Origin of the sequence: Parasphingorhabdus sp. (assembly GCF_039982415.1) — a bacterium.
GTDB lineage: Bacteria > Pseudomonadota > Alphaproteobacteria > Sphingomonadales > Sphingomonadaceae > Parasphingorhabdus.
Genome location: NZ_JBDWYL010000011.1, coordinates 170,676 through 228,346 on the forward strand (window position 1 = coordinate 170,676; position 57,671 = coordinate 228,346).

The 57,671-nt window shown below is 51.3% G+C and carries 40 protein-coding genes (2 of these 40 cut by a window edge); 24 read left to right on the forward strand and 16 right to left on the reverse strand.

Annotation, left to right across the window (positions count from 1 at the left end):
* The 6 genes in view from cpaB to ABJU74_RS15120 are tightly spaced (at most 40 nt apart) and all read left to right on the forward strand, a layout consistent with a single transcriptional unit that may run on beyond the window.
* A protein-coding gene (gene cpaB, locus ABJU74_RS15095) for a Flp pilus assembly protein CpaB (RefSeq protein ID WP_348385336.1) crosses the window boundary here: on the forward strand, positions 1-687 show its 3' portion. It extends 273 nt beyond the left edge of the window; only the last 687 of its 960 coding nucleotides appear in the window; its start codon lies beyond the left edge, outside the window; it ends in the stop codon at positions 685-687.
* Complete coding sequence (locus tag ABJU74_RS15100) at positions 687-2,327, forward strand: type II and III secretion system protein family protein (RefSeq protein WP_348385335.1); 1,641 nt, start codon at positions 687-689, stop codon at positions 2,325-2,327. The genes cpaB and ABJU74_RS15100 overlap by 1 nt, the downstream gene beginning before the upstream one ends.
* A gap of 21 nt (positions 2,328-2,348) precedes the next feature.
* The gene (locus ABJU74_RS15105; protein WP_348385334.1) at positions 2,349-2,957 is read left to right on the forward strand and encodes a CpaD family pilus assembly protein; all 609 of its coding nucleotides are present in this window, start codon (positions 2,349-2,351) and stop codon (positions 2,955-2,957) included.
* Positions 2,957-4,246, forward strand: a complete 1,290-nt coding sequence (locus tag ABJU74_RS15110) for a pilus assembly protein CpaE (protein WP_348385333.1) — start codon at positions 2,957-2,959, stop codon at positions 4,244-4,246. Before ABJU74_RS15105 ends, ABJU74_RS15110 begins: the two co-directional genes overlap by 1 nt.
* Positions 4,247-4,286: 40 nt before the next feature.
* Complete coding sequence (locus tag ABJU74_RS15115; RefSeq protein ID WP_348385332.1) at positions 4,287-5,258, forward strand: type II secretion system F family protein; 972 nt, start codon at positions 4,287-4,289, stop codon at positions 5,256-5,258.
* Between the two features lie 17 nt (positions 5,259-5,275).
* Entirely contained in the window at positions 5,276-6,262 is a 987-nt protein-coding gene (locus tag ABJU74_RS15120) for a type II secretion system F family protein (RefSeq protein WP_348385331.1), read from the forward strand.
* A gap of 76 nt (positions 6,263-6,338) precedes the next feature.
* On the opposite strand, the gene ABJU74_RS15125 is transcribed toward ABJU74_RS15120, so the two are convergent.
* The 7 genes from ABJU74_RS15125 to infA form a co-directional block, all read right to left on the reverse strand.
* Complete coding sequence (locus ABJU74_RS15125) at positions 6,339-6,782, reverse strand: MarR family winged helix-turn-helix transcriptional regulator (protein WP_348385330.1); 444 nt, start codon at positions 6,780-6,782, stop codon at positions 6,339-6,341.
* 9 nt (positions 6,783-6,791) lie between these two features.
* Positions 6,792-8,966, reverse strand: coding sequence for a TonB-dependent receptor (locus ABJU74_RS15130; RefSeq protein ID WP_348385329.1), 2,175 nt, complete (start codon positions 8,964-8,966; stop codon positions 6,792-6,794).
* Between the two features lie 3 nt (positions 8,967-8,969).
* Positions 8,970-9,380 carry a GFA family protein gene (locus ABJU74_RS15135; protein ID WP_348385328.1) on the reverse strand — a complete coding sequence of 137 codons (411 nt, stop codon included), beginning with the start codon at positions 9,378-9,380 and terminating at the stop codon, positions 8,970-8,972.
* The gene (gene maiA, locus ABJU74_RS15140; protein ID WP_348385327.1) at positions 9,377-10,012 is read right to left on the reverse strand and encodes a maleylacetoacetate isomerase; all 636 of its coding nucleotides are present in this window, start codon (positions 10,010-10,012) and stop codon (positions 9,377-9,379) included. Before maiA ends, ABJU74_RS15135 begins: the two co-directional genes overlap by 4 nt.
* A 51-nt stretch (positions 10,013-10,063) precedes the next feature.
* Positions 10,064-11,071 (reverse strand): ribonuclease E/G, encoded by a 1,008-nt coding sequence (locus tag ABJU74_RS15145; protein WP_348385326.1) that lies wholly within the window; start codon positions 11,069-11,071, stop codon positions 10,064-10,066.
* Positions 11,061-11,642, reverse strand: a complete 582-nt coding sequence (locus ABJU74_RS15150; RefSeq protein ID WP_348385325.1) for a nucleoside triphosphate pyrophosphatase — start codon at positions 11,640-11,642, stop codon at positions 11,061-11,063. The genes ABJU74_RS15145 and ABJU74_RS15150 overlap by 11 nt, the downstream gene beginning before the upstream one ends.
* Before the next feature lie 111 nt (positions 11,643-11,753).
* Positions 11,754-11,972, reverse strand: coding sequence for a translation initiation factor IF-1 (infA, locus tag ABJU74_RS15155; RefSeq protein ID WP_108810762.1), 219 nt, complete (start codon positions 11,970-11,972; stop codon positions 11,754-11,756).
* Positions 11,973-12,185: 213 nt separating this feature from the next.
* Here infA and ABJU74_RS15160 point away from each other — a divergent pair, with 213 nt between their 5' ends.
* A complete protein-coding gene (locus ABJU74_RS15160; protein ID WP_348385324.1) occupies positions 12,186-14,720 on the forward strand; it encodes an ABC transporter ATP-binding protein in 2,535 nt (844 codons plus the stop codon).
* A 134-nt stretch (positions 14,721-14,854) separates the two neighbouring features.
* On the opposite strand, the gene ABJU74_RS15165 is transcribed toward ABJU74_RS15160, so the two are convergent.
* The 7 genes from ABJU74_RS15165 to hisG form a co-directional block, all read right to left on the reverse strand.
* Positions 14,855-15,727, reverse strand: coding sequence for a cupin-like domain-containing protein (locus tag ABJU74_RS15165; protein WP_348385323.1), 873 nt, complete (start codon positions 15,725-15,727; stop codon positions 14,855-14,857).
* Positions 15,724-16,941 (reverse strand): GNAT family N-acetyltransferase, encoded by a 1,218-nt coding sequence (locus ABJU74_RS15170; protein WP_348385322.1) that lies wholly within the window; start codon positions 16,939-16,941, stop codon positions 15,724-15,726. The genes ABJU74_RS15165 and ABJU74_RS15170 overlap by 4 nt, the downstream gene beginning before the upstream one ends.
* A gap of 154 nt (positions 16,942-17,095) precedes the next feature.
* Positions 17,096-19,231, reverse strand: a complete 2,136-nt coding sequence (locus tag ABJU74_RS15175; protein ID WP_348385321.1) for a sodium-translocating pyrophosphatase — start codon at positions 19,229-19,231, stop codon at positions 17,096-17,098.
* 158 nt (positions 19,232-19,389) lie between these two features.
* On the reverse strand, positions 19,390-20,325 hold the full coding sequence (gene thiL, locus ABJU74_RS15180; protein ID WP_348385320.1) for a thiamine-phosphate kinase: 936 nt from the start codon (positions 20,323-20,325) through the stop codon (positions 19,390-19,392).
* A 90-nt stretch (positions 20,326-20,415) separates the two neighbouring features.
* Positions 20,416-20,865, reverse strand: coding sequence for a transcription antitermination factor NusB (gene nusB / locus ABJU74_RS15185; protein ID WP_348385319.1), 450 nt, complete (start codon positions 20,863-20,865; stop codon positions 20,416-20,418).
* Positions 20,862-22,154, reverse strand: a complete 1,293-nt coding sequence (hisD, locus tag ABJU74_RS15190) for a histidinol dehydrogenase (RefSeq protein ID WP_348385318.1) — start codon at positions 22,152-22,154, stop codon at positions 20,862-20,864. Before hisD ends, nusB begins: the two co-directional genes overlap by 4 nt.
* Entirely contained in the window at positions 22,154-22,804 is a 651-nt protein-coding gene (gene hisG, locus ABJU74_RS15195; RefSeq protein ID WP_348385317.1) for an ATP phosphoribosyltransferase, read from the reverse strand. The genes hisD and hisG overlap by 1 nt, the downstream gene beginning before the upstream one ends.
* A 40-nt stretch (positions 22,805-22,844) precedes the next feature.
* Here hisG and ABJU74_RS15200 point away from each other — a divergent pair, with 40 nt between their 5' ends.
* Positions 22,845-23,906 carry a DUF2332 domain-containing protein gene (locus ABJU74_RS15200; RefSeq protein ID WP_348385316.1) on the forward strand — a complete coding sequence of 354 codons (1,062 nt, stop codon included), beginning with the start codon at positions 22,845-22,847 and terminating at the stop codon, positions 23,904-23,906.
* Between the two features lie 5 nt (positions 23,907-23,911).
* Here ABJU74_RS15200 and ABJU74_RS15205 read toward each other — a convergent pair whose 3' ends face one another.
* The gene (locus tag ABJU74_RS15205) at positions 23,912-24,292 is read right to left on the reverse strand and encodes a cupin domain-containing protein (RefSeq protein WP_348385315.1); all 381 of its coding nucleotides are present in this window, start codon (positions 24,290-24,292) and stop codon (positions 23,912-23,914) included.
* Complete coding sequence (locus ABJU74_RS15210; RefSeq protein WP_348385314.1) at positions 24,289-24,573, reverse strand: BolA family protein; 285 nt, start codon at positions 24,571-24,573, stop codon at positions 24,289-24,291. Before ABJU74_RS15210 ends, ABJU74_RS15205 begins: the two co-directional genes overlap by 4 nt.
* A gap of 78 nt (positions 24,574-24,651) precedes the next feature.
* Here ABJU74_RS15210 and ABJU74_RS15215 point away from each other — a divergent pair, with 78 nt between their 5' ends.
* The 16 genes from ABJU74_RS15215 to ABJU74_RS15290 form a co-directional block, all read left to right on the forward strand.
* Entirely contained in the window at positions 24,652-25,254 is a 603-nt protein-coding gene (locus tag ABJU74_RS15215; protein ID WP_348385313.1) for a J domain-containing protein, read from the forward strand.
* Positions 25,255-25,307: 53 nt separating this feature from the next.
* Positions 25,308-26,297 carry a cobaltochelatase subunit CobS gene (cobS, locus tag ABJU74_RS15220; protein WP_348385312.1) on the forward strand — a complete coding sequence of 330 codons (990 nt, stop codon included), beginning with the start codon at positions 25,308-25,310 and terminating at the stop codon, positions 26,295-26,297.
* A 125-nt stretch (positions 26,298-26,422) separates the two neighbouring features.
* Positions 26,423-28,525: a transglycosylase domain-containing protein gene (locus tag ABJU74_RS15225; protein ID WP_348422579.1), complete on the forward strand. Its 2,103-nt coding sequence runs from the start codon at positions 26,423-26,425 to the stop codon at positions 28,523-28,525.
* A gap of 149 nt (positions 28,526-28,674) precedes the next feature.
* Complete coding sequence (gene cobT / locus ABJU74_RS15230; protein WP_348385310.1) at positions 28,675-30,504, forward strand: cobaltochelatase subunit CobT; 1,830 nt, start codon at positions 28,675-28,677, stop codon at positions 30,502-30,504.
* Positions 30,501-31,172: a nitroreductase gene (locus ABJU74_RS15235; RefSeq protein WP_348385309.1), complete on the forward strand. Its 672-nt coding sequence runs from the start codon at positions 30,501-30,503 to the stop codon at positions 31,170-31,172. Before cobT ends, ABJU74_RS15235 begins: the two co-directional genes overlap by 4 nt.
* A 206-nt stretch (positions 31,173-31,378) precedes the next feature.
* Complete coding sequence (locus ABJU74_RS15240) at positions 31,379-34,516, forward strand: CHAT domain-containing tetratricopeptide repeat protein (RefSeq protein ID WP_348385308.1); 3,138 nt, start codon at positions 31,379-31,381, stop codon at positions 34,514-34,516.
* Positions 34,516-36,570: an adenylate/guanylate cyclase domain-containing protein gene (locus ABJU74_RS15245; RefSeq protein ID WP_348385307.1), complete on the forward strand. Its 2,055-nt coding sequence runs from the start codon at positions 34,516-34,518 to the stop codon at positions 36,568-36,570. The genes ABJU74_RS15240 and ABJU74_RS15245 overlap by 1 nt, the downstream gene beginning before the upstream one ends.
* Positions 36,557-37,360, forward strand: coding sequence for a hypothetical protein (locus ABJU74_RS15250; protein WP_348385306.1), 804 nt, complete (start codon positions 36,557-36,559; stop codon positions 37,358-37,360). The genes ABJU74_RS15245 and ABJU74_RS15250 overlap by 14 nt, the downstream gene beginning before the upstream one ends.
* Before the next feature lie 101 nt (positions 37,361-37,461).
* Entirely contained in the window at positions 37,462-39,252 is a 1,791-nt protein-coding gene (locus tag ABJU74_RS15255; RefSeq protein ID WP_348385305.1) for a ShlB/FhaC/HecB family hemolysin secretion/activation protein, read from the forward strand.
* A gap of 12 nt (positions 39,253-39,264) precedes the next feature.
* Positions 39,265-49,116, forward strand: a complete 9,852-nt coding sequence (locus ABJU74_RS15260) for a hypothetical protein (protein WP_348385304.1) — start codon at positions 39,265-39,267, stop codon at positions 49,114-49,116.
* Between the two features lie 44 nt (positions 49,117-49,160).
* Positions 49,161-50,624 carry a cysteine--tRNA ligase gene (gene cysS, locus ABJU74_RS15265; RefSeq protein WP_348385303.1) on the forward strand — a complete coding sequence of 488 codons (1,464 nt, stop codon included), beginning with the start codon at positions 49,161-49,163 and terminating at the stop codon, positions 50,622-50,624.
* Positions 50,621-51,583 (forward strand): D-2-hydroxyacid dehydrogenase, encoded by a 963-nt coding sequence (locus tag ABJU74_RS15270; protein ID WP_348385302.1) that lies wholly within the window; start codon positions 50,621-50,623, stop codon positions 51,581-51,583. The genes cysS and ABJU74_RS15270 overlap by 4 nt, the downstream gene beginning before the upstream one ends.
* A 165-nt stretch (positions 51,584-51,748) precedes the next feature.
* Positions 51,749-53,395 carry an acetolactate synthase large subunit gene (locus ABJU74_RS15275; protein ID WP_348385301.1) on the forward strand — a complete coding sequence of 549 codons (1,647 nt, stop codon included), beginning with the start codon at positions 51,749-51,751 and terminating at the stop codon, positions 53,393-53,395.
* An 11-nt stretch (positions 53,396-53,406) separates the two neighbouring features.
* Positions 53,407-54,843 carry an aldehyde dehydrogenase family protein gene (locus ABJU74_RS15280; protein ID WP_348385300.1) on the forward strand — a complete coding sequence of 479 codons (1,437 nt, stop codon included), beginning with the start codon at positions 53,407-53,409 and terminating at the stop codon, positions 54,841-54,843.
* Between the two features lie 259 nt (positions 54,844-55,102).
* Entirely contained in the window at positions 55,103-56,503 is a 1,401-nt protein-coding gene (locus ABJU74_RS15285; protein WP_348385614.1) for a multiheme c-type cytochrome, read from the forward strand.
* Positions 56,503-57,671, forward strand: partial view of a heme-binding protein gene (locus ABJU74_RS15290; RefSeq protein ID WP_348385299.1) — the 5' portion only. The gene runs 832 nt beyond the window's last position; the window shows 1,169 of its 2,001 coding nt (coding positions 1-1,169); its start codon is at positions 56,503-56,505; the stop codon falls past the right edge of the window. Before ABJU74_RS15285 ends, ABJU74_RS15290 begins: the two co-directional genes overlap by 1 nt.

The following is a 57,671-nucleotide window of genomic DNA, read 5'->3' on the forward strand; positions in this document are numbered from 1 at the left end:
GGTACAGTCGTTCGCAACGCGATCACGGCCGGCCAACCGCTAACCAAAGGCGCTATTGTTAGCCCTGGTGATCGCGGATTCCTCGCCGCAGCGCTTGGCCCTGGCATGCGCGCCGTAACCATTCCTGTATCGGGATTAACTGGTGTCGCTGGTTTCGTATTCCCGGGCGATCGCATTGACTTGATGCTGACGCAAACGGTGAAAGGTGATGGCCCAGAACTAAAAGTTTCCGAGACCGTTATTCGTAATGTTCGGGTTTTGGCTACCGATAACCGCGTCACCCAAACCAAAAACGAAGCAGGTCAAGCTGTTGCCAAAAAAGCAAAGCTGGTCACATTGGAAGCTACTCCAAAAATTGCAGAGAAAATTGCCGTCGCCCAAACTCTGGGCACGCTGAGCCTCTCTCTGCGGTCATTGGCGGATAGCACTGCCGAATTGGAAGAAGCCATTGCTTCTGGTGAGATTAAATTACCAAAAACCGATGATCCGGCAGAAGAAGCAGCCATGCTGAAGTCGCTGGCAGCTCGACCCAATTCCAAAAAATCAACCTATTCAACCGGTGGTGAAGTGTCGCGCTTTGAAGCCCGTACGCCTCCGCCGCTTGCAAAAGCCGAAATTCCCGAAGGTCCCAAAGTCCGAGTGGCGCGCGGTAACACCGTCCGGGACGTACAGTTCGGAGACAAATAATGTCCACGCAAAATGCAAAACAGGATAGAGTGATGAACAAGACATCAATGAAGAAGACCATGGGGACAGCGATTGCTGCCGTTATGGCCCTCGCCATCACCGCAAATGGTACAGCGCCACTCCAGGCGCAATCAGCCAAGATTTCAAAGCCACAATCGCGTGTATCGGTTGCGGTTGGTCGCGGCAAACTGATTACGCTGCCCGCACCAATTGAAGATATCTTCATCGCTGACGACAATATTGCCGACGTGCAAGTACGGTCTCCGCGTCAGGTTTATATCTTCGGGAAATCTGGCGGCCAAACCAGTTTTTATGCAACTAGCCGTTCTGGTAAAGTTGTCTATTCAGCAGAAGTATCGGTTGGTGCTGAAATTTCATCGATCGATCAAATGCTGGGTCTGGCCATGCCGGATGCTAACATCGCGGTTTCAACAACCAATAACTTTGTCTTGTTGACTGGAACGATTGCAGATCCCGACGATGCAGAAGAAGCAGAAAATCTTGTGCAAGCCTATGTTGGCAATGCCACTCGGGTTGTCAGCCGATTGAAAACAGCGACGCCGCTGCAAGTAAACCTTCGGGTTCGGTTTGCCGAGGTCAGCCGGTCGCTCACCAAAAATATGAACGGTAATATTTTGACCCGTGACAATACAGGTGGCTTCCTGTTCGGTGTCACTCGCGGTCGAAATTTTGGGTCGATCACGGATTTTGATACATCTGGCTTCCCAACTTTGGATGCTTCCAATTTATTTGGACTACCAGCCGGCTCATTGTCTCTCCCCTTCAACACGGCAACCGGACAATTTGTTACTCAGGGTGGGACAGCGTTTAACTTTACCCAAGCCAGTGGACTGGATTCGATTACCGCAGCAGGTCGCCTGTTCGGTCTCGATATTTCAACCGCGCTTGATGTGTCAGAACGTATTGGCTTGGCCACAACGCTGGCGTCGCCAAACTTGACGACAATTTCAGGCGAAACCGCTAACTTCTTGGCCGGTGGACGTTTCCCGATACCCGTTTCTACGGGCCTCGGCGAGATTAGCGTCACCTATCAAGAATTTGGTGTGAGCTTGTCTTATACGCCTACCGTATTGTCCAATGGTCGTATTTCGATCCGCGTCAAACCAAGCGTATCGGAAATCTCATCCAATGGTGCGGTCCAGCTCAACGGCTTCGAAATTCCGGCCATTACAACTCGTGAAGCGGAAACAACCGTCGAACTCGGATCCGGTGAAAGCTTCATGATCGCAGGTTTGATGCAGAATACATATAATTCGAGCATCGACAAAACCCCCGGTCTGGCCGACGTCCCAATCCTCGGCAATCTGTTCAAATCAGATGGTTACCGGAAGAACGAAACCGAACTGATGATCGTGGTCACGCCATATCTGGTGAAACCGGTCAATGACAGTGATATCGTCCTGCCAACCGACGGCTTCAAACAAGCCAATGATTTTGAGCGGGTCATTATGAACCGGCATAGTTCCAATGGTACGGGCGATCGCCCGAAACCATCGGTTGCACCGCCGGTAGCCTCTGGCCCTGCCCTCGGCAGCTTGTCGGCTCCGGTCAAAAATAAATCTGCCAAGAAAACTAAGAAATCTGGCGGCGCCGCCCCCGGATTCAGCTTCGACAAATAGTCCGTTTCAGGAGAAAACATCATGCGTTTTGTTTCTATAGCACTTGTAACCGCTCTCGGACTGTCTGTCTCGGCATGTGGTGCCACCTCAGCTAATCGTTCCGTAAACAGCGAACGGCAACCAGTTGTTACACGATCCCATTTTGTGCTGGATGTGAATACAGCGGGATCAGGATCTCTGCCCAGCGGTGAATTGCGGCGTCTTGCCGGATGGTTCGACGCTTTGAACATCGGATATGGCGATCGTATCGCGATTGACGATCCTAGCTTTAGCGCGGGTGCCTCAGCACGCGGTGCCGTTGAAGCTTTAGCCGCTCAAAAGGGATTGTTGATCAGCGAGATTGCTCCGGTCACCAAAGGCAATGTTCCCAGCGGAAGCATGCGCGTTGTTGTCTCTCGTTCCACGGCGGCTGTTCCTGGTTGCCCTGATTGGAGCAATCGGAGCCATACAGACTTTCAAGCCCGTACCAGTGAAAACTACGGTTGCGGTGTAAACAGTACCATGGCGGCGATGATTGCGGACCCGGAAGATCTGGTTCGTGGTCAAGCTCGCGACGGAGAAGATCAAGCGGAAGCATCAAAAGCCATCCGCGCTTATCGTGATAAAGCTAAACAAGCTGGAGGCCTATAATGAACGCTCCTTGGAAACCTAGCGCCGTAAACGGACGTGATCCATTCTCGGCCTTTGTCTGCGATGATGACACGCTCGATTTGTTGCGTCCCGTTGTGGAAGAAATGGGTTGGCCGACAGATAAATGCCACAAGGGTGGCCTGCGAAATGCAGTGCAATCCCTGTCTGTGGCAGCAAGCCCCAATATTCTGATGGTCGATCTGTCTGAATCGGGCGATCCTCTGGCTGATATTAATTCGCTTGCGGAAGTCTGCGAACCCGGGACGGTTGTGATTGCCATGGGCCAAGTGAACGATGTGCGCTTGTACCGCGATCTGATAGTCAGCGGCTTGCAAGACTATTTGCTCAAACCGTTTAGTCCCGAACAATTGCGCGATGTTCTTGCGCAAGCTCAGGCTGTATTAAATGCTCCGAAAGCGGAGGATCAAGCCAGCGAAAAACCGCATGTTTCAACAGCGGTTATCGGCACGCGCGGTGGTGTTGGTGCATCGACAGTGGCCACATCCTTGGCATGGTTGCTGAGTAATGAAAAAGAACGTTTGACGGCCCTTTTGGATCTGGATGTTCATTTTGGAACCGGCGCTTTGACGCTGGATCTTGAGCCTGGGCGCGGTTTGACCGACGCTATTGATAACCCAAGTCGGATTGACGGATTGTTTATCGAGCGGGCGATGATCAAGGCGAACGAGAAACTATCGCTCTTGTCCGCCGAAGCTCCAATCAATTCACCTATGATGACTGACGGCACGGCATTTTTCCAACTACAGGAAGAGTTCCGAGCAGCATTTGAATGCACGGTAATTGATTTGCCGCGCGAAATGCTGATTAGCTATCCGCATCTTCTGGGCGATGTTAATGCCACAGTGATTGTCACTGAATTGACCTTGGCTTCAGCACGCGATGCAATTCGTCTGCTGTCGTGGCTCAAGTCCCATGCTGCACAAAGCAAAGTGATTGTCGTTGCCAACAAAGTTCAATCGGGTGGTTTGGAAATTTCCAGACAGGATTTTGAAAATTCGATTGAACGTCCGATCGACATCTTAATTCCTTCCGATCCGAAAACGGCAGCTCACGCCGCCAAATTGGGTCAGGCATTTGTCGAAGCTGGCAAATCAAGCAAGGCGACCAACAAGATTGTCGCTTTGGCTGAACATATTCTCGGTGCCGTGGAAGCGGATGAAGAAGACGGCGATGAGGGCGGCAAAAAATCTTTGATGGACAAGTTCGGCGGAATGAAATCGCTGCTGTCATCGAAGAAAAAGAAAGAAGGTGAGCCATCAAAATCATGATGGCTCAACCGCTTCTTTCTAACATGCAAGGACGCACGCTATGGACATGATGCAGATAGCCATGCTCGGTGGAGGATTACTGACCTTCTTGGTGCTCATTATCTTTGCTTTTTCCGGACCTTCCGAGGCAGCGGCCAAAGCAAAACGGTTGGACAAAGTAAGATTCCGCCATTCGGATAGTGCCGATTCCAAAATGGAAGCACAGATGAAAAAGGCGGTCAGTGCCCGTCGGAAAAACCATCGGCCAACCGGCGAAACCCAGTCCAAAATGGATACGCTGGCCATTCGCTTGGATCGTACAGGACGGGAATGGACGATTTCCCAGTTTTTCTACGCTTGTGGTGGTCTGGCCACGGTGGTTGCCGCTGGCTTGTTTTTCCAGGGTGCACCGATGCTTTTATGCTTGTTTGGCGGTCTCGCCATCGGCTTTGGTTTGCCCCATATGGTCGTTAGCGTGCTTATCGGCATGCGGGTCAACAAATTTACCGCTGCCTTTCCTGACGCCATTGAATTGCTCGTTCGGGGTTTGCGTTCTGGTCTTCCAGTTACCGAAACCATCGGTGTTGTATCCAAGGAAATTGACGGACCAGTTGGCGAAGAATTTGCTAAAGTGGTCGACCGGATCAAAATTGGGCGGACCATGGAAGATGCCTTGGGCGAAAGCGCAAAACGTCTTGATACGCCCGAATTTAAATTCTTCTGTATCACATTGGCGATCCAACGCGAAACCGGCGGTAACTTGGCAGAGACGCTCGCCAACTTGGCAGATGTTCTCCGCAAACGCGGCCAAATGAAACTGAAAATCAAGGCCATGTCGTCGGAATCAAAAGCGTCAGCGTATATTGTGGGTTCGTTGCCCTTCATTGTTTTCGCGTTGGTTTGGTCGGTAAACCCATCTTATCTCGCAGGCTTCTTTCATGAAGAACGTCTGATCATTGCGGGATTGGGCGGTCTGACCTGGATGAGCATTGGTGTGTTCATCATGGCCAAAATGGTCAACTTTGAAATCTAAGAGGAAGGTGTAAGGCAATGCCCGATAGTGGTCCAACTTTACTGGGAATAGACGTCCTCTGGGTGGCAACCATTCTGGCTGCCGTTGCAACACTGGCCGTAGTCTTTGCAATCTATGCCGCGGTGACGGTCCGCGACCCCATGGCCAAACGAGTCAAATCGCTTAATGAACGCCGGGAACAGCTGAAGGCGGGTATTACGGCGTCTACCACCAAGAAACGCGCTAAGCTTATTCAGCAAAATGACACAACAGACCGTATGCGCGGCTTTTTGTCGTCCTTGAAAGTTTTGCAGGATGATCAGTTAAAAGAATCGCAGCAGAAATTGGCGCAAGCCGGCATTCGGTCGAAAGATTTGGCTTATGCAGTCATCTTTAGCCGCCTCGTTCTGCCGATCGTTTTTGGCGGCGCTTCAGCGCTTGCGCTTTATGGTTTCGACTACATGCCGGACTGGACGCCGATTAAGAAATTTGGTGCTTTTGCAGCATCAGTTATCGCTGGCTATAAAGGTGCCGATGTTTATCTGAACAATATTATCGCCAAACGGACCGACTTGATCCGAAAAGGTTTGCCTGACGCTATCGACTTGCTGGTTATCTGCGCCGAGGCTGGTTTGACGGTTGATTCGGCTTTTGCCCGTGTCGCCAAAGAATTGGGTGATGCCTATCCCGAACTGGCCGATGAATTTTCTTTGACATCGATTGAACTGGGCTTTTTGACGGAACGCCGGCAAGCCTTTGAAAATCTGGCTTATCGCGTTGCGTTAGAGCATGTCAAAGGTGTGGTGACCACCATGATTCAAACCGAAAAATATGGTACGCCCTTGGCATCGGCATTGCGGGTTCTGTCTGCGGAATTCCGTAATGACCGAATGATGCGCGCCGAAGAAAAAGCGGCTCGACTCCCGGCCATTATGACTATTCCATTGATTTTGTTCATTCTGCCAACTTTGTTTATCGTGATTTTGGGCCCAGCCGCCTGTTCGATCTCGGATACAATGTTATAACGAACATCCTCATGTCAAAACACAAAGAGCGGCTTTATCGGCCGCTCTTTTTTTGGAAAGTTTGTTGATTGGCTGATTAGTCGGCAGCGATATTATCCGCCGATTGCTTAATTTTCGCAAGCATGCCGGACAGTTTTTCGCGATCCTCAGCGCTCAAAACAGTCATGATTTTCTTTTCTATCACTTCCGCTGCCGGCATGATCTGATCATAGAGACCCCGCCCTGTCTCGCTGAGGATCAAATGATGAGAGCGACCATCGGCACTATTGGGGCTTCGCCCTAGCAATTGCCGGTCCACCAAAGTTTTAACAGCCCGATTGACGGTGACTTTGTCCATCAAAGTTGCTTCGACCAATTGCCTTTGTGTCATCGCACCTCGGCTGCCTAAAACTGCCATGACTCGCCATTCCGGAATTTTCAGGCCAAAACGGCTTTTATATTCATTAGAAATCAAGTCGCTAACGGCATTGGAAGCCGTAGACAGCTGATAAGGTATAAAATCTTCTAGTTTAGTGCTCATACGTAATATTTATTCAATTTTGGTACGAAGTCCAATCCAAAATGTCCTAGCAAAGGATCGTTCGATAATATTGCTACTACTAATTGTGGTCTCTACATCTGCATTAAAGAGATTTTCAACCCGCCCTTCGACCAACAGCTGTTCATTTACTGCAAAAGCAAGTCTGCCATCGACGGTGAAAGCATCGTCCAAACGGCGTGTGTTTTGATCATCTTCAAATTGATTGCCGATATATCGCAGGGATATAGATGCACCGCTACCATTTTCCCGCTCCCAAACCAGACTGGCTGATGCATTATGACGCGGAATCTGCGCCGGCCGCAGGCCATTGACGGCCGTCGCATCCCCCGATGCGTCAACCTCAGCATCAATGTAGCTATAGGCGGCGCGAGCAACGAGATTGGGCGCGATATTTTTCAGATCAAAGGAACTGCTAATTTCAATGCCTTTGGATTCAATGGCATCAAGATTTTGCCGCTGCCGAAAAACACCTGCACCGGATACAAAACCGACACCAGGGAACAAACCCGGCCCCGCGTCCAACGTCACATTGGCCACGGCGTTATCCAGTTGATTATAAAAAGCGGTAACGCCAATGGAGACAAAATCACTGAACCAATCTGCGCCCAACTCGACGCCTTTGACTCGCTCTGGCTCAAGCAGCTCATTGGCAGCAGTTGCATCAGGGCCAACTCGAAACGGACGAAATAGCTCGTTCAGCGTTGGCAGTCGCCAACCTAGATATGCGGCACCACGCAATATGAATTCATCCGCCGCATCAAAGGCAAAGCCACCTCGCGCGGTAAATTCGGTTCCGTCGCGATTGGCAAATTGGGCATCGGTGCGGATGGAGCCTGGAAACGGGTTGATCAGTTCAATTTCTTTTCGAAAGCCGTCATTTATCGTCCAAAAATCAATCCGGCCTCCACCCGTTAAGGTCAGTGCATCACTCGCTTCAATGCTCGCTTCTATAAACGCTCCATAAGTCGCCGTGGATCCTCCGGCATTGCGACTGCGGCGCGGTGTATCATTGTCGAGGAAAAAGAAATTTTCATTCGTCTCGCCTTCAGTTCGGCGCCAATCTCCACCAAATCGCAGCTCGACATTTTCTCCAACTGGTGGCCGCAGCTCAAGGCGGGCTCCCAATCCTGTAGATGGCACGTTAAACTGTTCGAAAACCCGGTTCACACTGTTCCGATCAGCAGCCACACCGCCGAAGCTAACATCAAAGTTACGGATTTGGACATAACCCAAAGCGGACCATTGCCAACCGTCATCCGATCTATTGACCAACCGGATACTAGCATCCGCTCCGTCATTGTGATTTTCGCTGAACGCAAAGCCGCGTTCTCGGTCATCGGTAAATGCTCGTATATTCGTCTGAAGTTCGATCGTATCGGTTAGCGGCGCAGCAAAGCGAACCGCAAGCCCGGCTTGCTCATATTCTGCTTGGCGATCGACGTCTCCGCGCTGGCTTTCGATGATCGGAATAAAGCCGTCACCGCGGGCATAGTTGACGGAAATAGTAAGCTGCCCTTGACCCAATTCTCGGCCGAATAGGACATCTGCTTCCACGCTATTGCGGCTACCATAGGCGATACCGGCATCGATCAAATTGCCAACTTCTTTACTGAACAATTCAACCGTTCCGGCAATCGCTCCGGATCCTTCCGTTCCGCTACCGCCGCCTCGGGTTACTTTTGCAAAGTCCAGGGCGAGCGCCTCATAGCCCGGCCAAGCGACCCAACCGCCAAAAGGATCGGCTTGCGGAACGCCATCAAGTGAAAGGACGGCACGAGAAGAAGCGTTGCCACCAAGCCCGCGAATTGTAATTCCTTGACTGGTCGGATTGGCTGAACGCGCATCGGATCGCCGAAACTGCTGGATACCGGGGATTGATCGCAAGGCATTTTCAACACGAACATGGTCTTCCAGATCGGGAAATTCGACGCTGTAGGCGCGATCGCTAATGGGTTGCGGCAAGGCGTTGGCAATGACATCAATTACCGATATCGGCGCAGGTCCGGTTTTTAAACTGTTACTTCCATTCGCTTCGTGAACGCAGTTGCTTTCCGAGTTAAACCGGTCACAATTGCTCTCTACCGGTTCTGTCTGTCCCCAAGCTGGACTGCTGACGAGACAAACCGGCGCCAAAAGCGGCAACGCAAAAATTGACTTTTTCATGATCTAACTGTGCATCCATTTTTGATTTAAGGGCATGTCAGCTGGCAGACGGTGAAACGGCTGTGCATCGCAGACATAATTGGCGCTTTCGGCTTTACCAAAAACGCTCGGATCATCCAATGACCCCACTTTAATGATAACGCCGTGCGCAAATCCCGGCGCGCGAGTGAAAAGATGCGTACCGCAATTTCCGCAAAACTCACGGGTCACGGCATGCTCGATATCATCACGGGCAAAGCCTTTTACCGTGCCTTTGGTTAACGCGAATCCTTCTATCGGCATGGCCATGGCCAAGACATTGCTTCCACCGGTGATATATTGACACTCGCGGCAGAAACATTCCGCCTTCATCATCGGTTCGCCTTCAGCCTCGTATCGTATTGCGCCGCAATAACAGCCACCTTCCACTCTCATGAAAGCTCCTTCACCGCTTCCGGAGCCGCTTTCTGAAACGCCGCCATCTCATTGCACGCTGCATCAATTCGCACGAGCTTGGGGAAAGCCGTCAGATCGGTTTCAAACCGGCGGCCATTGTACATCTGCGGGACTAGACAAACATCGGCAAGATTGGGAGCATCACCACCAAAAAAACCAGCATCCGGCGCCATCGCTTCCAGCGCCTTAAATCCTTCGCTGACCCAATTGCGATACCAGACGTTAATCGCGTCCTGATCCTGTCCCATTTCGTGCTTGAGATATTTCATGATCCGAAGATTGTTCACCGGATGAATATCCGCTGCGACAATCAAAGCCTGCGCCAATGTTCGGCTTCGTGCCAAGGGATCGCTCGATACCATTGGCGGTTCGGGATGGGTTGCATCGAGATAGTCGATAATCGCCAGCGATTGGGTTAAATCCTCCCCATCAATATGCAGCATCGGGATGAATCCCTGCGGATTACGTGCCACATAGTCAGATTCTTTGGTACTGTTATCGAGCAAATTCGTTGATACAGCCTGGTAGGCTATACCCTTGAGATTGAGCGCAATTCGAACGCGGTAGCTGGCAGAACTGCGCCAATAGTCATAAAGGATAATATCGGTCATATAGTGGCTTGTGCAGAGCCGGTCGTTAAAATGCAAGCGTCGAGGATAGGCTTACTTGATTTGGCCAGAATGGAGACCAACCTCACCTGCGGATTGAACGGAAACTTGGCGGCCCGTGCGCTGTGACAATATGTCTAGCCATTCTGATTTTTGGCGGAACGAGGCGGCTATCGCGGGATGCACAACCAGTTGCAATGGTCCGCTTCCCGAAGATCGTTCGGCTTGCCGTAACAATGCCAACGCGGCGTTTAGAACCTTATTCCTTTGCATGATTTCAAGTATTGATGATCTTTTTTTACGGGCCACAATTTGCATGAAGCCAAACCCATTAATTGCGGTCCGCTCACAATTTCCAAACATATGGTCATCAAATATTTGACAAATCTCGGTCCGTTCGGCTTTCGATTGCAAGCTAGGAAAGTCCACACCAATCGATCCGCCAATATCAAAATATCTTAACGCCTCTGCGACTTGTTTAGCCGCCTCTTTCGCCAATGCAAAAGGAGCAAGCGAACCATCGACATCGATTACCGTCATCGCGGGTGTTACAGACAAAAGCAGAGTTCCGCCTGAAAAATCAATGCGGCCGCTTTCTGCTTGCTCCATGGCCTCATGCCAACCCAACTGCGACAAATGATCTACTTCTTGAGCGTGAATTGGGCGGACAGTATCCCCTGTTGCTTGAATAATATCCAATAGTTGAGGGCCGGGTGACAACAGCGTTCCATCAGGCGCAGCCTTGGCTTTCGCGCGCTTCGACTGTCCACCCGGTTCATCCCATGCCGCGCGGGTTATTTCTACCCGCAGCATCGCGCCTTCGGTCAAGCCTTTCGGAACCGGTTGCAACAAGCACTGCTCGCCGCTGGTCAGCGTCGCGATGCCCGACCGTCCGGCAACCCATTGTTCCGTAAAACATGCATCGATTATGGATCCAGCAATAGCGCGAGACTGCTCTCGCTCCACGCGCACCGCCATCAATTGTCCTGAGACGACATGCGCAGCACGATTTTCGCCGATTCCGGCCTCGTAAAGCCAGCCAGTGAAAACGTCAGATTGCATTTTTTAACAAGGGATAGCCTGAGCTAATCAGCAAATTCCGGGTTTCGTAGAGCGGCAAACCCATAATGCCGCTATAGCTGCCGCTAATCGAGAGGATAAACGCTTCGGCCAGTCCTTGAATTGCATAGCCTCCAGCTTTGCCTTGCCCTTCTCCGGACCGCACATATTGTTCGATTTCACTATTCTCGAACCGCTTAAACTTGATTACGCTATCGGAAAGCTTGGTCCGCACTGTTCCATCTGGTGCGATGACACAAATGGCGGACATTGTATGATGGCGACGTCCTCCCATGAGCTGGAGAAACTCGCGTTGCTCCTGTTCATTGTTGGCTTTCCCCAAAATTTGTCTACCCACAGCAACAATAGTATCGCCAGCAATAAGTAACTCATCGCCCGCACGGGGCACTGCTGCGGCTTTTTGCTGCGCCATGCGCAATACATAATCTCGCGGCAACTCGGCCTTGAGCGGCGTTTCATCAATATCTGGTGCAACAATACGGTCAGGGGTCACGCCGAGCCGAGCCAGCAATTCAAGGCGCCGTGGGCTCGATGAGGCAAGGACAAGTTTCATAAATAAAGCCTGCCTCCAATTTGCTCGGTCTGCGTCGGTCGAGGCCGCTTATTTCCGATTGGGCGGTGCCGAATGTTCATTAACCACAGACACGAAACCGGAAAAATATGCTTATTTAAACCGGTAAGTGATACGCCCTTTTGTAAGGTCATAAGGCGTCAGTTCCACGAGCACTTCATCGCCGACCAGGACACGAATGCGATTTTTGCGCATTTTCCCCGCCGTATGACCAAGAACTTCATGGCCATTTTCCAATTCGACCCGGAACATTGCATTAGGGAGCAATTCGCGGATCATTCCCTTCATTTCTAGTAATTCTTCTTTTGCCATCCGGCTATATTTATCCTGTTGATTCGTTGGTTTTTCGATTTGCTGCGCTGCGCCATAAACCCAAATTTGATAAAAGGGAAGGTTTTGCTGATCTTTCGACAAATCTGCATTTGTCATTGCGACAAATTATTACAAAGAATTGGTTGCCGCTCAGCACCAAGACCGGCATTTTATGGACATCCTCCTCCCCAATGGATTTGCTAGACCCATTTTATGATCCTTCCTCATTTTTCCTATTATTCGGTCGGTTTGTTGGCCTGCTCCGCTCTGGTCACTTTGCCCGCCAAAGCCCAATCGGGCGATCGTACAAACGATGACGATATTGTTGTTACAGCCGAACGGCCACGCGGATCGGTCGTTACAGATGTGCCTCCGATTGCCGAACTATCAGCCGCCGACGTGGCCAGCTATGGCGTGTCTTCTGTTGCCGATCTTTTGGGTGAACTAACCTCTCAAACCAGCTCCAATCGTGGGCGTGGTTCGGGTCGACCAATTGTCTTGATAAATGGCCAGCGTACATCCGGCTTTCGGGAAATCCGAGACCTGCCACCTGAAGCCATCAGAAATGTCCAGATATTTCCTGAAGAGCTGGCGTTACAATATGGCTTTCGACCGGATCAACGGGTTATTAATTTCATCCTGAAAGCCAATTTTACAGGGTTTAGCGCCGAAGCCGAATATGGCGTCCCGACCCGCGGCGCTCAAGGACAAACCGAGCTTGAATCCACGCTCACACGCATCGGCAAAAATAGCCGACTGAATATCAATGTCGAATATCAGAACAAGACTGCGATCACAGAAGCGGAACGTGACATTATTCAAGATAGCGCAGGTGATGCTGTCAATCTTGGGGCAGTTCGGACGTTGAACGCACCCTCGGAAAATTTGGAGTGGAATGCCACCTATAGCCGAACCTTTGAAAACGGGTCTGCCCTATCGCTCAATGGCGGATATATTTTTGATAAATCGCGAGATTTACTCGGTTTCGCTAGTGGAAATTTGGATGTTCCCGGCGACGTTGACCCGTTGTTCCGCTATTTTACGCAATTTGGCCCGCTTGGCCGAACGGTTGAAACCAACACAATTCAAGCCGGTGCAGCGTTGAATGGGCGCTTATCAAGCTGGCGTTATGCATTGTCGACGGATTATGTGCGCGAAAAAATAGCCACATCGACCGACAATGGCGGGGGCATAGGCGCCGTGCAGACTGCCATTAATACAGGTGCGGCCGACCCATTCGCGATGGACTTTGGAAATTTGCTGGCGCCACCGATCACCAATCAAGCCCGGGCAACAAGTGGTACTTGGGAAAGTCTCGCAACTTTGTCAGGCACTGCCCTCACCCTACCGTCAGGATCAGTCACCACCACATTACGCGCAGGCTATAACAGACAAGATCTCGATAGCCGCGAAGAGAGTGCCGGCCTAACAACATTGAGTAATTTGCAACGGGATGATTTCAACGCAGGCCTTAACATCGATATTCCCCTTGCCGACGAGAATATCGACGTCTTGGAAGCCCTGGGTAAATTGTCGATAAATGGCAATATTGGTTATAGCGAATTGTCAGACTTTGGCGGGTTGCTCGAGTTTGGTTTCGGTTTGAATTGGGAACCTTTGGACGGCCTTACATTGACCGCCTCCGCGATCGGCGAAGAAGCGGCGCCAACCATTCAACAATTGGGCAATCCGATAATCATTACTCCCAATGTGACGACGTTCGACTTTAGCAATGGCAGTACGGTTTTGACCAGTATAACCACAGGCGGGAACCTTGACCTTCCTGCTGAAACGCGTCGTGATATCAAACTCGCTGCAAATTACCGGCCCAAATGGTTTGATAATTTGACCTTGCTCGCAGAATATAACCGCAACAACAGCCAGAATGTGGCATCGAGCTTTCCGCTGTTGACCGAAGAAATAGAAGCGGCTTTTCCCGATCGGGTTACTCGTGATTCCACTGGCCAACTGCTTGCTATTGATCGACGGCCCGTAAATTACAGCAATGTCCGTAGTAAATCTGTGCGCTATGGTTTGGAGTTTTCCAAACGCTTTGGTCAAAGACGGGGTCGCGGCCGTCCCTCGGGCGCAGATCGAGGACGCGGCGCAAATCGTCCCAGTGGAACAGCGCGTTCTTTGCCTTCCGACCAACGGGCACAAGATGGAACGAACAGGCCACAAGACGCAACCGCACGGACGGAGCGATCCGCAGCGCGCGCCGCAAGACCGCGCGGTGGCCGCGGCGCCGGGCGTGGACGCGGTGGACGCGGTGGACGCTGGCGTGTGTCGGCCTATCATACCATAAGGCTAGACGAACGGATCCTTATCCGGCCAGACGTGGAAGAGCTCGACTTGCTAAATGGTTCAGCCATTGGATCAGATGGAGGCGAACCGCGACATAAATTCGAACTGGTTGGCGGCTGGTTTAACAACGGAATCGGGTTTCGATTTCGGGGCGAGCATGAAACAGCTACCCGGGTCACAGGAGGATTGACCGGATCTGATTTGCGGTTTTCCGATTTGACGACACTCAATTTCAGGGCGTTTGTCAATCTCGACAATCGCGGCAAACTAACGCAAAAGCTCAAATTTCTGAAAGGCAGTCGCATTGCACTTCGGATCGATAATCTGTTCGATGATATCCAGGATGTTCGCGATGCGAATGGGCTCGTCCCATTGCGTTACCAGCCCGGATTTATTGATCCAGTCGGCCGCTATATCGAAATTAGTTTTCGCAAAAGATTTTGAGAAACTCTTTCTCAGTACTTCAGTATATCATTGATATATAACGACTATATAGAAATAGCTATTTGATCATTCAATCGATTGGAAGAGGTATTTGCTTCCAGAGAGCTGCCCATCACCGCAATACGGATTCACACTCACACTAGGTGTAATTTTCGCAAAATACGCCAGCCAATGGCTTTGGCTTTGTTTTGCTCTGGAAAGCGGCCGGGCGCATCTGGGTTAAAGCCCCATTTTCGGAGCCAATGGTTCATTGCATGGGCATCTGCTTCGGCGAAGCTCCAATCAGATCGCCAAGTGATCGATAAAGAAATGCTTGGCTCAGATCCGTTTCTAACAAAATGAGGCGCCATGACTGGAACAAAAATCGCTTGTCCCGGCGATAGGGAATAGGCTTTTCCGGCCGCGATGAAATCGTCTCGCCAAGCCAAATTTCGTGGACCGCCGCTATGGTAAGATTCATGGGCTGCGGTCGGTGCAAAACGCGTGTCGCCAGCGGGATAAACGGTCATGGTTTTCTGACCGCGGAGTTGCAGCAGGATGTTATGCTCCGGATCGAAATGATAGGGCGTCATCGCATCAGGCGAAGAGATGAAAATAAAGCCCTGAGGACGCAGCATCTTGCCGGTTTTCTGTTCTAAAATGGGCTTAATCTCGTTCAACAAAGACAAGAGCAATGCTTCATATTCGGGAATTTGCTCAATATTCTTGAGCACCGCCCAACTCGCCGAATTTTCGATCATCAAGATCGTATCGGCAATCGACATTCCATTGTCTGGTACATCGTCTGGAGCAATTCCAATCGGCAGATCGCCCGGATTATATTCCACGCTTGTCGATGGCAAAGCCGTTCCTAATCTAGCCAAAGCGTCCAGCGACAGAAGACGGTTGGACGCCATATCATGACCGATTATCTGGGGTTGTTCTGGATAACATTGTGTAAATTTCTGGCGCGCTTCGGCGCTAAATACCGGCCGGTCAAAAGCGTGACTATTTGCAATCTTGTTCATATTTTTGCCTGCATGACATCGGTAATCTGTCGTCCCTTAATTTGGGCCATCAGATTTTCGCCCCAGCGGACACCACGAAACATTGCAGTGCGTGACAAACCTTTGAGCTCAATAGAAAAACGGCCAATATGGCGCCGTTCAGACCATAAGCGGTCGATCATCGGATGGTCTTCCGCTGCACAACTATCCATCCAGTCAATATCAGGTCGCTCCAACAATTTGAGATTTTCCAGTTGCAACAACACACCGGGCGAGAACCGGGCATATTCCTCATCATAGGCTGTTTTAAAGGAGAAGCTCCCGGGTCCGCAGTGAAAGTTCACCAATAGCGCCAAGGGCTTGCCATCCAGCCTCAATTCATAGCGCTCTAGTTGCCTGTTCTTGGCAGCACCCTGTAGGGCCGCTCGAAAAAATGCTTCTGTATTGGGCGCACTGGCCAAGGCGGAGCCAGCGCGGCCTTTCCAACTTTTGCTCTCCAGCGCAAGAAATTCGTCAATCCATGAGGCCAACCCATCATCCTGATCCAGCCGCGCCAATTGCACTTCGCCCAATTCGCTTAGTCTTTTGGCTTGGCGTCTCAGCTCCTTGCGCTTCTTCGCCCTAACAGTGTCGACATAATAGCTTTCCGCATTCTGCTGACCGGACAGCATGGCTCGTGCTTCGCTATGCACCAAGTCACACCGCCTATTCTGGCGAGCGCAAACCGATCGCATGGCACGGTCAAGTGAACCGCCAACCGTCAACCCACGCATATGCAAAAACCCTGGCCAGTCTTTCGCATCCAGCCGCACAAATAGAGCCGTCCAAAATTGATTTTCAAAGCCGCTACGAACCAACGGTGTTCCCAAAAAGCAGTTATGATGAGTCCAATTTTGGACAAAGGGCAAAGGCCAGCGGCCGAATTGACGGACTGGACCGACGGGCATTAATCCCAATAAGTCCGATTTGTAGGGTAATCCGGCCCAAAAGAGAAAGAGACTCAGATTTTCATCAGTTCGAAACTGGTCTAAAGCGGGATTGAGCAACCAATGCTCATAAAAAGCATTGGGTTCGGCGGCATGGCGCGCCAGCTTGATCCAGGCTGGTAACAATTGTTCATCTATCGCGGCAATTGAATCAAGCTGGGTTGTTGACGAACTGCTCAGGCATACGCGATCATCGGTTTCATAGTGAACCGCCTGATCTCCTTGGGCCTGAAACCCGCCTGCATCCATAATATTGCCTTATTTTGATCGTGCCATTTGCTAGCAAAAATAGGGTAATAAGCGATTAACGACGGCAAATTGATATTCTCAACAAATGACAGCCCAAAAAAACCCCGCCGAAATTGCTTTCAGCGGGGCTTTACAAGTCAATATTGGGTAGGGTTTAGGCTACGCCATGCGCCAGCGCTGCAAGCAGCAACAGAGCAACAATATTGGTAATTTTAATCATCGGATTGACGGCTGGACCCGCGGTATCCTTGTAAGGATCGCCCACAGTATCACCCGTCACAGCAGCTTTATGGGCTTCAGAGCCTTTACCACCATGATTACCGTCTTCGATATATTTCTTGGCATTGTCCCAAGCACCGCCGCCCGCTGTCATCGACAACGCAACGAACAGACCAGAGACAATCACGCCAAGCAACAATGCGCCTAAAGCCGCAAAGCCATTAGCTTGATCTGAAACTGCAGTAACCACGAAATAGACCACGATCGGTGCGAGAACCGGTAACAGCGATGGCAGGATCATTTCCTTAATCGCCGCCTTGGTTACCAGATCCACCGTACGGGCATAGTCAGGACGCGATGTACCATCCATAATGCCTTTGTCGTTGGCGAATTGATCGCGAACATCGACAACCACATCACCAGCGGCGCGGCCCACAGCTGTCATACCCATGGCTCCGAAGAGATATGGCAATAACGCACCCAGCAACAGACCCACAATCACATAAGGGTTTTCTAAGCTGAAGCTGACTTGCAAATCCGGGAAAAACTCCTTGAGGTCGGCAGTGTAAGCCGAGAACAAGACCAGTGCTGCGAGACCAGCAGAACCAATGGCATAGCCTTTGGTCACCGCTTTGGTGGTGTTGCCTACCGCATCAAGAGCATCGGTTTTATCCCGAACACTTTGATCCAGACCAGACATTTCCGCAATACCACCCGCATTATCTGTTACCGGGCCGTAGGCATCCAGCGCCACAACCATGCCAGCCAAGGCCAACATAGAGGTTGCTGCGAAAGCCAAGCCGATAAGACCAGCAAGCTGGAAGGCTACAACGATGCCAACCACGATGACCAATGTCGGCAAAGCGGTGGCTTCCATAGAAATTGCCAAGCCTTGGATCACGTTTGTACCATGGCCGGTTTCCGATGATTTCGCAATCGAACGGACAGGACGATATTCTGTACCGGTATAATATTCGGTAATCCAGATGATCAAGCCGGTAACAGCCAAACCAACCATCATCGACCAGAACAGCGCCATCCCGGTGAAACCACCCGTGCCATCAAGGCCTTGGCCGATCACCGCATTCATATCACCTACGGAACGCATGGTGACATAATAGATTGCCGGAATAGAAAGCACCGCGGTGGTGATGAAGCCTTTATACAAGGCGCCCATGATATTCGTACCGTTACCCAAACGCACCATATAGGTACCGATTATAGAAGTGATGATGCAAACGCCGCCAACAATCAGTGGCAAAGACATTAAGCTGTTCAACATTCCATTGCCGACCAGATCGCCAAATGTGAGGGCCAAAAGCACCATGGTGGCACCAACGGTCACCACATAAGTCTCAAACAAATCGGCTGCCATTCCTGCACAGTCACCAACATTATCGCCAACATTATCAGCAATAGTTGCCGGATTGCGCGGATCATCTTCCGGAATGCCCGCTTCCACTTTACCGACGAGATCAGCGCCGACATCTGCCGCTTTGGTAAAGATACCGCCGCCCAAACGTGCAAAGATCGAAATCAACGAAGCGCCAAAGGCAAGAGCCACGAGCGAATCAATCACTTCGCGGCTTTTCGCTGCCAGCCCCATTTGGGTTGTCAGGATCCAGAAAAAGACTGAGATTGCCAGCAGAGCAAGACCAGCAACGAGCATTCCCGTCACCGCACCAGCACGAAATGCCACGGTCAAACCGGTTTGCAAACTGTCACTCGCGCCTTGAGCGGTCCGCACATTAGCCCGCACGGAAATATTCATTCCAATATAGCCTGCAACGCCGGATAAAATCGAACCCAGCAAAAAGCCAATTGTGGATATTGGAACACCGCCGCGAGGCATGTCTAAGAAAATGAAGACGAGAACCGCGACCACAACACCGACGATTGCGATCGCCCGATATTGACGGTTCAGATAGGCTTGCGCACCTTCCTGAATAGCCGCAGCAATGTCCTGCATTTTTTCATTGCCCGCGGGTGCACCGAGCACCTGACGGCTTGTAATAAATCCATATAAAACGGCAATTAATCCGCATATTATTGAAATGGTGACAACAGTCATTGCTGTTCTTCTCCCCCTAATTTTTTTCGTGAAAAGCCCCAGAATAGCGGCAATATCGCGAGAACTTATAAAGCGTGAACCGCATGGTGCAACCCCTGATTTTACCGCTATTCCCTAGCATTTCTGATCACTTGTTAAATAATCCAATTGAAAAGAGATTACGCATGAACAAAGCCCAGAGAATCGGGCAAGGCGATCTGCTCTCCCGCTTTCATGAGCGATATTCCGGACCCTGGCCGGCATTGACCAATCCGGGTTACATTTATGGGCAAAACCGTCTCCGGACTCGCGGTCAGGAGCAATTGATAATCATCTCCACCCGTCGCGGCGGCCATTCTCGCTTCTTCATCTGATCCAAAAACGGTTTCAAACGCTTTGGACAAAGGAATGGTATCAAGATCAATTTCCAAATTCACACCGCTTGCGGAAGCAATGCGAGAGGCATCAAGCAACAAGCCATCCGAAACGTCCATCATCGTGCTGACCAGCGATGACAAGGCCCGCCCTTCTTCCAATTTTGGGTCTGGACGATTATGCGCTTTTAACAATATGGCAGATGTTTCAATGTCAGCGGCATGGGCTTTGCCGGACGCTATTTGCAATCCGCCCCATGCATCGCCAATTGGTCCCGAGACATAAATACTATGTCCAGCCGCAGCACTGCAGCGCGCCGGAACAATATGGCCCTTTGCTTCTCCAAAAGCGGTCAATGAGAGCGTTTTTTTACTGCTTTTGTCCATAGACACAGTATCACCGCCAAGCAATGGGACGCCGAATTTGATTATCGCTTCTTTCAATCCGCGAATGAAACGAATGTCCCATTCGTCATTTCCGACCCGGCCATAACCCATTAACAAACCGAGCGGTTTTGCGCCCTTGGCAGCAAGATCAGACAAATTGACTGCGACCAATTTCCACGCCACGTCCGCAGGATCTGCGGTAGACAGGAAATGAATATCTTCAACCAGCATATCATGCGACATGACCAGCTTGTGACGACCAAATGGCAGGACGGCTGCATCATCCGCCAATCCCCGAGCAGCCGGATGGGTTGCCAGTGCTTTCAACTGGTCAATAAAATCAAATTCGGTCAATCAGGGCCCCCTTCACAAAGAAGATGCGCCCCACATCTGTTACAACCACACACGCTCCCCTGCTCGGCAGGTTCATATGTGGACAGCCTTTCAGCTGCTGCGAACCTGCTTTGCTATCGCGTCCAGCAATCCATTGATAAATCCGCTATCCTTTTTGTCAAAAAAGGCATGAGCAACATCAACATATTCACTAATCACTGTCCCCGTCGGAACATCGTCCCGCGCCATTAACTCAAAGGCCCCGGCGCGCAGAATTTGCAACATTGTTTTGTCGAGCCGCCCCATAGACCAGCCGGATGCCAGTTTTTCAGAGATGAGCGCATCAATTTCATCCCGTTTTTCGGACACTCCAACGACGATATCATCGAAAAATTCAACTTCTGCAGGCCGATATTGAGCATCCTCAATCTCTGCACCTAACCGATGGTCATGAAACTCCTTCAACAGGCGCGGAACGGGAGTCTTTTCCATTTCATGCTGGAAAAGCGCTTGCACCGCGGCAAGGCGGGCGGTGGAACGGCTGTTTGATTTTGCGGTCATCGTTTCAATCTTTTTCTTACGCTTTCCGCATGAGCGGGCAAGCCTTCTGCCTCGGCAAGCGCAACCGCAGCGGGTCCAATTTTGCCAAGAGACGCTTCGTCACATTCAAGAAAGCTGGTTCTTTTCATAAAGTCAGTCACGGACAGCCCGGACGAAAATCGCGCCCGACGACCCGTCGGCAGAACATGATTTGGTCCGGCCACATAATCACCCACCGCTTCCGGTGTATGGCGACCCAAAAATACCGAACCGGCATGGCGCACTTTGTTAAACAAGGCCTGCGGATTGTCGCAAGCCAGTTCAAGATGTTCCGCAGCCAAACGATCAACCAGCGGCATGGCCTGTTCCAGCCGGTCCACCAATATAATCGCGCCATTGTCGGTCCAGCTTTGAGACGCAGTTTCGCTAGTGCTTAATGTGGCCAACTGCACATCAATTTGCGCGGCAACAGCGTCAGCAAATGCCTGATCATCTGTGAATAATATCGATTGGCTGGTGGGATCATGCTCTGCTTGAGACAATAAGTCGGCGGCAATCCATTCCGGATTATTCTCGCCATCAGCCACGACAACAATTTCCGAAGGCCCAGCGACCATGTCAATTCCAACGACACCGTAAACCTGCCGTTTGGCTTCGGCGACCCATGCATTGCCGGGACCGGTAATGACATCGACGGGTTGAATTTTCTCGGTCCCAAAAGCCAGCGCGGCCACCGCTTGCGCGCCGCCGACCCGCCAAATTTCATCAACGCCGGCGATATGTGCTGCCGCTAGCACCAGCGGATTAACCTCTCCGCCGGGCGTGGGTGTCACCATGATCACTCGATCAGCACCAGCCACTTTCGCCGGTATAGCGTTCATAAGTACCGAAGATGGATATGCCGCTCGGCCGCCAGGAATATAAATGCCGGCTCGCTCCACTGCGTTCCACCGGGCGCCGATCCGCACACCGGCATCATCGCGATAGTCGCGGTTATCCGGCTTTTGTCCCTCATGATAGTCGCGGATACGGATCGCAGCCAGTTCAAGGGCTATCCGCAGGTTAGGGTCGAGACCATCCAGCGCAATTTCGCATTCAGCAACCGAGACCTTCCAGCCAGTAAACTCCAGATCGTGTCCATCAAATTTCTGCGTAAGCCGGGCCACCGCCTCGTCCCCACGGGATCGGACATCCTTGATAATCGCAGCCACATCCGCTGATATATCGGCATCCGCCTCGCGGCGAGCATTGACCAGCGCATCAAAGGCATCGGCAAAACCGGTATCCGAAGTTGAAAGCCGCAAAGCCACTAGACCTGTCCCACCAAATCACGGAATTTCTGGACCAAGTCGGTCAATTCTTCGCTCCGCATCTTAAAGGCTGCGCGATTGACCACCAACCGCGCCGAAATATCGATAATCCGGTCGGTCTCAACCAGATTATTGGCTTTTAAAGTGCTGCCGGATTCGACCAAATCGACAATATGTCGCGACAGGCCAAGCGACGGTGCGAGCTCCATGGCGCCGTTAAGCTTAACACATTCGGCCTGGATTCCACGCGCTTCAAAATGACGGCTGGTCAGGTTGGGATATTTGGTGGCGACACGGATATGCGAGATATTGCCAATTTCTTCTGCATCATCGCGCGGTTGTGCCACAGACAAACGGCAGCGGCCAATCGCCAAATCAACCGGAGCATAAAGCTCGCTATAGCCAAATTCCTCCACCACATCCGAGCCCACAATACCAATTTGAGCCGCGCCATGCGCCACAAAAGTCGCTACATCAAAGGCGCGCACACGAATGATCGACACATGCGGCTGGTTCGTGCCAAACATTAAACTGCGATTGGCCTTGTCAAAAAATTCTGGTAACGGCTCGATCCCGACCTTGGCTAACATCGGCAAGGCCTCGTCAAGAATCCGTCCCTTGGGGATTGCAAAGATCAGGGGTGTGGTCATAGAAGCCGACGCATTAGGGCTTCATAGCGGAAAGGGCAATATGTCTCGCCAGCAAAAAATACAGGATGCCTTTGCCAATCAGATAGAATATTGCCGTTCCAACGGTGCACCAATTACCGGGCGGATTGTCGAGGCCATTATTGGGGCGCTGGACGAAGGAAGTGAACTTGGCCGCCGGGTGCTGCAATGGGAGGGCAATCCTTTGGCCGACGCCTTACCGCTGCGGGTCGCAGGCGGCTTTCATGCACTGCATCTGGCAGGACAACATGAACGGCTTTCGGCAATCTATCAGGGTGATCAAATTGCTGCCGAAAATGCGGAGCAAATAATAGCGGAAACGATCTTCACGGATGAATCGCATTTGCTGCCCTGGCTGGAATCCCCCCCGCAAACCAATGAAGCCGGACGCTCTTCCTCCTATATTGCGGGTTTGCTTTGGCTGACGGAGCAAGGCTTGCCACCGCAATATGAGCTGCTCGAAATCGGCTCAAGCGCTGGTTTAAACCTAATGATTGATCGTTATGCTTATGATCTCGGCGGCGTCACTTTTGGGCCCCAAAAAGCGCCATTATCCTTTTCACCCGATTGGCAAGGACCACCGCCGCCGAACCAATTTTTTGCTTTTCAATCCCTGCGCGGTTGCGACATTGCGCCAGTAGATCTCACGAATCCAGCGCAAGCAAGACGTTTAACCGCTTATATTTGGCCGGAACATACGGTTCGTTTTGAACGGATGAAAAGCGCGATCGAAATGGTCAATAGCCAGTCACCCCATCTCGAAGGTGCCAGTGCCGATGACTGGATGATGGCGCAATTGTCTCAACCCCAAGAGGCTGGAGTGACTAGGGTTTTAGTCCATTCAATCGTCTGGCAATATATTCCCAAGGCCGGCCGCGATAGGATCACACGGGCGATGGAAGAAGCCGGAGCCAAAGCAACCCGAGACCGGCCGCTGGCATGGCTATCGCTGGAGGCCAATCGCGAAACCTATCGCCATGAGCTGATCGTCCGGCATTGGCCTGAACATGGGGAACCGATTAAACTTGGGGAAGCGCATGCGCACGGCGCCTGGGTGAAATGGCTAGACCAATCAAAAACTTAGTCCGGTTATAAGCGATCCGGGGCGATCACCGTTTTTTCAGTTATCACATTTCCAGTGTTTAATATAGTTTTGGGCTCAAGCAACAGAACATGGCATTCGCCGCCCAATCCTTCTGGCCGATGCTCAACGCCTCGGGGAATAATGATGAATTCGCCGGGATCCACATCGACATTGCCGCTGCGCAATCCCATGCGCATCCGGCCAGCTATAACGAGAAACAACTCATCCTCTTGATCGTGGTGATGCCAGTCAAATTGACCCTCAAATTTAGCAAGTTTGATTTGCGCGTCATTGATATCACCCGCGATTTTCGGGGACCAATGATCAGAAAAAGTTGCGAACGCGTCTTTGAGATTGACTTTTACGGGTGCGTTGGACGCGGTCACTCGCCTGGCGCCTTCGCTTTGATCGCCATCGCATGAACCTTTTCGCGCATCATGTCGCCCAGCGCCTTATTGACCATACGTTGACGATTGAGACGGGATTGACCAGCAAAAGCTTCGCAGGTGATTTCCACCGTAAAATGCGACTCTCCGCTGCCATCGTCTCCGACATGGCCATGATGGCTAGCGCTATCGTTGATGACATGGAGCGATATTGGGGAGAGGGCTTTGACAAGCCGGTTTTCGATTTCCGTGGCAACGGGGCCTTTTGATTCTGTTTCCATAATGCCTATATAGAAGCTTCCGCTTTAATTGCGAACCGCCTTCTCAATCCTCATTCCAACCAGCAACCGGACTTAAAATTGCCTTCTTCCGATCCCCAAAAGAAGAAACCCAATCGTTTCCATGGTCGTGTCGATACAGACGGTGAGCCATGTGCGATAGAGGGATGTTCGGAAAATGGTGAATTTCGTGCACCGCCTATTTATGGCGCCCGGCACGGCTATGATGGTCCGGGCGAATATCGTTGGCTCTGCCTCGAACATGTTCGAGAATTTAATCAAGGCTACGACTATTTTGATGGCATGGATCAGGAACAGATTTTCGAAGCCCAACATCCGGTAAGAGGGTGGGATAGCAATCGGCGAATCTATGAAACCGGTCCCAATGCAGCACCGGCTTGGTCGGATTTTACGGATCCGTTGGACGCAATAGGAGCAAGATTTGCAGCCAGCGTTTCTAGGCCGCAAACACCCGGCCGAACGATCAGTGCAGCGGACGATAAAGCGCTTAAGACGCTAGGGCTTGGCGCGGATGCAGAGCGCGGAGATATCCGCCGACGCTATTCCGAATTGGTGCGCAAATATCATCCCGATCGCAATGGCGGTAACAGAAGTCATGAGAAACAGTTGGCAAATGTCATCGCGGCCTATACGCAGCTTAAGGAATCACCAGATTTTAGATAGTGGCTCTCGCTTTTTCTTTTTCATAGTGCAGCGGAAGTTTTCAAAGGACAAACATGACTGACATACCAAATTCTCATCCCAGCGGTAGCGGCGAAACCATAATGGCTGCTCCCGATCAAACAGTTGATGCGCGGGAAATTTTTGGAGTGGATCTGGACATGCAGATCCCCTCTTTCAGCGAGAAAGACGAACGCGTTCCGGATTTGGATCCGTCCTATGTATTTGACCAAGACACCACAGCGGCAATTCTCGCTGGCTTCGCATTTAACCGCCGGGTCATGGTGCAAGGATTTCACGGCACCGGTAAATCAACCCATATTGAACAAGTTGCAGCTCGGCTCAATTGGCCATGTATCCGGATTAACTTGGATGCCCATATCAGCCGTATCGATTTGGTGGGCCGTGACGCTATTGTTTTGAAAGATGGTCAACAAGTTACGGAATTTCGAGAAGGCTTACTGCCTTGGGCACTGCAAACTCCAACCGCATTGGTGTTCGATGAATATGATGCCGGGCGTCCCGATGTCATGTTTGTGATTCAACGGGTTTTGGAAGCGGAAGGCAAATTGACCTTGCTCGACCAAAATCGGGTCATCCGTCCGAACCCCAATTTCCGTCTATTCGCCACGGCCAATACTGTCGGTCTGGGCGATACAAGCGGGCTGTATCATGGCACGCAACAGATTAACCAGGGGCAGATGGACCGTTGGAATATTGTCGTCACATTAAATTATCTCCCAGCGGCAACCGAAGCGAAAGTGATTCTCGCGAAAGTTCCAGACACAAATGATCAAACCGTAGAAAATATGATCAAAGTGGCTGATCTGTCTCGCCAAGGATTTGTCAATGGCGACATTTCAACGGTGATGAGTCCACGTACTGTCATTAGCTGGGCCCAAAATACAGAGATTTTCAACAATGTTGGCTTTGCTTTCCGCTTGAGTTTCCTCAACAAATGTGACGAAGCCGAACGAATGTTGGTTGCTGAATATTATCAGCGTGTATTTGGCGAAGACCTTCCGGAAAGCGTTGTTGGCGGTTGATCCGCTTCATTCTGGGTTCACTCGACTTATAGCAAAACTCTCATCTCGGTTACGAGAAGGGGCAATTATGGTCGTTCAAATTTGTTACTCGCTTTTTGTGTATTATTAGTATAATACAGTAAGCAATGCTCGATCGAACTTCTCCCGGAAATATGCCGCGCCGACGCTGGCATTGGCCATTGGGCCGACGTAAAGTTGCGCAACCTGAGCTATACGCGCCTTATGACGACGCCCTGGCGCCTCCAATCCCTCACGAACCCATCGCGCCGATTAAAAAGCCGCGCGGAAAATGGTGGTGGTTTAGTCGCGGTTTCGCCGCTGTGTTGTTTCTGTTCATTCTACTGATCGCCTGGCTAGCCATTACTGCCCCGCTGTCCAAATCACTGCAGCCCATCGCTCCGCCACAGATCACATTGTTAACCTCTGATGGTCAGCCGATTGCGCGCAATGGAGCGGTTGTCGATGAACCTGTACAGATCGCAAAATTACCTGATCATGTGGTCAATGCGTTTCTTGCGATCGAAGACCGGCGTTTCTATTCGCATTGGGGCGTTGACCCGCGAGGCCTTGCGCGCGCGGCGTGGAGCAATGCGACCGGTAGCGGGATGATGCAGGGCGGCAGCACAATTACCCAGCAATTGGCCAAGCTCACTTTCTTAACTCCAGAAAGAAGTCTCACCCGTAAAGCACGGGAAATGCTGATAGCATTCTGGATGGAAGCGCGTCTGTCGAAAGAAGAAATTCTCGAACGCTATTTGTCCAACGTCTATTTTGGCGATAATGTTTACGGCTTACGTGCCGCTTCGTTGCATTATTATTATCGCCAACCTGAAAATCTCAAGCCGGAACAAGCGATCATGCTAGCTGGACTGGTGCAAGCCCCATCCCGTCTCGCACCCACGCGCAATCCTGATCTCGCCAAAAAGCGTGCAAAGCTTGTCACGTCGGCGATGGTAGCAGCCGGCTATATGTCGCAAAAAGAAGCCGATAAACTGCCGCAACCGATCCTCGATGTCCGCGCCAAAAATACGGTACCTACCGGCACTTATTTTGCTGATTGGGCAATGCCAAGGGCCCGGAGCTTGTCTGAAATGAGCTACAGCAAACTGACATTGACCACGACATTGGATTCGCGACTACAGAAAATCGCTAATAATGTCGTGAGCCGAGCGCCCTTGGGTTCTGCCCAAGTCGCACTGGTAGCGATGCGGCCTGATGGCGAGGTCGTAGCCATGATCGGGGGTCGCAGTTACCGAAATTCCGCCTTTAACCGAGCCACACAAGCCAAACGACAACCGGGTTCAACCTTCAAACTTTTTGTCTGGTTAGCGGCGCTTAGAGCCGATATTCACCCCGAAGATATGGTCGATGACAGCCCCATTACTAAGGGCGGTTACCTGCCGAGAAATGCAGGCGAAAAATATAACGGCGATATTAGTCTCAAACAAGCCTTTGCCAAATCCAGCAACGTGGCTGCTGTGCGCCTTTTTGGGCAAGTTGGGGACAAAGCTGTGATCCGTGAAGCGCAAAATCTTGGTGTCACATCAAAGCTAGCCGAAGATGATCCAAGTCTGGCACTCGGCACATCAACCATGACGCTGATAGAGCTGACTGCTGCCTATGCCGGAGTTGCAGGCAATAGTTGGCCTGTCAAACCTTATGCCTTTAAAAAGGAAGAGCAAAGCTGGACCGAATGGCTGTTCGATTGGCCTGGTCGTTATGGTGACAACACCCATGAACGCATGGAAGATATGTTGCGCAACGCTGTCAATCAGGGCACCGGCCGAAACGCCCGACTGACCATTGCCAACTATGGTAAAACTGGCACCAGTCAGAATAATCGCGATGCTCTTTTCGTCGGCTATGCCGAGGATTTGGTGGTCGGTATTTGGGTTGGCAATGATGATAATGCCCCGCTTAAAGGCGTCAGCGGCGGTGGTATCCCCGCACGCATCTGGCGAGATTTTATGCGACAGGCGATCCAAGGTGCTGGGCCGGTTGCCAAACCCAAGCCGAAAGCAAAACCGGATCCCGATGGGCCGATTACGCCGTTGGATCTCCCTGATCTTGAAGATTTGGAGGATGTACCGATTGATTTGGGTGACACGGAAATCCGCCTCAAAGGGGATCAAGGCCTGTCCATCTCCAAAGAAATTGGCGGTATTCCTTTGGATCTGAATCTTGATGATGACGGCCTAGCGATAGAGAGCAGACGCTCCTCTGAGTGATGGCAAAAAAAAGACGGTACGCGGACCGTTTTTCTAAATGCCGCCAAAGTTCCAATGTGACATGTTCCAACTAGCAACTTAACCGCGTTCCCCAAAATGCATAGGAACAACGTGATTGAAACTGCTGCTATGTCTGTTTATCGAACCTTATGGCTGACCGATCCAAACTTGATGATCTGAAAGACGTGCTCGGCGGAACAGCCCGCGCAATGTCTCGTGAACCCGAAGTGGAATTGGCTTACACAGCCGAAGCCCCTTCGCAATCCGGTGAGCATCTAAAAGTGCCTATGCCGGCGCGAGACCTGCCTTCCGATCAAGTTGCTCAAGCGCGCGGCTTTGCGGATAGTTTTGCCTTGAAACTGCGCTATCATAACGAAGCCAGTCACCGCAAAAATGCGCCGCAAGAAGCGGTGGCTCGCGCCTGTTTTGACGCGCTGGAGCAAGTCCGCACGGATGCACTGGGTTCGCGCAATATGAAAGGAGTCAATGGCAATTTGGATGCCGCGTTGGCTATGAGAATGCGCTCAGACCCTATTTCCCGCGCGCAAAATCGCGATGAAGTTCCAATTTCCAGCGCACTAGCATTGCTAGCGCGAGAAAAGCTTACCGGGGAAGCGCCGCCGGATTCCGCTCAAAAAGGCGTGGATATGCTGCGCAGTTGGATTGAAGATGAGGCCGGCGCCGATCTCGATGGCTTGAATCTGACTTTGGATGATCAAGAAAATTTCGCCAAATTATCGACCCAATTGCTCGAACATCTCGATCTAATCAAAAGTGACGACGAGACGTCTGATGCCGATGATAGCGACGATGACAGCGATGAAGACAGCGATGATCAGGAAGATGATGGCGCTGATGATGAAGCGACCGGTGATCAGGGGCAACAAGACATGCGCTCTGAACAATCCGAAGAAGATGCGCAGGATAGCGAAAGCGAATTAAGCGCAGACGATCTGGAAGAAGGCGCCGAAGAAGAAATGGGCGAAGGCGGCGATGAAGGCATGATGCCGGTCCGACCAAATCGTCCGATGTCCGATTTGCCGCCTGGATTTGATTATGCGCCGTGGACGGAAAAATATGATGAAATCATAAGCGCCACGGAATTATGCGACGAAGAAGAATTGACTCGCCTACGCGCGTTTCTGGATCAGCAACTGACGAACTTACAGGGCGCGGTAACCAAATTGGCCAATCGCTTGCAACGGCGCTTAATGGCTCAGCAAAACCGCAGCTGGGATTTTGATCAGGAAGAAGGCATGTTGGATGCCGCGCGCCTGGCGCGTGTGGTCAGCAATCCGGCCCATAGTCTTTCCTACAAAATCGAGCGCGAAACCGATTTCCGCGATACGGTGGTGACGTTGCTGATTGACAATAGCGGCTCGATGCGAGGCAGACCGATTAGCATCGCCGCAATCAGCGCCGATATCATGGCCCGTACCCTGGAACGCTGCGGTGTGAAAACCGAAATTTTGGGCTTTACCACTCGGGCATGGAAAGGCGGCCAATGCCGCGAAAGTTGGTTGGCGCAGGACCGTCCATCCAGTCCCGGTCGGCTAAACGATTTGCGCCACATCATCTACAAGCAAGCAGACGAACCGTGGCGTCGAGCACGAAAAAATCTCGGGCTGATGATGCGCGAAGGATTGCTTAAAGAGAATATCGATGGCGAAGCCTTGCTGTGGGCGCACAGCCGATTAATTGCTCGACCCGAAGAACGCCGCATTTTGATGGTGATTTCAGATGGCGCGCCGGTTGATGATTCAACGCTGTCGGTCAATCACGGTGCTTATCTTGAAAATCATCTGCGCAAGGTCATCGAATGGATTGAAGGCCGCTCACCCGTTCAACTGGTGGCCATCGGTATTGGCCATGATGTAACCCGATACTACAAGCGCGCAGTAACCATCATGGACGCCGAACAATTGGGCGGCACGATGGTGGAACAACTGGCAGGTCTATTTGATGAGGAAACAAAATGAACGTAACTGAAGCTGTACAATCTCGCCGGTCTGTTCGTCAGTTTTTGGACAATCCCGTTGATAAAAATCTCTTGGAGAAGATTCTGGAAACGGCATCGCGATCACCATCCGGCGGGAATACGCAGCCATGGAATGCGGTGGTTGTTGGCGGCGATGAACTGACGCGTATTGCCGATGCGGTAAAAGCGAAAGTCCCCACTGCACCGGCGGGCGAAAATATGGAATATGATATTTATCCCAAAGATCTTGCTGGACGATATGAGGAACAACGCAAAAACGTTGGCAAAGCCATGTTTGATTCGCTCAAGATTCCGAAAGATGATGGGGGCGCACGAATCAAACAGATGATGGCCAATTGGGACAGCTTTGGTGCCCCGGTCCAACTTTTCACCTATACCCGGAAATATATGGGGCCACCGCAATGGTCCGACATGGGCATGTGGCTGCAAACCGTAATGCTATTGCTGCGCGAAGAAGGGCTGGACAGCTGTCCTCAGGAAATCTGGGCGATGTACGGCACTTATATGCGGGAATTGCTCGACATTGATGACGATCATATCTTTTTTTGCGGCATGGCAATTGGCTATCGCAATCCGGATGCGCCGATCAACAATTTTGAGGTCCCGCGTATGCCTTTGTCAGAGACTGTAAAATTTCGCGGATTTTAAATTTAATAAGTCACTGATAAATAGTGATTAAAATTGAAGATGTTTCAAATAGTGACAATTGTCACCACTTTCTCACACCTGTGTCGATAAATTACTATACCAGACTCGGAATTGTCGCTTATGGATGATTCCGAGGGACAATTCGGGTCGCAATAAGAGTAGCTTAGCCAAAGGTCTTGCGCTGCTCTGGGGTATGTGGGGAATATATGATCCGTCCGAGACAATTTCGCTCGCCGTTCTTGGCTTTGCTTCCGATGCTGGCTTGTGCAACTTCATCAATAGCCTTTGCGCAGGGTACACCTGTGATATTGCGCGACAGTTTCCCGATTGGTTCAGGAGACGGAACACTTTGCCAAGTTCAAGATCGCAGTTTAGAAAATAAAGCCAAAGCCAGCATCTTTGATCGCAGTTGGGCAGTTGTATGCCGCGATTCAGCCCGACCCGTCGGCACCGTTTATGCGTTTCGATCTCCAGAGACCGACGTAATGCAACGCATTGCAGCACAACGGCAAGATGCCGTGACCTGCTTGGAGACCGGATCGCAAGAACGGATTGAAGGCGTGGACCGGAAAATTTGCAAATTGTCGGAAGAACCCGTTAGCTATTCGATCTTTGAACAGCAGCAAGGCAATGTCCAATATGTTGCTGAAGGCCTGACGGCTTATGACAGCGCAACATTACTGGCTTTAAAATCAATTGTCGCAAACAAGATAGTAAAAGGCAAAATTGATGTTGCCTCAACGTCGATTGAAGATCCATTTGCATTTGCCCGCGTGCAAGCCCTAACTCTCAAACCTGACCAAGCGCTTGCAGAAGGCTATCGGCGGAATCTGAGCGGCAATTATGCCGAAGCCGCTGCCTTTTTCGAAACATTGCAACAGCGTACCGCCGGATTGGATGATCAAGATATCAATCCCGAGGAATATTTTATCAATCGCGCTTTGCAAAAATCCAATCTTGGGGAATTTGCCGAAGCGGATGAATTGTTCCAGCAAGCCCGTGCCGTCATTTCGGGCAATGTTATCAATCAAAAGCTACTCCGCAACTTTGAAGGCATGCACTTGTTGAACCAAGGGCGTTTTGATGACGCGGTGGAGCGGATTAATCTACCGGTCGATGCCAGTGAAGATCAAAAAAATGCTCTGTTAAAAGATCTGACCATAACAGTCGCGATCGCCACTCGGCTGAACGGTGATGACAAAACGGCCAATCTGTTGGGCTTTAATGATGAGTTGAAGTTGACGGCCCCAGAACGCGCCGAAATTATCGATGCACAGGCTTTGCAACTTATCGGCACAGCGCAGCGTGTCAAAGGTGATACAAAATCCGCCCAACAATCGCTGACGACCGCCTATAATCAGGCAATTGCCGTGCGCGATGGACGCGTGACCTCAATTACGCGGTTGCGCACACAAATCTTGTCGGAGCTTGCGCTCATTGCCGAAGCGGAAGGTGAATTTGCAAATGCCGAGCAGCTTCTGCGCAATGCTTTAGAGCTGGTCGAGATACAATATCCAGAAACCCGCGCGGTTAATGCAGCAAAGGCCAAGCTCGCAAGCTATTTGCTGCGTCAGGAAAAACCGGAAGAAGCGCGGCTGCTTTACCGGGAAGTTGTTGACAACTCATTGGGCCAACGCGCGGCCATTACCGGCATTGCCAACCAATTGGCTCCTTATTTCGAATTGCTCAGCGATGATCCCGAAGCTGCGGAAGAATTTTTCAAAGCCTCTCAGGTTTTGGTGCGCCCAGGGGTTGCCGAAACTCAGGCATCCCTGTCGCGCGAATTGAGCGGCGGCACCGATGAAGCGGCGCGATTATTTCGGCAATCGGGAAATCTTGATCGCAGCATCGAACGATTGCGCATGCGATTTACGGCGCTGGGCAAAGTCGAGCAAACTGCGGCAACCAATCGCCGGCGTGCCGATCTGGCCGCTGAGATTGCAGAACTTGAACGCAGTCAACAACTTACGCTCGTCAGTCTTTCACAATATCCTCAATATCGAGCCATTGCGAGCAGTGCGATTAGCCTTCCCGAATTGCGGGATCGCATGACAGGCGCAGAGGCCTATTTGCGGATGGCGATTGTCGGCGATGATATATTCATGTTCTACATGGATGAGGGTTTTGCCACGGCCTATAAAGCTTCTTTGGGAGCCAGTGAACTCGATCAGCAAGTCGACACGATCCGCGCTTCTATTTCGGCTTTCGAAAATGGCCAATATGTCACCTATCCGTTTGATATTGAATCATCCCGCAAACTGCACAAAGCATTGTTGACCCCCATTGCGGACAAATTGGCTTCGAAAACTCATCTGATTTTCGAACCCGACGGGGCGATGCTGCGATTGCCGATTAATCTGCTCGTTGCAGATGATCAGTCTGTTTCCGAATATTTGGCCCGTGTCGAGCAACCGGATGGTGATCCTTTTGACTATGTGGGCGTACAGTGGTTAGGCACAGATACCAATGTCAGCACGGCAGTATCAGCCCGCGCCTTTGCGGATGCGAGGAACGCGCCCAGCTCAAAAGCTTCGCGCCAATATCTGGGCTTGGGAAGCAACAAGCCCGTTGGAAACGAAACCCAAATAGGCGGAGTTCGCGCATCCAGCCAAGGCCTTGATGCCAGTTGCAACTGGGCGATCGATGAATGGAACAAACCCATTTCAGATGCCGAACTGTACCAAGCGCGATCGATAATCGGACAAAATGGATCTGAAGTATTGACGGGCTCGGCCTTTTCCGATGACCAAATTTTGCAGAAATCCGATATTTCAGAATATCGCATATTACATTTTGCCACCCATGGCCTGGTTACCGCACCGCGTCCCTCATGTCCGGCAAAGCCTGCGTTGTTAACATCCTTTGGCGGAGAGCGTTCCGATGGATTGCTCGCCTTTGATGAGATTTTTGATCTAAAACTGGATGCGGATATTGTCATTCTTTCGGCCTGTGACACGGCGGGCAAAGCCAGTATTCAAGCAACCCGGGAAGCGGGTGTCAGCAGCGGCGGCGGAACCGCATTGGATGGATTGGTACGGTCCTTTATCGGCGCCGGCAGCCGCTCCGTTTTAGCCAGCCACTGGCCAGCACCCGATGACTTTCAAGCCACCGAGCGTTTGATTGGTGGATTGTTTACAGATGGAAAAGGACAATCCGTCGCGACGGCTCTGCGTATTTCACAGAAAAAGCTGATGGAAGATCCGATCACCTCTCATCCTTATTATTGGTCGGGATTTGCAATTATCGGCGATGGCTCTCGGCCGTTTCTGCCGGATAGTCCCCAGGATGCAGAATCAGCAGAGATGCAGTCTAGTGCCAATCAGAAAGTATCTGCTTTGAAATAATGGCGCGTTCCCAAAATCCTGCTAACCCGACACAAGCTGGTCGAGATGTGAAAGAAGAAGCGCGCGGTGTCTTGCAATCGCTGCGGCGCCTTTTCGATCAATTGGGCCCCATCCGCTTGGGTTCAACCATCTTATTCCTTGTCCTCGCGCTGTTGATGGCCCGGTTTAGCTGGTCGACCCCATTGATCCAGGATGCCGAGCGCGCGCTTTATGACATGCGCGCGTCCGTCTTTGCACCAGAGGTTGAGAAAGAAGACCGCATTGTAATGGTGGTCTACAATGAAGATACATTGAAATTGACTGGACAGCGATCGCCGGTTGACCGTACCATCCTAGCGCAAGCGTTAGAAACTATCGATGCCGCAAAACCAAAATCCATCGGTATCGATATTCTGTTTACGATGCCGCAGGATGATGATGCTTTGCTGGTTTCGGTCTTTAAACAAATACAAACCCCGACCTACCTTGCTTATGCTGATCCCAAATATAATCCAGAAATCGGCTTTGCGGAGCATGAATTTCTTGCCGCTTTTCTGAGCGAGGTGGAAGGTGAAAATCTCAAGCCGACCAGCATCCGTCTCAACACGGACAGCGACGGTGTTCAGCGCCGTTGGACACCAGAGAAAAGCGATACACCGCCATTCATGGCTATGGCCTTGACCAAACCCAATCCGAAATTTTCGGCCAATGAGGGCGCTATACGCTATTTGGTGCCCAGCACCTCTGATATGCCGGTCTTTGACAAATTTCCGATTGAAAGTTTTGCAGATCCAGCAACGGCCGAAATGCTGCAATCTTTTATCGCCGACAAGCATGTGCTCATCGGTGGTGACTTTATTGACCGAGATCGGTTTGAAACACCCATCGGCTCGATCACGGATCTGCAAAGCGAAGACGGAAAGATGATCGGTCTTGAAGTCCACGCCCATATGCTGGCGCAGCTGCTTAACGACGACATGCCGGCGATAATTCCAAATTGGACCTTATGGGCTGCGGCGATAATCGTCGCCATATGCGGCGGACTCTCGGCATTAATCATGGGCAATGCAGCCAAGGTTGCTGGTCTTCTCATCGGCCAATTTGCCTTTTTTCTGGTCTTCCCTTTCATATTGCATCAAATCGGCGTGGATACGTTAAGCTTACCGGCATTTGGCTGGGGCCTGGGTTGGTTGTTCGGCTATGCTTCGGTCAGCGCCGCTGCCCGCACGATCAATTCCAAACAACGGGCATTTGCGCAAAATGCACTAGGAAAATATCTCCCCAAGTCGATCGCTGGCGAGATTTTGCGGGACCCTGAGAAACTTGCTTTGCACGGGGAAAAACGTGAAATCTTTGCTGTGTTTACGGATCTTGAGGGCTTTACGAAATTGAGCCACGCCATTGAGCCGGAAATGGTGGCCACATTGCTTAATGACTATCTGGATCGGCTCAGCGAAGTTGCGCTAGAATATGGCGGAACGATTGACAAATTTGTGGGCGATGCCTTGGTTTGCTTTTGGGGCGCGCCGTTGGCCCTGCCCGATGATGGAGAACGCGCTGCCAAAGCAGCCTATGCGCTCTATCAAGCCGGCGAAGATTTTCGGAAAAATGTCCCCGAAGGCGTTCCTGCCATCGGCCGTACGCGCGTCGGCATGCACTATGGCGATGCAATTGTTGGCAATTTCGGCGGCGAAGGCCGTATCCAATATACCGCGCTTGGTGATGCGATGAATACCGCCGCACGGCTCGAAGCCGCAAATAAGGCGCTGGAAACGAAAGTGCTGGTCAGCAAAGAAGCCATGGAACGCACCAATTTGGATTGGTATCGCCCGATGGGCAAGATAACTCTTCGCGGCAGATCAACTCCTGTGGAAGTGTTTGAGCCGGTTCCCGACTGGGAGAAAAAAGACCGCGAAGCAGTGACCGCGGTCATAGCAGCACACAAACAAGGTGATATTGGTTATATTCAGGCACTTGGTGCTATGTTGAAGTCAAGCAAAGAGGATTTAGGCCTCGCCAATTTGCTGAAACGATTGGAAAAAACAAAAAATGGAGAAAGCTATGCACTCGGTTGAATGTAAAAAAGCTCATTCTTGGACATCTGGACGCACGTTCGGCAAAGCAGTGGTGGGAGCCCTATTGCTAATGGGCGTTAGCGGCACCGCACTTGCCCAAAATATGGTCGTCCGTTCGACTGGACCATCTGCGAAATCATATCCAGCAGGTAAAAAACTCGCGAGTAATGTTCGGATCACTTTGAAAAAATTGGATAGCGTTACCATTTTGAGCAAAAGCGGTACGCGCGTTCTCAAGGGACCAGGTACATTTTCACTCGGCAAAACGGCAAGCCGGCAATCCAATAGCTCCACTCGTTTTGCGAGCTTCATCAACAATCGCGGAACCAGCCGAGCGAGAACCGGAGCGGTTCGCAGCGCTGGAGTCACCGCCGTGAATACAGCGCCCAAAAATCCAAATCTTTGGTATCTTGATGTCACCAAGGGCGGTAAATTCTGCGTGGCAGATGCCAATGCACTGGTCCTATGGCGGCCCGATTATACCGGTTCTGCAACGGCAAGCATTGTGGAACCGAATAATGGAGCCGTTACTCAAGTCGCATGGCGAAAAGGCAATCCATTGAAAAGTTGGCCGAAGTCGTCTGCGCCTTTGACCAATGGAGCCAGTTACCGGTTGATCGGATCCAATGTAGAAAAATCGGTTGAAGTGAATTTTGTGATGCTGGGCCAAGCGCCAGAGAATCTTGATCAAGCCGCCGAAATGTTAATCGCCAATGGCTGTCAAAGCCAACTCGATTTGCTGGTTGAAACATTGGATGACGGTTCTGCAACAGAAGCCAGTCAAGGTTAGAATGATAGATATTCACGCTCTGAGGTGAGGGTTAGAGCGTGAATTAAAGAACAATATTTCCACAGGGGTCGCGCAGGAAATATTGAAAAACGGGGAAGAATATGTCGCGAGCGCGCGCAACAAGAAAAACAGCACTGCTACTGTCGGTATCAGCTTTATTGACGGCACAAGGTGCCGCCATGGCTCAATCCACGGTGGCAGCGCCGACTAGGGAAGAAATTCAGCGGGGATTATTGGGCGCGGCCGAAACAGGTCAAGCCCAGGCTTTAACCGTTGAAGGCGGAGTCGAGCGATCCGCTTGCCCATTGGCTAATCCTGAATTTTCAGATGTGAAGTTCACGCTGCAATCTGTCGGCTTTAGCGGTTTGGGCGTCGTCAATGAATCGATTTTGAAGACCGCTTATTCGGGATATCTAGGCGAGGAAGTGCCTGTTGCCGTTGTATGCGAAATTCGCGATCGAGCAGCGACTATTCTCAGAAGCGCCGGCTATCTTGCAGCGGTTCAGGTCCCGCCCCAGACAATTGAAGGCGGTACCGTCAAATTTGATGTGCTGCTGGCGCGGATGACTTCTGTCCAGGTGCGCGGCGATGCAGGTTCTTCTGAAAAATTGCTAAAACAATATATTGATCAGCTCGCTAATGAGCCAGTGTTCAATATTGATGTTGCCGAACGCTATTTGTTGCTCGCACGCGACATTCCTGGCTTGGATGTGCGATTGGCATTGCGTCCGGTCACATCAAATGCCGATGGCCGCCCTGGCGACGTGATTGGCGAATTTAACGTGGTGCGCACACCGATCTTGGTCGATGCCAATATTCAAAATTTCGGTTCCAAACAGGTTGGCCGGTTTAGTGGATTGCTGCGCGCGCGCTTTAACGGACTTACCGGTATGGGCGACGAAACCACGATCAGCGCCTTTTCAACGGCTGATTTTAGTGAGCAACAGGTCTTGCAATTCGGACATGAATTTCGCGTCGGCGGAGAAGGTTTGCGCTTTGGAACCAATGTCACCTATGCGTGGACAGACCCGGAATTGGTCAATAATTTTGATATTGAATCAGAAACGTTGGTTGCTGGTGTTTATGGAACCTATCCTTTCATCCGCAAGCAAACACATAATATATTTGGAACGGTTGGCTTTGAATATATTGATCAGCAAACGGAAGTTTTCGGGATCAGAACCAACGAAGATGATCTGAGTATCGCTTATGCGCGAATGGATTTTAATGCGGTCGAACCGGGAAGCCTGTCCGGACGTGGCGGATATTCTGCTTTTGAACCCAAATGGGCAATGGCAGGGTCCTTGGAAGTGCGCCAAGGCTTAGGCATTTTAGGTGCCAGCAAAGGCTGCGGACCGGGCTTTGTTCGCTGTATCGGACAGACAGTTATCCCAACCCGTGCCGATGGCGATCCGACGGCCTTTGTGGTTCGCGGTCAAGCAAAATTGGACTACCGTCCTACCCCCTTATTGACCTTCACCTTGAAACCGCGGTTTCAATATTCGCCCGATGCGCTTTTCTCCTATGAAGAAATTTCCGGCGGCAATTATACAACCGGCCGCGGCTACGATCCGGGAACGATTATCGGAGATACCGGTTATGGCTTACAAACGGAGATAAGCTACGGATCTTTGGTTCCGGAAACGCCGAACGGAATTGCTTGGCAACCTTATGTCTATTTTGATTTAATGGGCGTCTCGAACAAGAACTTCCCAGGTGATCCCCAAAAAATCTATTCTGCAGGCGGTGGCATCCGAGCCACTTTGGGACGCCAGGCCAGTTTGGACGTAATGGCAGTTGTACCCCTGAAACGGGGGCCCTTTCAAACTCGGCGCGATAGCGCTCGAGCTTTGATGACACTTACGGTGCAACTTGCGCCTTGGTCGCGATAGGACACAAGACAGATGACTAGAGGCAAGATGATGACAATCCAAAATAACAAGTTGGCGACCGACAAAAAAGTGTTCAAGTCAAACACGCGCTCCGCTTCGTCGGCATCATTGAAAAAGCTGAGATTGCTCGCTAGCGGTTCACTGACCGCGGCAGCACTGATTTTGTCCATGGCGCCCAACACATCATGGGCGCAAGCTGCCCCCTCACCCAGTGGTCATTCGGTCAATGCCAATCCGCAAATTGCGAGTGGTAATTTCACTCTCGGGAGTGGATCGTTCACGCCAGGACCCACATCAGATACGGTTACGGTCTCGACGGACCAGGTCATTATCGATTGGGATTTGTTCGATCAATCCGGGACCGGCACGATTAACTTTCTGCCGCAGGATAATGGTTTGGTTTTCAACCGAGATGGCGGGGCAACCTATACGGTCCTGAACCGTATTGTGCCAACCGATCAAACCCGCGCTATCAGCATCAACGGCAATGTGACCGCATTCAGTGGATTTGTCCCGTTTATCGGTGATGTTTGGTTCTATAGCCCAGGAGGAATTTTGGTTGGTGACGGTGCCAATATCAATGTCGGCTCGTTAGTACTGACAACCAATGCCCTGGATGTTAGCGGCGGTCTTTTTGGGCCTTCGGGAGAGATCCGTTTTCGAGGTCCCCTGAACAGCAGTTCTGCAATTGATATCGCCACGAACGCACAAATTAATGCAATAAATGAAGGCAGCTATGTTGCGATGGTTGCACCTCGAATTAATCAAGGAGGCACCGTCAATGTCAACGGTTCCGTGGCCTATGTGGCAGCGGAACAGGCAGATATCACCATCGATTCCGGTTTGTTTGACATCAACTTATTGGTCGGCACTAATGATCCGGTCGGCATCTCTCATACTGGTACAACGACGGGACCGGTGCGAAATCCTGATCCCGCTTCTAATGGCAACAAAGACAATCAAGCCATTTACTTCGCAGCTCTGCCCAAGAATCAAGCGATGACAATGCTTTTGCAAGGCAGTATCGGCTATACACCTGCTGCTATTGCAGAGGAAGCAGACGGGCGCATCATATTGAGCGCTGGCGGGGATATCGATTCCCGCGGCTTCAGCTTTTCCGACAATTTCCGTATAACAATTGACGAAGAAATTGATCCAGCGGTCAATGGCAATATCACGCTTTCCAATCTTAGTTTCAGTAATAATATCGAAGGTTTTGCCAATAATGACATCGTAATTGAAGATCTTTTAGGCTCGACCGTTACGGCAGCGCAAGGCATCAATCCGCTCGATCTCAACTTTACATCTGGGAATTCGGCTCGACTAGAAGCAAATGGCGACGATGCCGTGATCAATATTGATGGCGATGTCACATTCAATACCGTCAATAGCGCTGAGATCATCGCCGGCGAATTATCCCGAATTAATGTGACCGGCAACTTGCAGTTCAATGTGTTTTCTGCATCTCAAGGCGGTACGGTGGATATCCTCGCTCAAGGAGATGGCAGCAGAGTAGACGGATCTGCTGAAATCAATATCGGAGGCGGTTTGTCCGTCAATACTAGCGTCGCTGGTCGACGGAGCCGCAACTCTCCTGTTGCGTTGGGCGAAGATACATTCGGCGGTAGTATTGACATTAATGTACTTGCGGGAGGTGCGCTCAGCATCAATGGAAATGGTGGAAACGAAGCATCGCTTTTCGACACTTCTGCTGCCCCGAACATGGGAACGGAAACAGCTGGCGAGTCAACTGGCGGCGACATTAATGTCAATATTCTCGGAACTGGAAGCACATTTTCAGGCGGGACCGCGGCCAATATAAGTTTCGTCGCTATGGGAGAATCTGGAAGCAATTTCAGAGGCACGGCCACAGGCGGCACTAATAGCGGTGGGAACATTAACCTAACTGTGACTGATGGCAATCTAGAAGGCGGATTTATATCTTTTAATGCGGATGCCAACGGAACAAGAAATGCCGACGATAACTTCAATGCTTCGGAAAATGGTGCCAATGCCGGAAATGTTGTCGCAAACTTCACTAACGCAACCTTAAATATTGCCGGTGAACTCAGATTTTCCAATGCGGCTGAATCCAAGACAGGATTTGACGGAGGTGAAAACGAAATTGCCGGTGTTGCTTCGGCTGGAACATTAGCTGTCACATTCGATAATACAACTTTTGACGGCGGTGGCTTGTCTTTGGATCAAAACCTAGAAGGTGCAGGCGTTGCCGGAACTTCATCCCTGCGCATAATCAACGGATCTGATCTGAATTTGACCGACACATTGGCGGTTAGATCGAACGGTTCGACGGACACTGAAGGCACAAGTTCGACAAGCGGAATAGCAGAGCTTTTCGTCGACAATGCCACTGTCGACGCATTGAATATCTCCTTGTCGGCTTCTCGGACAACCCGGGCATCCGCAGATGCAGTGTCTGATGGAACAACCGGATCCGTAAATGTCACCGTACAAAATGCCGGTGCTATCAGTGCTACCGATTTCATCGCCTCCGCAAGTGCCTCTAGCCTTACCGGTGGAGGCACAGCGACTGCCGGTTCAGTCAATGTCGATATAAATGGTGGATCCATTGATACTGGCCTTGATGATGTGGGACTCGGTTTATTCGCCAGCGGGTCTGGTAGGAGTAATCCGAATAATGCACTGGCCAATGAACGCGGATTGGGCATTGGCGGAGACATTACGCTAACACTTCGAAACGGCGGATCGCTCACTGCGCAACGCATCGGTTCCGGTGCAAATGGAGTCATATTTGATACCAGTGAAGTACCGTTGCCCGTTCGCGGTCAAGGCGGCAACGGAACTGGCGGCAACGTTACATTCAATCTGATTGATGGGAATTTTACCGCCAATGATGTCGAAGTTTCTTCGAGTGGTTTTGCCTCTTTTGGTGGTAATTCGGCGCCATTTGGATTTCCTCAAGAACCGGGCATTGTTGGCAGTGGCGGAGATGGTACGGGAGGCGATATTGTCTTCAACTTAGACGGAGCCAATATTGTCGTCGACAATCTTACTGTTTCGGCGAACGGCTTTGGCGGTAATGGCGGATTTGCTCGCGATATAGAAGGAGTTGACGCAGGTGCCGGCGGTCTTGGTATCGGCGGTGTTGCAACATTTAATGCCAATTCCGGTACATTGACTGTCACAGATACGTTAAGTATCACGGCCGGCGGCTTTGGCGGCTTTGGGGGCAGCGGCGACGGCGTCAATGCTGGTAATGGCGGCGATTCCGTTGGCGGCTCAGCGGTATTTAATCTTGATGGAACGGCTTCAATTTCTGCCCAAGTGACCTCCATTTCTGCCGACACGCAAGGCGGTCGCGGCGGGGATGCACTAGTCGGCTCCCCTACTCCGGCTCAAAGAGCAGGCGATGGCGGCAATGCTGTGGCCGGTTCCGCAGTTTTCAACAATAGCAATGGCGATGTCACTTTCACAACCACACGGGTTAGCGCGATTGGAACTGGCGGTGAAGCCGGTAATGATCCTGACGCCCCCGACATTATCGGGCCTTATGGTACTTATCCGGCTACCGGATTCACGGGACAAGAAGCCGGCAATGGTGGTTCGGGAACAGGGGGAATCGCGACCATCAATCTGGAGCAAGATGATCCTATAGATCGCATTTATATTGTCGATGCTCGCGGCGTTGGTGCGAAAGGCGGTGAAGGCAATAGCGGCGGTAATGCAGGTGCGGGCATTGGCGGTACAGCGGTTCTGAACATTGTTGATTCTGCAGTGAATTTGGAAAGCCCCGAAGTTATAGCGACCGGAACAGGCGGCGCAGGCGGGAACGCACGATCCATTCAAGGCAATGGGGGTAATGGCGGAGACGCTCAAGGCGGAATAGCGCGGCTCGAAATTGTTGGCCCTGGTGCATCATTGAACAATACCGGTAATGCGCTGGTTACAATCGCAGACGCATTTGGTGGAACCGGCGCTGAGGGTTTCTCCGACTTTAGCAGCAATGGCGGCGATGGAGGCGATGGCGGCGACGCGACGGGTGGAACTCTGGAAATTGCTGTCCGCAATGGTGCCAATTTTGCGCTCAGTGCTGCCGGCGAGTTTACCTTGTCGAGCACGGGCATAGCCGGATCAGGCGGCACCGGTGCATATAGTTACGCAAATACGGCCGGTGATGGCGGTGATGGCGGCAATGCAGAGGGTGGCGTCGCGCGCTTGTTGGCACAAGGCGGTACGATCACTGGCAATGATGTGCTTATCACGACATCCGGCCAAGGTGCGGATGCTGGTTCTGGCGGTTTTGCCTATGCTGGCGCCGGCGGCGTTTTAGGAACGGATGGCGCGGGCGGCATGGGCACGGGCGGTACCGCGATTATCGAAGTACAAGAAGGTAGTCCGGGAATAATCAATCTCGCTGGAAATGTGACTTTAATCGCCGACGGCTTTAACTCTGGCGACGGATCCAATCCAACCGGATTTGGCGGACGGATCGAGATTACCGATACGTCAACCGACCCTGCGGGATTGATCAACTTTGGATCGTTAAGCGCGCAAGCATTGGCCACCCCAGCTGCAAATAGCGGATTTTTCATGTCTGGGAATAGCGGCCCCATTACGGTAGCGGGTGATTTCAATGTGAATGTCGCCGGCGATGCGGTCTTCACATTTGACGGAGACGGGCAGTTGAACGTTGGTGGTCAGACTGATATTGATACGCTGCAAAATTTCGTTGTCTCTCACACAAATCGTGCGGCTAATTTTGATTCAATATTCTCCGTAGGAACATTTTCCGCACGCACCGGACAGGATATTAATGCTATAGCCGATAGTCGATTGCGGTCGGGAGATGTTATTGATTTCAATGCGCAGGGCGATGGCTCTGCTTTTGAGCTGGAATCGGTAAATGATTTGATTTTCCAAGCCCGCGGTGATGTTCTCATTAACAATGCGAGAACCACTGGTCCGGCTATGTCCAATGGATTTGGCATTGTTGAAGGGCCGATTGTGAATATTACCGCCGGTGAGGATTTTAGCACATTCCTCCTGTCCGATGCGCGCATTACTGGGCGGATTGAAACGGCTGGAACGGTTGGAATTGCAGCCGGTAACACGGTGACCATCGCCTCTGGTGCAAACCTCTTGTCTGACAATGCCATACTCATCTCTTCCGGGAATGATATTATTGTCGAAAGCGGTGCGTCGATCGAAGCAGCGATAAATCCGATCGATGTCTTTGGAACAGATCCGTTTGATCAGGGCTTTAATGTCGAATTATCCGCCGGTACCTTGTTAATTATCGATCCCTTGGCTGCGGGTGAAATTCGATCTCTTGTTCTCGCGGGCGATGTTAATGCCAATGACGGCGCCGTTCTTCTCGATGGTGAAGCCATTGACGGGCTTGGTGGTTCCCTCACCGCCAGTTCCATTCGAGCAGACATAAATGGCGCGCCGAGCAATGCAGACATAGCGGCCTTTGGACAATCAAATGACAATGGGTTGCTTAACGCCAGTTGTGTTGAGGGTAATATCTGTCTTGGCGCATTGGCCGCAGACAATATTATCTCCATCGGTCAGTCCGGTGTCCCAGTCCAAGCCGTGATCGAGAATGGCGATGTTTTGGCTAATCAGATCTTGGTATCCACCCGCAGAGACATCATCATGGGCCAGGATGGCATTCCTTCCCAGTTTATTGCCAGCGATGAGATTTTCATAAACAGCACCGAGGGCGATGTAGATCTCCGCGAGGCTCAGCTGAGCAGTGATCTTATCGGCATCGAAGCTGCAGGCAGCTTATTGGGTTCCGGATCGCTCATCAGTGATAATGACATCGGAATTACGGTTGGCGACAGTATCAGTGCTGGAATCATCGACACGGGCGGAGAACTGACCACCGTCGCGGACAGAGGCGGCATGCTCGAGGGCTTTTTCTCCATCAACGGCGATATGAGCGTCGGGTTGCTAAGCGTGGGTAATGGTGATGTTAATTATGACGCCGGAGGCAGTTTTTCTTTTGGCCAGATCGATGTGCCCGGTACAGATATTTTGCTTTCCGCCCCAGGCTCAATTTTTATCGGCAACAGCGCCAGCGCTCAGAATATTGCACTTGATGGCAGCGACATTTCTCTGGGTGATATTCTTGCGACAGGCAGTATCGATTTGCTCGCCGGGAATTTTGTCGACTTTGGCTTGTTGACGGCCGGCGACAGCGTGACCATCGATGCATTGGATGTCTTCGGACAACCGATGCTTGGCGGCGATATCGTCAGTGATGGCAATATTGTGATCACTGCTCTGACCATTGATGTTGGAAATCTCACCGCCAATGGCGGTATCATCGATCTCGACGGCACAGACGAGATTGTCGCGGGAGATGCAAATTCCGAAGCTAGATTTGACGCCGATTCCGACGGAGATATCACATTGGGGTCGGTCACCAACAACCGCAATGCCATTAACATTGTTGCTGGTGGATCGATTAGTTCTGGTGCAATCCAAACGCAAACACGCAATGGGACCATGTCTGCCGAAACCATAAGCTTGACCGCCGGTGGAGACATTGATCTGACGGGCACATTGGACACAGAAGATGCGGTTAGCTTAATGGCGGATGGTAATATTACCGCAACAACCGTTATTGGTGCGACCGCGGATGGACTTGTCAATATTTCCGCTGGTGGGAACGTTGCCATTGACCTTTTGAGTACCGATGGACGAGAATTTTCAACAGCAGTCGTGCGCGGCGCCGATATTGTCTTAAACGCTATTGATGTGGGTGGATTGCAGGCCACCGCCTCTAATGGCGGAATCACGGCATTAGGCCGAAATAGCACACCCAATGGTGCGAATTTGATCGCGACACAGGATATAAACCTGTCTTCGATGATCGCTTCATCCGGCGCATTCACAGCCATTACCGATGGCAATGTGAATTTTGTTGATATCGGCGCGGGTCAAGGCGATCTGATCGTACGCGCTGGCGGATCTATTTCCGGTAACTCAGCGGTTCTGACCGACAATGGAAGCGGCGTTGGTGTGACGCTTGACGCAGTTGGATCACTGATCATGACGGGAGATGTTCAATCCGGTGAAACCGCAACATTGTCCGGTTCCACCATCACGGCCGCCAATGTCGTGGCAGCGGACAATATTACCGTGACCGGCGACAATGGTGATGTAAGTGTAGGTAACCTGACTTCCGATGCAGATATTACGGTAACGGCAATGGGAGCGGCTGCGGTCAATGCAGCCAATAGTGTAGGTGATACGAGTATCAGCGGAACCACTGTGGCCTTGAACGCCGGTGATATCGAAGGCAATCTCAGGCTAAACGCCACTGCTGGCGACATTGATGGCAACGGAATTGTCAATGTTGGCGGGTCTATTGATTTGGATGCCGCTGGCGATATTGGTTTTGGTTCCTTATCGGCCGAAGGCGGTGATTTTGCGGCCGATGCTGGAGGCGATATTCAATTTGCTGATGCTTTTGCCTCTGAAAATATTTTGTTCAATGCGGCCAACATATTGGGCGGTAACATTAGCTCGAATCTTGATATTGTCATCGAAGCTGAATCTATCACGCTAAATGATGCCACAACGTCTGGGTTGATCGACCTGACCTCCACCGTGGGTGATATCACTGCTGACACGCTGGACGCAGGCAATACAGTGACCGTAGAATCAGCTGGCTTGCTGGTTTTGGACAATATTATTTCGGCTAATGAAGCCGGTTTGATAGGCACCGCGATCACTTTGTCCGGCGCAGACACGGGCGACAACGGCGATCCGCGGTTCACCGAAGGCTTGAGACTTCAGGCAACGGACGGCGATATAACGCTGAGCGGAGATTTTGACCTGTCTCGGCGCGGCGACTTTTCTGCGACGGGCAGTATCAACCTTACCGACACGGTCTTCACCAACAAAATCAGGACGACTTTGCGGATGTTCGCTGGAGACTCCCTATCGTTCGACAATGTCATTGCCGTTGATGAATTTATAAGAGCGGGCGCAACCAATAACTTCTTGGGATCCACTTTGAATGTGGGCGGGATCTCAGTGAATGTCGACGGAACGGCGACAATCGATTCAGTAACGGGTTCATCGGCGAGCTTTACAGCTGATCAAGGCGTGACAATCGAAAATGCGACTCTAAGCGGTTTGACCTTGTCATCAACAGATGGTGACGTTGCGGTTCGCGGTAATGCATTGGTCACCAATAAAACCAACGCGACCGGCAATAATATATTCTTACGCTCCACCGGCGATCTAAGAGTAACGGCGAGAGCCAATGCCGGTGACATTGATATTGTCACAAATGGCAATTTGGTCGCAGAAGATGCCATAGCAACCGGCAATATATTCCTGACCAGCCTGAACGGAAGCGCGGAACTTAACGATTTGCAGATTATAGCAAACGGAATATCGCGTACTCCTGCCGGGATTACCGGTCAGGCAACAGTGAGCTCAAATGGAAATATCACGGTCACCGCCGCCACAGATGTCGTCGTCAATGATACTACCAATGCTGCCAACGCGCTCACAATAACAGCGGGCAATTTGATTGACATTCAAGCGCTCACCACCGGCACAACCATTGATTTGTCCTCTGCCGATATCAATATTGGCACCAATGGGCAGTTGGGTGATTTTCAACAGACCAATGATATTTTCATCGAAAGCAATGGCACAAACCAAGCCATATTGGGCGGTTCAGGAACGGCTGGAGTATTCAGTCTAGATCAAAGTGAATTTGACGCGATCCAATCCAATCAGGATCTCACTCTCTTTGTGGCATCAACCGGCCTGGCCACGCCCGATCTGATTATCCAGGACTTGACCGTCCAAGCCGGCGTTAATGTCAGCGGGCCTCAAATCGCTTCGATTGGTTTTTCCGGAACATTGACGATCGATTCCGGCCAATCAACCCGCGTCGATGGCAATCTTAACTTAGCCAACGCATCGACAAGCACTGCCTTGGCAATGACCTCTCTCAATGATTTGCGGATCAACGCCAATGGCGGCCTTATCCAGATCACTGATATTGGCGGCAGTTTCGGCGGTATAGGGCTATTGTCTCTCACGGCTCAAAATATCTATGCCATGACCGATCAAGCTTTTGCCGATATTGTTGGACTGGATGTGCTTGGCGTTGACGCCCGGCTGGCATCCAGTGACGGCCTTGACATTGACAATGGCCTTATCCGCGGCGGCATTGCTGAATTTACAGTTGATGGTGATCTGTTCATTCAAAACACGGCTACCGGAGTAAGCTTCGATGAACGCCGTGGTTTCGTTGTCGATAGCCTGACAATTAATGGTCTAAGTGCCGGCAGCACCGCGAATATTGTGATCAATGGTATTGTGAACGGAGAAACCGGTATTGAAACAATTTTTGCAACGGACACAGTTGCGAATTTTGATACTTTCTCCACCATCAATGGTTGTGCGATCATAGATCCGTCTAGTTGCGGTGCGCAGCCAATGCCCACTCCAACTCCGACGCCTACTCCAACTCCGACGCCTACTCCGACGCCTACTCCAACTCCAACTCCAACTCCAACGCCTACTCCGACGCCAACCCCGGTTGATGATCCGGAAATTACGGATCCGGTACAGGATATTATTGAAGAGGAAGTCAAACCGGAAGAAAGCGTTACCGTTGTCAGTGATCCGTTCGAAACCAATTTGATCGAGATCAAGGATATTGAAGAATATGCCGATGATCCGTTGATCGATGATCCCGTTACCGGCGCTGGCAATGATGACCTGTGGATTGGTGAAGACGAAGCCAATGCAGACGAGGATAGCGAGGAATGCGCTGACGGTGATAGCGCATGTGGTCAGGGCGGTCCGGCAGAAGAAGAAATACTCGAACCTGCCGAGTAATTGATCGGTTGACCTTTTGCATCCCAAGCCATTAGGCGGTGGATATGAAAGATACCAATCGCCAACCGCTGAAGCTGTTCAACAGTCTTACTCGCGCCATTGAACCCTTTACCCCGGTCCATGACGGAGAAGCCCGCGTCTATACCTGCGGGCCGACAGTTTATAACTATCAGCATATTGGCAATATGCGCGCTTATATTTTCGCTGATCTGTTAGGGCGAACGCTAAGCTGGTGGGGTTTGAAATTGACCCATGTGATTAATATCACCGACGTGGGCCATCTGACCTCCGATGCTGATGCCGGAGACGACAAAATGGAGAAGGCCGCCGCATCAGCGGGGAAATCGGCCTGGGACATCGCCAAATATTATACCGATGCTTATTGGCAAGATATTGACCGGCTGAACATTCGCCAACCGGCAAAATGGTCCATCGCCACCGATCATGTGGACGAAATGATCGCGTTTGCAAAAGGCATAGCTGACAAACACTGCTATGAACTGGAAAGCGGTTTATATTTTGATACCAGCACCGTTCCCGATTATGGCCGTCTCGCGGGCGTCCAAAGCGATGAGATCGAAGGGCGGATCGAGAAGGTGGAAGGCAAGCGCCATCCGCAAGATTTTGCCATTTGGCGTAAAACCCCGGCTGATGAAACCCGTCAAATGGAATGGGACAGTCCATGGGGCAAAGGCGCGCCGGGCTGGCACTTGGAATGTTCACAGATGAGCATGAAATATCTCGGTGAAACTTTTGATATTCACACCGGTGGCATTGACCATCGCGAAATTCATCATCCCAATGAAATCGCTCAAAATCAGGCGCATAACTGCTCTGAACATACCGGCGCCAATATCTGGATGCACAATAATTTCCTCATCGATCGTGCCGGCAAAATGTCCAAATCCAGTGGTGATTTTTTGCGGCTGCAAGTGTTGATCGACAAAGGCATTCATCCCCTGGCTTATCGGCTAATGTGTTTGCAGGCCCATTACCGCAGCGAACTGGAATTTACCTGGGACAATGTGGTTGCCGCGCTGACCAGACTGAACCGCATGATCATGGGTGTGGATAATCTCAAGACGCGCCTCGGAAATATGAACGGTACCGCCAGTGAGGAACGGGAACATCACAAAATTACGGAACTGCGTGAGAAACTATCGGCTGCGATGGCAGATGATTTGAACAGTGCCAAAGCTATTCCATTGCTCGAAGAACTTCTGGGGTTGAAAAAGATCAACGCCGGACAACGGTTGGCGTTACTGAAAGAAATGGATATGATTTTCGGTCTACAATTGGAAACATTGTCTCGCAAAGATTTGCGGCTCAAACCTAAAGACGCGGCCATTTCCGAAACCGAAATTGAACAGAAATTGGATCTGCGTCAGCAAGCCAAAGCGGATAAGGATTTCGCCAGCGCCGATGCTATCCGGGATGATCTTATCGCTCAAGGCGTAGACCTTATGGATGGCGATCCTTTACGTTGGGAATGGAGTATCAAAATATGAGCAAACCGATAGCTGCCATGGCATCGCTGGTACGCCCTTTGGTCGAACCGCATTGCGACGGATTAGATGTAACCTGGTTTACCAGCACGGAAGAGGCTCTGGAAATTGCTCCCCATGCCGAAATCGGCTGGTTTGATATGTATGACAAAGAGAAAATGCGCGAAGTGCTCGCGAAAGCCACCAACTTGAAATGGTTGAACAGCATATATGCCGGCGTTGAACATTTCCCGCTCGATCAACTTAAAACGCAAGGCACGATCGTCACTAATGGCGCAGGATTGAACAGTTCACCGATAGCGGAATTTGTGCTGATGGGGATGCTCGCCGCAGCCAAACGGACAGACAAACTATTGGATCTCCAAAAACAGCAAGCCTGGCCGGAACAGGCGCCCGGCACGGACGAGTTGGCAGACAGCAAGGCTTTGATCATCGGATATGGCGGCATTGGTCAGCAAGTCGCGAAAAAATTATCTGGCTTTGATGTGAATATCACTGCGGTCCGCCGGAATGTTAGCGACGATCCAGCCGGCCTGAGCACGGAAGTGATTAGCACGAACGATTGGCGGGCCCGTCTTGGTGATTTTGACTGGGTGATAATTTCCGCTCCGGCGACACAAGAAACGCGGCATCTCCTCGGCGCAGAAGAACTGGCAGCGATGAAGCCATCAGCTTGGTTGGTCAATGTCGCGCGTGGGTCTTTGGTGGACCAATCGGCATTGCTTGACGCGCTGACCGACAAAAAAATTGGCGGCGCGGTATTGGATGTGACGGAACCGGAACCTTTGCCGAAAGGGGATCCCTTGTGGACCGCACCAAATTGTTTCATCACCATGCATGTATCCGGCGTGGCCCAAACCCGCATGTTTCAGCGCGCCGCTACCCGTTTTGTGAAAAATTTGCAGCATTATCAAAACGGCACACAAATGATTGCCGTTGCTGATTTGGCGCGGGGTTATTAGCCAATGGCGAAATTTTTCGATTGAGGCGTGACACGCCCGTAAATTTAACTTATCAACCAAGGGCATAGGGTAGGGATGAGTCTTTTTCTGGAGGGGAAAAATCATTCCGGGGTCGTTGCCATTTCTTGAGCAAATTCCGATCATCAGGATCGGGGAAGGACCCACATGACCAAAGCTTCTGATTTATTCGTCCAATGTCTTGAAAATGAAGGCGTGGAATATTTATTTGGCGTTCCAGGCGAAGAAAATCTCGATATGCTCGACAGCTTATCGCGCTCCAAAAAAATCGAACTGATCCTGACACGGCATGAACAAGGCGCTGGCTTTATGGCCGCGACCTATGCCCGCCACACTGGGAAAACCGGTGTCTGCATGGCCACATTGGGACCCGGCGCGACCAATCTGGTGACGGCAGCAGCCTACGCCCAGCTTGGCGGCATGCCGATCCTGATGGTCACGGGGCAAAAACCGATTAAGAAATCCAAACAGGGCCGCTTTCAAATTCTCGACGTTGTTGACATGATGGGCCCGATTACAAAGTTTACCCACCAGCTGGCGTCGGCCGACAATATTCCGAGCCGGGTCCGCGAAGCGATTCGATTGGCCGAAGAAGAAAAGCCTGGTGCCAGCCATATTGAGTTTCCCGAAGACGTGGCGGATGAACAAACGGATTCGACGCCGATTACGCCCAGCCTCTCTCGGCGCCCGGTTGCGGAAGCCAAAGCGGTTCGTGCGGCTACCAAGAAAATCGAGAATGCAAAATCTCCGATCATTGTCATCGGCGGAGGTGCCAACCGCACAACCACTGGCCGGATGCTGACGCAATTTATTGAGAAAACCGGCATTCCCTTTGTGACAACTCAATTGGGCAAAGGCGTCGTCGATGAAACCAACAAAGAATTTATGGGTTGCGCGGCTCTATCTGCCAATGACTTTGTCCATAGCGCGATCGAGTCTGCCGATTTGATCATCAATGTTGGCCATGACGTCATCGAAAAACCGCCATTTTTCATGCATGACGGCGGCACCGAAGTGATCCACGTCTCCATGAATACAGCGGAAGTCGATCCTGTCTATTTCCCGCAAATTGAAGTTATCGGCGATATTGGCAATGCGATCTGGCAGATGAAGGAAGATATTGTTCCGTCCGGGTCGTGGAATTTTGACCATATGTACAAAGCGCGTGCTGCCGAAGAAGAGCATACGGCATCGATGGACGATGATATGCGTTGTCCTATCTATCCGCCGCATCTCGTTAAAGTGGTGCGAGATCAAATGCCGGCTGATGGTATTATTTGCCTCGATAACGGCGTGTATAAAATTTGGTTCGCCCGCAATTATAAGGCGCGTCAAGCCAATACGGTATTGCTCGACAATGCACTTGCAACAATGGGTGCAGGTTTGCCCTCCGCCATGGCTTCGGCAATGGTTTATCCCGATCGCAAAGTCATGGCAATTTGCGGCGATGGGGGCTTCATGATGAACAGCCAGGAAATGGAAACCGCTGTTCGTTTGAAACTCAATCTCACAGTCCTCATCCTCAACGATAGTAGCTATGGCATGATCCGTTGGAAACAGGCCAATATGGGCTTCAAAGATTGGGGTTTGACTTACGGAAATCCTGATTTTGTGAAATATGCGGAAAGCTATGGCGCGCATGGACATCGCATCACCAGCGCGAAAAACCTTGAGGAAACAATTGACAAATGCCTCAACAGCGAAGGCGTGCATCTAATCGATTGCCCGGTGGACTATTCCGACAATGATCGTATCCTCAACGTCGAGATCAAGGACCTCAGCGCACAGATTTAAGAGGATAAATCATGACCAAATTAAAAGACGTTTATCCGCTTTATCTCAACAATGTCGCTGCACAGCCCAATGAAGATTTGGCTGTCACTGACAAGTTCACCAATGAAGTGGCTTTTCGGACCGCGTTGGCAACGCCGGATGTTATCGAAGAAGCGATTGCCGGTGCGGTTGCAGCAGCTGAACCCATGGCGCGCATGGCGAGTTACGAACGGCAAAATATACTACAGCATTGCGTGAGCCGGTTCACAGAGAGATTTGATGAACTGGCTTATTCGCTTTGCGTAGAGGCCGGAAAGCCGATTAAAGATGCCGAAGGTGAAGTCGGCCGATTAATTGATACTTTTCGCATTGCTGCAGAAGAAGCGACAAGAAATTACGGCGAAGTGCAACCGCTTGACATTTCCGAGCGCGCCAAGGGCTATCAAGGCATGTGGAAGCGCGTGCCTATTGGCCCTTGCAGCTTTATCTCACCGTTTAACTTCCCGCTCAATCTGGCTGCCCATAAAATCGCGCCTGCAATAGCTGTCGGCTGCCCGTTCGTCATGAAACCTGCCTCAAAGACACCGCTCGGAGCAATCATCATGGGCGAAGTTCTGGCGGAAACGGATTTGCCGAAAGGTGCCTTTTCGATTTTGCCGGCTAGTCGCGATGGCGCCGACTTATTCACCGTCGACGAACGCTTGAAGCTGTTATCCTTTACCGGATCACCTGGCGTTGGTTGGGATCTGAAAGCAAAAGCCGGCAAAAAACCCGTCATTCTTGAACTCGGCGGCAATGCTGCGGTCATCGTGGATCATGATGCAGATCTCGACGACGCGTTGGAGCGGATCATATTCGGCGCTTTCTACCAATCTGGTCAAAGTTGCATCGGCGTTCAAAGAATTATCATCCACGAAGCGGTCTATGATCAGTTTAAAGATATGTTGGTCGCCAAAACCAAGACGTTGATCGCGGGTGATCCAAAGGACCGGAACACCTTTATCGGTCCCATGATATCAGAAGGCGAAGCAACGCGCCTCCACGGTTGGATCGAAGACGCAGTCGCCGGCGGAGCCACGCTTTTATGCGGCGGCAATCGCACCGGAAATATGTTAGAGGCAACCTTGCTCGAAAATGTCGACAGCGATGCCGCTGCAAATCGTGAAGAAGCGTTCGGCCCATTAGCATTATTGTCGAAATTTTCTGATTTCGATGCAGCGCTTGATGAAGTTAACGATAGCAAATTCGGATTGCAGGCCGGAATATTCACCCGAGATCTGTTCAAAACCTTGGATGCATGGGATCGCCTCGATGTCGGCGGCGTCGTGATTAACGACGTGTCATCCTATCGTGTTGACAATATGCCTTATGGTGGCGTGAAGGATAGTGGACTAGGCCGAGAAGGTATCCGATTTGCAATGGAAGACATGACCGAAATTCGCAATTTGGTTATTCGTCGGAAACTGTAAGGCGAAACGAATCACAATTGAAGCAATAGCCATGGGTACAAATGCGCCACGACACAGTGGTATATTAGCAACGATTGACGGAAGAAAAGGTCACAAATAGTGATGCAAGTCACAGATAAAGCACAATTTTTTAGAATATTTATCATTGATTGAGATGGCAAAGCCGCATAATATAATGATGTAAACATGGTTAACGACTAGGGTCGCGTCGGGCTTAAAGAGGGACCTGATCTCCAGATCAGGAAGGGCAACGATGCAAATGGGGAAAAATCTTTCGTGGAAACGCAGCTGGTCAATACTGGCCGCTAGCCTTTTCTGTTTTGCGCTTGCCGGCGTAGCCTTGTTCATTTCTTCCGTCGCCACCCCCGCTCCCGTTGAAGCCGCACAAGATTTATCTGCTGGAACACATTTGGGCGTCGCCTCTTGCGGCGGCACCACATGCCATGGACGCCAAGAAGCAGATGGTGAGGTTGTTCGCCAGGACGAGCTCATGCGCTGGCAAGAAGAATCGACCCCGGGCGGAGCGCATAGCCGCGCCTTTAGAGTGCTTCGGGAACCGCGCAGCATCGCAATTGCAAAACGTTTGGGCATAAAGGACGCTGCATCTTCGCAAGAATGTCTGGGATGCCACAGCACTCCCGCGACGAAAAAAGGCCCCCGTTTCCAGGCCAATGACGGAGTGGGATGCGAAGCTTGCCATGGCCCCTCATCGGGCTGGCTTTCCGCGCACTATGCCGTCGGCGCAAACCATGCCAAGAATGTTTCATTGGGCTTAGCTCCGCTCGACAATCCTAAAGTTCGGGCCAGCACTTGTCTCGACTGCCATTTCGGAAGTGCGAAAAGCGGGCAATTTGTCGATCACCGCATCATGGCCGCCGGTCACCCTAGAATTTCGTTTGAACTCGATCTTTTCTCAACCCTGCAACAGCATCATGATGAAGATGTCGACTATGTCCGGCGCAAAGGAAAAACCAATGCGGTGCGTTTCTGGGCTGTGGGTCAATCGATGGCGCTCGAACGGTCCCTCAATCTTTTTTCCAAGCCAGCGCTCGCTCAAGAAGGGTTGTTCCCCGAATTTTATTTTTATGATTGCCACAGTTGCCACCGGCGAATTTACGATGACGCCTCGGCAAGGCCCACTTCGATCAACAATCCCGGCCGACCAATTCCAGAAGGCATGCCGCCTTATAATGATGAGAATATGATCATGTTGAGTGCAGCGATCAAAGTCGCCGCTCCGGATTTGGCAGGTCAATTTGATGCGCGATCCAAAGCGTTTCACAAAGCCATGGGCCAAGGCCGTGGTCCCGCGGTTCAAGCCGCGGCGCGGCTGAGACAGACCGCAACAGCGCTTGCAGATCGCTTTTCTCGCGCCAATTTTGACAGAGAACAAACATTCCGGATCATGGAAACCATAGCCGGCCAAGCAATATCCCCGCGCTTTACTGACTATGAAGGCAGTGTCCAAGCGGTCATGGCGATTGATACTTTGCTCAACGGGCTGGTGAATAATGGCCAAGTCAGTGAAGCCGCAGCTTCCAGCCTGCGCGGGCAGATTAACGTCGCCTATAAAGCCGTGGACGAACCCAATAGTTATAAACCGCTGCAATTTCGAAGGGCGCTCGGAAGTGCAGTCAGAACAATAAGGGCATTGCGTTAATGCGGAAATTTCGTGTCACCGCTGCAATTTCAGCAGCTGCATTGATCCTGAGCTCCTGCGGGGGCGGGGGTGGAAGCAATGATTTTGGCGGTGATCCTTCTCCGAGCCCGGCACCCGCTCCCACGCCCACACCCTCCCCCGTTGATGGGACTGGCGGGGCCTTTACACCGCCCGCTCAGGAATCACTCACCATCACAGAGGTGCAAACCATTATTGCGCAAGCCGTGGGCGAAGCAACTGCCCGCAATTTGCCTTCCCGCATTGCAGTCGTTGATCGGGTCGGCAATGTTTTAGCCGTTTTCCGGATGAACGGCGCACCGGCGACAGCAACCACCAGCATCGCCACTCCTAATGGCCCCAATCCAACCCCCGTGGACGCGCAAGGCGTAGAATTTCCGGCCGAAGCCGGCGCGATCGCTAAAGCCATTACCGGCGCCTATCTTTCAAGCGCTGGCAATGCCTTTTCAAGCCGCACCGCCAGTCAAATTGTCCAGCAGCATTTTCCGCCCGCCCCGACAACCGGAGGGCTAGAAAGCGGCCCGCTTTTTGGCGTTCAGTTTAGTCAATTGCCATGTTCCGATCTCAATTCCCGGTTTCTGCCCGGCGGGGGTCAAATGGCTCTTATCGGACCGAAAAGATCTCCCCTCGGCTTGGCGGCTGATCCTGGTGGACTGCCGCTGTATAAAAATGGGGTGGTCGTCGGAGCCATTGGCGTCATGGGTGATGGCGACTACGGTTTTGATGACAATATTCTCGATATCGACGTCGATGATGAAGAAGCCATTGCATTGGCCGGGATTCAAGGATTTGCACCTCCTGCCTCGATCACTGCCAATCGCATATCTGTCGATGGCACGACGCTCCGGTTTAGCGATATGACGGTGAGTGATTTATCCCCCCTACAAAGCAATTTTGCTGCAATTAACGGCGGCGCTGGCGCATTGGTTCCCGTCACCGGCTATAGTGATGGTACCATCATCGCCGGTTCCGCCTACGGAACCGAAACATCGGGTATCAGAGCATCAACAGCAGCTGAATTTCGAAATCGAGATGCCTTCGTCCTGACGGATGGAACCGGTAGCAATCGCTTCCCGGTCCGCGCGGCGACCGATGGAGCGAACGTGGCTAATCCGATTACCAGTGCAGAAGCCACCGCAATATTGGAAGA

What these genes read in the sequence shown, in the direction of transcription:
- ABJU74_RS15225 (WP_348422579.1), top strand. Translation starts at nt 26,423, where the DNA reads ATGCTCGATCGAACTTCTCCCGGAAATATGCCGCGCCGACGCTGGCAT.
- ABJU74_RS15105 (WP_348385334.1), top strand. Translation starts at nt 2,349, where the DNA reads ATGCGTTTTGTTTCTATAGCACTTGTAACCGCTCTCGGACTGTCTGTC.
- ABJU74_RS15245 (WP_348385307.1), top strand. Translation starts at nt 34,516, where the DNA reads ATGGCGCGTTCCCAAAATCCTGCTAACCCGACACAAGCTGGTCGAGAT.
- ABJU74_RS15175 (WP_348385321.1), bottom strand. Translation starts at nt 19,231, where the DNA reads ATGACTGTTGTCACCATTTCAATAATATGCGGATTAATTGCCGTTTTA.
- ABJU74_RS15135 (WP_348385328.1), bottom strand. Translation starts at nt 9,380, where the DNA reads ATGAGAGTGGAAGGTGGCTGTTATTGCGGCGCAATACGATACGAGGCT.
- ABJU74_RS15145 (WP_348385326.1), bottom strand. Translation starts at nt 11,071, where the DNA reads ATGCAATCTGACGTTTTCACTGGCTGGCTTTACGAGGCCGGAATCGGC.
- nusB (WP_348385319.1), bottom strand. Translation starts at nt 20,865, where the DNA reads ATGACCGCAAAATCAAACAGCCGTTCCACCGCCCGCCTTGCCGCGGTG.
- ABJU74_RS15250 (WP_348385306.1), top strand. Translation starts at nt 36,557, where the DNA reads ATGCACTCGGTTGAATGTAAAAAAGCTCATTCTTGGACATCTGGACGC.
- ABJU74_RS15280 (WP_348385300.1), top strand. Translation starts at nt 53,407, where the DNA reads ATGACCAAATTAAAAGACGTTTATCCGCTTTATCTCAACAATGTCGCT.
- cobS (WP_348385312.1), top strand. Translation starts at nt 25,308, where the DNA reads ATGACTGACATACCAAATTCTCATCCCAGCGGTAGCGGCGAAACCATA.
- ABJU74_RS15275 (WP_348385301.1), top strand. Translation starts at nt 51,749, where the DNA reads ATGACCAAAGCTTCTGATTTATTCGTCCAATGTCTTGAAAATGAAGGC.
- ABJU74_RS15110 (WP_348385333.1), top strand. Translation starts at nt 2,957, where the DNA reads ATGAACGCTCCTTGGAAACCTAGCGCCGTAAACGGACGTGATCCATTC.
- cysS (WP_348385303.1), top strand. Translation starts at nt 49,161, where the DNA reads ATGAAAGATACCAATCGCCAACCGCTGAAGCTGTTCAACAGTCTTACT.
- ABJU74_RS15260 (WP_348385304.1), top strand. Translation starts at nt 39,265, where the DNA reads ATGACTAGAGGCAAGATGATGACAATCCAAAATAACAAGTTGGCGACC.
- ABJU74_RS15115 (WP_348385332.1), top strand. Translation starts at nt 4,287, where the DNA reads ATGGACATGATGCAGATAGCCATGCTCGGTGGAGGATTACTGACCTTC.
- cobT (WP_348385310.1), top strand. Translation starts at nt 28,675, where the DNA reads ATGGCTGACCGATCCAAACTTGATGATCTGAAAGACGTGCTCGGCGGA.
- ABJU74_RS15120 (WP_348385331.1), top strand. Translation starts at nt 5,276, where the DNA reads ATGCCCGATAGTGGTCCAACTTTACTGGGAATAGACGTCCTCTGGGTG.
- ABJU74_RS15210 (WP_348385314.1), bottom strand. Translation starts at nt 24,573, where the DNA reads ATGGAAACAGAATCAAAAGGCCCCGTTGCCACGGAAATCGAAAACCGG.
- ABJU74_RS15270 (WP_348385302.1), top strand. Translation starts at nt 50,621, where the DNA reads ATGAGCAAACCGATAGCTGCCATGGCATCGCTGGTACGCCCTTTGGTC.
- ABJU74_RS15125 (WP_348385330.1), bottom strand. Translation starts at nt 6,782, where the DNA reads ATGAGCACTAAACTAGAAGATTTTATACCTTATCAGCTGTCTACGGCT.
- ABJU74_RS15255 (WP_348385305.1), top strand. Translation starts at nt 37,462, where the DNA reads ATGTCGCGAGCGCGCGCAACAAGAAAAACAGCACTGCTACTGTCGGTA.
- hisG (WP_348385317.1), bottom strand. Translation starts at nt 22,804, where the DNA reads ATGACCACACCCCTGATCTTTGCAATCCCCAAGGGACGGATTCTTGAC.
- ABJU74_RS15160 (WP_348385324.1), top strand. Translation starts at nt 12,186, where the DNA reads ATGATCCTTCCTCATTTTTCCTATTATTCGGTCGGTTTGTTGGCCTGC.
- maiA (WP_348385327.1), bottom strand. Translation starts at nt 10,012, where the DNA reads ATGACCGATATTATCCTTTATGACTATTGGCGCAGTTCTGCCAGCTAC.
- infA (WP_108810762.1), bottom strand. Translation starts at nt 11,972, where the DNA reads ATGGCAAAAGAAGAATTACTAGAAATGAAGGGAATGATCCGCGAATTG.
- ABJU74_RS15165 (WP_348385323.1), bottom strand. Translation starts at nt 15,727, where the DNA reads ATGAACAAGATTGCAAATAGTCACGCTTTTGACCGGCCGGTATTTAGC.
- ABJU74_RS15100 (WP_348385335.1), top strand. Translation starts at nt 687, where the DNA reads ATGTCCACGCAAAATGCAAAACAGGATAGAGTGATGAACAAGACATCA.
- ABJU74_RS15150 (WP_348385325.1), bottom strand. Translation starts at nt 11,642, where the DNA reads ATGAAACTTGTCCTTGCCTCATCGAGCCCACGGCGCCTTGAATTGCTG.
- ABJU74_RS15200 (WP_348385316.1), top strand. Translation starts at nt 22,845, where the DNA reads ATGTCTCGCCAGCAAAAAATACAGGATGCCTTTGCCAATCAGATAGAA.
- ABJU74_RS15130 (WP_348385329.1), bottom strand. Translation starts at nt 8,966, where the DNA reads ATGAAAAAGTCAATTTTTGCGTTGCCGCTTTTGGCGCCGGTTTGTCTC.
- ABJU74_RS15240 (WP_348385308.1), top strand. Translation starts at nt 31,379, where the DNA reads ATGATCCGTCCGAGACAATTTCGCTCGCCGTTCTTGGCTTTGCTTCCG.
- ABJU74_RS15285 (WP_348385614.1), top strand. Translation starts at nt 55,103, where the DNA reads ATGGGGAAAAATCTTTCGTGGAAACGCAGCTGGTCAATACTGGCCGCT.
- ABJU74_RS15235 (WP_348385309.1), top strand. Translation starts at nt 30,501, where the DNA reads ATGAACGTAACTGAAGCTGTACAATCTCGCCGGTCTGTTCGTCAGTTT.
- ABJU74_RS15170 (WP_348385322.1), bottom strand. Translation starts at nt 16,941, where the DNA reads ATGGATGCAGGCGGGTTTCAGGCCCAAGGAGATCAGGCGGTTCACTAT.